58 protein-coding genes (1 of these 58 running past the window's edge) are annotated in these 56,891 nt (G+C 45.6%); 33 read left to right on the forward strand and 25 right to left on the reverse strand.

Translation table 11 applies throughout. The features are described from left to right. The first annotated feature begins 264 nt into the window (after positions 1 to 264). On the forward strand, positions 265 to 1,260 hold the full coding sequence (gene ilvC / locus LAY57_RS12550) for a ketol-acid reductoisomerase (protein WP_249067004.1): 996 nt from the start codon (positions 265 to 267) through the stop codon (positions 1,258 to 1,260). A gap of 217 nt (positions 1,261 to 1,477) precedes the next feature. Here the strand turns inward: ilvC and LAY57_RS12555 are convergent, their stop codons facing one another. Continuing rightward, positions 1,478 to 1,705, reverse strand: coding sequence for a hypothetical protein (locus LAY57_RS12555; RefSeq protein ID WP_249067006.1), 228 nt, complete (start codon positions 1,703 to 1,705; stop codon positions 1,478 to 1,480). Positions 1,706 to 1,975: 270 nt separating this feature from the next. Between LAY57_RS12555 and LAY57_RS12560 the strand changes: the two genes are divergently transcribed. Then, entirely contained in the window at positions 1,976 to 3,046 is a 1,071-nt protein-coding gene (locus LAY57_RS12560; protein WP_249067008.1) for an EndoU domain-containing protein, read from the forward strand. 360 nt (positions 3,047 to 3,406) lie between these two features. On the opposite strand, the gene LAY57_RS12565 is transcribed toward LAY57_RS12560, so the two are convergent. Both LAY57_RS12565 and LAY57_RS12570 read right to left on the reverse strand, forming a co-directional pair. Further along, a complete protein-coding gene (locus LAY57_RS12565; RefSeq protein WP_249067010.1) occupies positions 3,407 to 3,733 on the reverse strand; it encodes a DUF6825 family protein in 327 nt (108 codons plus the stop codon). A 334-nt stretch (positions 3,734 to 4,067) separates the two neighbouring features. Next, positions 4,068 to 5,621, reverse strand: a complete 1,554-nt coding sequence (locus LAY57_RS12570) for a serine/threonine protein kinase (protein WP_249067012.1) — start codon at positions 5,619 to 5,621, stop codon at positions 4,068 to 4,070. A gap of 194 nt (positions 5,622 to 5,815) precedes the next feature. Between LAY57_RS12570 and LAY57_RS12575 the strand changes: the two genes are divergently transcribed. After that, on the forward strand, positions 5,816 to 7,867 hold the full coding sequence (locus LAY57_RS12575) for an iron uptake porin (protein ID WP_249067013.1): 2,052 nt from the start codon (positions 5,816 to 5,818) through the stop codon (positions 7,865 to 7,867). Positions 7,868 to 7,929: 62 nt separating this feature from the next. On the opposite strand, the gene LAY57_RS12580 is transcribed toward LAY57_RS12575, so the two are convergent. Beyond that, positions 7,930 to 8,346 (reverse strand): hypothetical protein, encoded by a 417-nt coding sequence (locus tag LAY57_RS12580; protein WP_249067016.1) that lies wholly within the window; start codon positions 8,344 to 8,346, stop codon positions 7,930 to 7,932. A 124-nt stretch (positions 8,347 to 8,470) separates the two neighbouring features. Beyond that, positions 8,471 to 9,643 carry an NAD(P)/FAD-dependent oxidoreductase gene (locus LAY57_RS12585; protein ID WP_249067017.1) on the reverse strand — a complete coding sequence of 391 codons (1,173 nt, stop codon included), beginning with the start codon at positions 9,641 to 9,643 and terminating at the stop codon, positions 8,471 to 8,473. Between the two features lie 621 nt (positions 9,644 to 10,264). On the opposite strand from LAY57_RS12585, the gene LAY57_RS12590 reads away from it, so the two are divergent. Further along, positions 10,265 to 10,474, forward strand: a complete 210-nt coding sequence (locus LAY57_RS12590; protein ID WP_249067019.1) for a hypothetical protein — start codon at positions 10,265 to 10,267, stop codon at positions 10,472 to 10,474. A 163-nt stretch (positions 10,475 to 10,637) separates the two neighbouring features. Here the strand turns inward: LAY57_RS12590 and LAY57_RS12595 are convergent, their stop codons facing one another. Continuing rightward, positions 10,638 to 10,835, reverse strand: a complete 198-nt coding sequence (locus LAY57_RS12595; protein WP_249067021.1) for a hypothetical protein — start codon at positions 10,833 to 10,835, stop codon at positions 10,638 to 10,640. 284 nt (positions 10,836 to 11,119) lie between these two features. Here LAY57_RS12595 and LAY57_RS12600 point away from each other — a divergent pair, with 284 nt between their 5' ends. From LAY57_RS12600 to LAY57_RS12670, 16 genes are all read left to right on the forward strand, one after another. Further along, positions 11,120 to 11,536, forward strand: coding sequence for a GFA family protein (locus LAY57_RS12600; RefSeq protein ID WP_249067024.1), 417 nt, complete (start codon positions 11,120 to 11,122; stop codon positions 11,534 to 11,536). Between the two features lie 90 nt (positions 11,537 to 11,626). Beyond that, positions 11,627 to 12,724 carry a 3-isopropylmalate dehydrogenase gene (leuB, locus tag LAY57_RS12605; protein WP_249067025.1) on the forward strand — a complete coding sequence of 366 codons (1,098 nt, stop codon included), beginning with the start codon at positions 11,627 to 11,629 and terminating at the stop codon, positions 12,722 to 12,724. A 32-nt stretch (positions 12,725 to 12,756) separates the two neighbouring features. After that, entirely contained in the window at positions 12,757 to 13,068 is a 312-nt protein-coding gene (locus LAY57_RS12610; RefSeq protein WP_249067027.1) for a hypothetical protein, read from the forward strand. A gap of 242 nt (positions 13,069 to 13,310) precedes the next feature. Next, on the forward strand, positions 13,311 to 13,466 hold the full coding sequence (locus LAY57_RS12615; RefSeq protein ID WP_249067029.1) for a hypothetical protein: 156 nt from the start codon (positions 13,311 to 13,313) through the stop codon (positions 13,464 to 13,466). 276 nt (positions 13,467 to 13,742) lie between these two features. Beyond that, positions 13,743 to 16,655, forward strand: coding sequence for a PAS domain S-box protein (locus LAY57_RS12620; RefSeq protein ID WP_249067031.1), 2,913 nt, complete (start codon positions 13,743 to 13,745; stop codon positions 16,653 to 16,655). A gap of 85 nt (positions 16,656 to 16,740) precedes the next feature. Next, the gene (locus LAY57_RS12625; protein ID WP_249067032.1) at positions 16,741 to 18,849 is read left to right on the forward strand and encodes a GGDEF domain-containing response regulator; all 2,109 of its coding nucleotides are present in this window, start codon (positions 16,741 to 16,743) and stop codon (positions 18,847 to 18,849) included. 137 nt (positions 18,850 to 18,986) lie between these two features. Beyond that, entirely contained in the window at positions 18,987 to 19,313 is a 327-nt protein-coding gene (locus tag LAY57_RS12630) for a DUF433 domain-containing protein (RefSeq protein WP_249067035.1), read from the forward strand. Positions 19,314 to 19,315: 2 nt separating this feature from the next. Then, positions 19,316 to 19,501, forward strand: a complete 186-nt coding sequence (locus LAY57_RS12635) for a DUF5615 family PIN-like protein (protein ID WP_420839082.1) — start codon at positions 19,316 to 19,318, stop codon at positions 19,499 to 19,501. 103 nt (positions 19,502 to 19,604) lie between these two features. Continuing rightward, positions 19,605 to 19,736: a hypothetical protein gene (locus LAY57_RS35840; protein ID WP_275993917.1), complete on the forward strand. Its 132-nt coding sequence runs from the start codon at positions 19,605 to 19,607 to the stop codon at positions 19,734 to 19,736. A gap of 171 nt (positions 19,737 to 19,907) precedes the next feature. After that, entirely contained in the window at positions 19,908 to 20,747 is an 840-nt protein-coding gene (locus LAY57_RS12640) for a prepilin peptidase (protein ID WP_249067037.1), read from the forward strand. Positions 20,748 to 20,786: 39 nt separating this feature from the next. Continuing rightward, the gene (locus tag LAY57_RS12645) at positions 20,787 to 21,014 is read left to right on the forward strand and encodes a hypothetical protein (protein ID WP_249067038.1); all 228 of its coding nucleotides are present in this window, start codon (positions 20,787 to 20,789) and stop codon (positions 21,012 to 21,014) included. A gap of 92 nt (positions 21,015 to 21,106) precedes the next feature. Beyond that, entirely contained in the window at positions 21,107 to 21,958 is an 852-nt protein-coding gene (gene accD, locus LAY57_RS12650) for an acetyl-CoA carboxylase, carboxyltransferase subunit beta (protein WP_249067041.1), read from the forward strand. A gap of 366 nt (positions 21,959 to 22,324) precedes the next feature. After that, positions 22,325 to 22,534 (forward strand): translation initiation factor IF-2, encoded by a 210-nt coding sequence (locus tag LAY57_RS12655; RefSeq protein WP_249067044.1) that lies wholly within the window; start codon positions 22,325 to 22,327, stop codon positions 22,532 to 22,534. Between the two features lie 162 nt (positions 22,535 to 22,696). Continuing rightward, complete coding sequence (gene psbV / locus LAY57_RS12660) at positions 22,697 to 23,188, forward strand: photosystem II cytochrome c-550 (RefSeq protein ID WP_249067046.1); 492 nt, start codon at positions 22,697 to 22,699, stop codon at positions 23,186 to 23,188. A gap of 469 nt (positions 23,189 to 23,657) precedes the next feature. Next, a complete protein-coding gene (gene petJ / locus LAY57_RS12665) occupies positions 23,658 to 23,990 on the forward strand; it encodes a cytochrome c6 PetJ (protein ID WP_249067048.1) in 333 nt (110 codons plus the stop codon). Positions 23,991 to 24,201: 211 nt separating this feature from the next. Further along, a complete protein-coding gene (locus LAY57_RS12670) occupies positions 24,202 to 24,903 on the forward strand; it encodes a rhomboid family intramembrane serine protease (protein WP_249067049.1) in 702 nt (233 codons plus the stop codon). Between the two features lie 37 nt (positions 24,904 to 24,940). Here LAY57_RS12670 and LAY57_RS12675 read toward each other — a convergent pair whose 3' ends face one another. The 5 genes from LAY57_RS12675 to LAY57_RS12695 all read right to left on the reverse strand — a co-directional run bounded on the left by LAY57_RS12675 (position 24,941) and on the right by LAY57_RS12695 (position 31,396). Next, positions 24,941 to 27,151 carry a GumC family protein gene (locus LAY57_RS12675; protein ID WP_249067051.1) on the reverse strand — a complete coding sequence of 737 codons (2,211 nt, stop codon included), beginning with the start codon at positions 27,149 to 27,151 and terminating at the stop codon, positions 24,941 to 24,943. A gap of 83 nt (positions 27,152 to 27,234) precedes the next feature. After that, complete coding sequence (locus tag LAY57_RS12680) at positions 27,235 to 28,617, reverse strand: polysaccharide biosynthesis/export family protein (RefSeq protein ID WP_249067052.1); 1,383 nt, start codon at positions 28,615 to 28,617, stop codon at positions 27,235 to 27,237. Positions 28,618 to 28,636: 19 nt separating this feature from the next. Then, a complete protein-coding gene (locus LAY57_RS12685; RefSeq protein WP_249067053.1) occupies positions 28,637 to 29,344 on the reverse strand; it encodes a cyanoexosortase B system-associated protein in 708 nt (235 codons plus the stop codon). Next, complete coding sequence (gene crtB, locus LAY57_RS12690) at positions 29,341 to 30,240, reverse strand: cyanoexosortase B (protein ID WP_249067054.1); 900 nt, start codon at positions 30,238 to 30,240, stop codon at positions 29,341 to 29,343. The genes LAY57_RS12685 and crtB overlap by 4 nt, the downstream gene beginning before the upstream one ends. A gap of 4 nt (positions 30,241 to 30,244) precedes the next feature. Beyond that, on the reverse strand, positions 30,245 to 31,396 hold the full coding sequence (locus tag LAY57_RS12695) for a DegT/DnrJ/EryC1/StrS family aminotransferase (RefSeq protein WP_249067055.1): 1,152 nt from the start codon (positions 31,394 to 31,396) through the stop codon (positions 30,245 to 30,247). Between the two features lie 339 nt (positions 31,397 to 31,735). On the opposite strand from LAY57_RS12695, the gene LAY57_RS12700 reads away from it, so the two are divergent. The 3 genes from LAY57_RS12700 (at position 31,736) to LAY57_RS12710 (ending at position 39,257) form a co-directional block, all read left to right on the forward strand. Then, positions 31,736 to 32,431: a Uma2 family endonuclease gene (locus tag LAY57_RS12700; protein WP_249067057.1), complete on the forward strand. Its 696-nt coding sequence runs from the start codon at positions 31,736 to 31,738 to the stop codon at positions 32,429 to 32,431. A gap of 148 nt (positions 32,432 to 32,579) precedes the next feature. After that, positions 32,580 to 37,196, forward strand: a complete 4,617-nt coding sequence (locus LAY57_RS12705) for an AAA domain-containing protein (RefSeq protein WP_249067059.1) — start codon at positions 32,580 to 32,582, stop codon at positions 37,194 to 37,196. A 126-nt stretch (positions 37,197 to 37,322) separates the two neighbouring features. Further along, positions 37,323 to 39,257, forward strand: a complete 1,935-nt coding sequence (locus tag LAY57_RS12710) for a phospholipase D-like domain-containing protein (RefSeq protein WP_249067062.1) — start codon at positions 37,323 to 37,325, stop codon at positions 39,255 to 39,257. Between the two features lie 101 nt (positions 39,258 to 39,358). Here the strand turns inward: LAY57_RS12710 and LAY57_RS12715 are convergent, their stop codons facing one another. The 6 genes from LAY57_RS12715 to LAY57_RS12740 all read right to left on the reverse strand — a co-directional run bounded on the left by LAY57_RS12715 (position 39,359) and on the right by LAY57_RS12740 (position 43,114). After that, entirely contained in the window at positions 39,359 to 39,652 is a 294-nt protein-coding gene (locus LAY57_RS12715; protein ID WP_249067064.1) for a type II toxin-antitoxin system RelE family toxin, read from the reverse strand. After that, positions 39,645 to 39,899, reverse strand: a complete 255-nt coding sequence (locus LAY57_RS12720; RefSeq protein ID WP_249067065.1) for a hypothetical protein — start codon at positions 39,897 to 39,899, stop codon at positions 39,645 to 39,647. Before LAY57_RS12720 ends, LAY57_RS12715 begins: the two co-directional genes overlap by 8 nt. 165 nt (positions 39,900 to 40,064) lie before the next feature. Beyond that, entirely contained in the window at positions 40,065 to 41,198 is a 1,134-nt protein-coding gene (locus LAY57_RS12725) for a geranylgeranyl reductase family protein (RefSeq protein WP_249067067.1), read from the reverse strand. Positions 41,199 to 41,237: 39 nt separating this feature from the next. Beyond that, complete coding sequence (gene frr, locus LAY57_RS12730) at positions 41,238 to 41,786, reverse strand: ribosome recycling factor (RefSeq protein WP_249067069.1); 549 nt, start codon at positions 41,784 to 41,786, stop codon at positions 41,238 to 41,240. Next, positions 41,773 to 42,501 carry a UMP kinase gene (pyrH, locus tag LAY57_RS12735; RefSeq protein ID WP_249067072.1) on the reverse strand — a complete coding sequence of 243 codons (729 nt, stop codon included), beginning with the start codon at positions 42,499 to 42,501 and terminating at the stop codon, positions 41,773 to 41,775. Before pyrH ends, frr begins: the two co-directional genes overlap by 14 nt. Positions 42,502 to 42,571: 70 nt before the next feature. Next, positions 42,572 to 43,114: a thioredoxin family protein gene (locus LAY57_RS12740; RefSeq protein WP_249067075.1), complete on the reverse strand. Its 543-nt coding sequence runs from the start codon at positions 43,112 to 43,114 to the stop codon at positions 42,572 to 42,574. A 300-nt stretch (positions 43,115 to 43,414) separates the two neighbouring features. Between LAY57_RS12740 and LAY57_RS12745 the strand changes: the two genes are divergently transcribed. Next, entirely contained in the window at positions 43,415 to 44,317 is a 903-nt protein-coding gene (locus tag LAY57_RS12745; protein ID WP_249067077.1) for an alpha/beta fold hydrolase, read from the forward strand. Between the two features lie 68 nt (positions 44,318 to 44,385). Here the strand turns inward: LAY57_RS12745 and LAY57_RS12750 are convergent, their stop codons facing one another. The 3 genes from LAY57_RS12750 to LAY57_RS12760 form a co-directional block, all read right to left on the reverse strand. Continuing rightward, entirely contained in the window at positions 44,386 to 45,789 is a 1,404-nt protein-coding gene (locus LAY57_RS12750) for an LCP family protein (protein ID WP_476727014.1), read from the reverse strand. Positions 45,790 to 45,974: 185 nt separating this feature from the next. Next, positions 45,975 to 46,607: a hypothetical protein gene (locus LAY57_RS36200; RefSeq protein ID WP_338022398.1), complete on the reverse strand. Its 633-nt coding sequence runs from the start codon at positions 46,605 to 46,607 to the stop codon at positions 45,975 to 45,977. A gap of 30 nt (positions 46,608 to 46,637) precedes the next feature. Next, positions 46,638 to 48,239 carry a S8 family serine peptidase gene (locus LAY57_RS12760; protein ID WP_249067079.1) on the reverse strand — a complete coding sequence of 534 codons (1,602 nt, stop codon included), beginning with the start codon at positions 48,237 to 48,239 and terminating at the stop codon, positions 46,638 to 46,640. Positions 48,240 to 48,350: 111 nt separating this feature from the next. Here LAY57_RS12760 and rpe point away from each other — a divergent pair, with 111 nt between their 5' ends. Then, on the forward strand, positions 48,351 to 49,058 hold the full coding sequence (gene rpe, locus LAY57_RS12765) for a ribulose-phosphate 3-epimerase (protein WP_249067081.1): 708 nt from the start codon (positions 48,351 to 48,353) through the stop codon (positions 49,056 to 49,058). A gap of 611 nt (positions 49,059 to 49,669) precedes the next feature. After that, positions 49,670 to 50,191, forward strand: a complete 522-nt coding sequence (gene lepB, locus LAY57_RS36205) for a signal peptidase I (protein WP_338022400.1) — start codon at positions 49,670 to 49,672, stop codon at positions 50,189 to 50,191. A gap of 133 nt (positions 50,192 to 50,324) precedes the next feature. Here the strand turns inward: lepB and LAY57_RS12775 are convergent, their stop codons facing one another. Next, positions 50,325 to 50,513, reverse strand: coding sequence for a CsbD family protein (locus tag LAY57_RS12775; protein WP_249067085.1), 189 nt, complete (start codon positions 50,511 to 50,513; stop codon positions 50,325 to 50,327). Positions 50,514 to 50,757: 244 nt separating this feature from the next. Between LAY57_RS12775 and LAY57_RS12780 the strand changes: the two genes are divergently transcribed. The 6 genes from LAY57_RS12780 to LAY57_RS12805 are packed head-to-tail and all read left to right on the forward strand — an operon-like array spanning position 50,758 to position 52,413. After that, complete coding sequence (locus LAY57_RS12780; RefSeq protein WP_249067087.1) at positions 50,758 to 51,105, forward strand: DUF6883 domain-containing protein; 348 nt, start codon at positions 50,758 to 50,760, stop codon at positions 51,103 to 51,105. Then, positions 51,106 to 51,327: a DUF4926 domain-containing protein gene (locus LAY57_RS12785; RefSeq protein ID WP_249067089.1), complete on the forward strand. Its 222-nt coding sequence runs from the start codon at positions 51,106 to 51,108 to the stop codon at positions 51,325 to 51,327. Positions 51,328 to 51,348: 21 nt separating this feature from the next. After that, positions 51,349 to 51,534, forward strand: coding sequence for a hypothetical protein (locus LAY57_RS12790; RefSeq protein WP_249067091.1), 186 nt, complete (start codon positions 51,349 to 51,351; stop codon positions 51,532 to 51,534). Further along, on the forward strand, positions 51,535 to 51,930 hold the full coding sequence (locus tag LAY57_RS12795) for a hypothetical protein (protein WP_249067093.1): 396 nt from the start codon (positions 51,535 to 51,537) through the stop codon (positions 51,928 to 51,930). Between the two features lie 19 nt (positions 51,931 to 51,949). Further along, entirely contained in the window at positions 51,950 to 52,174 is a 225-nt protein-coding gene (locus LAY57_RS12800; protein WP_249067095.1) for a type II toxin-antitoxin system HicB family antitoxin, read from the forward strand. Further along, a complete protein-coding gene (locus LAY57_RS12805; protein WP_249067096.1) occupies positions 52,174 to 52,413 on the forward strand; it encodes a type II toxin-antitoxin system HicA family toxin in 240 nt (79 codons plus the stop codon). The genes LAY57_RS12800 and LAY57_RS12805 overlap by 1 nt, the downstream gene beginning before the upstream one ends. A 120-nt stretch (positions 52,414 to 52,533) precedes the next feature. Here LAY57_RS12805 and LAY57_RS12810 read toward each other — a convergent pair whose 3' ends face one another. The 4 genes from LAY57_RS12810 to LAY57_RS12825 all read right to left on the reverse strand — a co-directional run bounded on the left by LAY57_RS12810 (position 52,534) and on the right by LAY57_RS12825 (position 54,691). Then, entirely contained in the window at positions 52,534 to 53,040 is a 507-nt protein-coding gene (locus LAY57_RS12810) for a hypothetical protein (protein WP_249067098.1), read from the reverse strand. A gap of 209 nt (positions 53,041 to 53,249) precedes the next feature. Beyond that, the gene (locus LAY57_RS12815; RefSeq protein WP_249067099.1) at positions 53,250 to 53,774 is read right to left on the reverse strand and encodes a hypothetical protein; all 525 of its coding nucleotides are present in this window, start codon (positions 53,772 to 53,774) and stop codon (positions 53,250 to 53,252) included. 35 nt (positions 53,775 to 53,809) lie between these two features. After that, the gene (locus LAY57_RS12820; RefSeq protein WP_275993924.1) at positions 53,810 to 54,247 is read right to left on the reverse strand and encodes a hypothetical protein; all 438 of its coding nucleotides are present in this window, start codon (positions 54,245 to 54,247) and stop codon (positions 53,810 to 53,812) included. A 255-nt stretch (positions 54,248 to 54,502) separates the two neighbouring features. Then, positions 54,503 to 54,691, reverse strand: coding sequence for a CsbD family protein (locus LAY57_RS12825; protein WP_249067102.1), 189 nt, complete (start codon positions 54,689 to 54,691; stop codon positions 54,503 to 54,505). Positions 54,692 to 55,051: 360 nt separating this feature from the next. On the opposite strand from LAY57_RS12825, the gene uvrB reads away from it, so the two are divergent. Then, positions 55,052 to 56,891, forward strand: partial view of an excinuclease ABC subunit UvrB gene (gene uvrB, locus LAY57_RS12830; protein WP_249067157.1) — the 5' portion only. 158 nt of this gene lie beyond the right edge of the window; the window shows 1,840 of its 1,998 coding nt (coding positions 1-1,840); it begins with the start codon at positions 55,052 to 55,054; the stop codon falls past the right edge of the window.

Genomic DNA, 56,891 nt, shown 5'->3' on the forward strand with positions numbered 1-56,891 from the left:
CAAGGGGGACAAGGGGGACAAGGGGGACAAGGGGGACAAGGGGGACAAGGAGGACAAGGGGGACAAGGGGGACAAGGCCCAGAAGAAAAGCTTTTCGTTTCAACCAACTACTTATGACCACACCCAAGCACGGCTTCCGTTGCACTTTGCTATAAATTCGCCCATAGTTCTCTAAGCGGACAAGCCTATCGGAGCTACCTAGTATTTTGATAAGATTAAAAGTTTGCAGTAAATTAAGACGCTTGCACCGAAGGAGTTGTCCCTATGGCCCGTATGTACTACGACGCTGATGCCAATTTAGACCTATTAGCCAATAAAACCATTGCCATCATCGGCTACGGTTCTCAAGGTCACGCTCACGCTCTCAATCTCAAAGATAGTGGCATAAAAGTCATTGTCGGGCTGTATCCCGGCAGCAAATCGGCGTCTAAGGCAGAAGCCGCTGGGTTAGCTGTCCACAGTGTAGCTGATGCTGCCAAAACTGCTGACTTGATTATGATCCTGTTGCCGGATGAAGTGCAAAAAACGATCTACAAGAACGAAATTGAGCCGCATCTGACAGAAGGGAAGGTACTGGCTTTTGCCCACGGTTTCAATATACACTTCGGTCAAGTTGTCCCGCCACCTAATGTAGATGTAGTGATGGTGGCACCGAAAGGGCCGGGACATTTGGTGCGGCGGACTTACGAACAGGGTGAAGGTGTTCCCTGTCTGTTTGCAGTTTATCAGGATGCGTCGGGTCAGGCACGCGATCGCGCAATGGCTTATGCTAAAGGCATCGGTGGCACTCGCGGCGGTATCCTAGAAACCACCTTCCGAGAAGAAACCGAAACCGATTTGTTTGGCGAACAAGTTGTGCTTTGCGGTGGCTTAAGTGCGCTGATCAAAGCTGGGTTTGAAACCCTCGTTGCCGCTGGTTATCAGCCTGAATTGGCTTACTTTGAATGTCTCCACGAAGTCAAACTCATTGTTGATCTAGTTGTGGAAGGCGGCTTAGCTAAAATGCGCGACAGCATTTCCAACACCGCCGAGTATGGCGATTATACCCGTGGCCCTCGAATTGTCAACGACCAAACCCGCGCTGAAATGCGTAAGATTCTGCAAGAAATTCAAAGCGGCCAATTCGCCCGCGAATTTGTGTTAGAAAATCAAGCCGGTAAACCCGGATTTACCTCCATGAGGCGTCAGGAAGCAGAACACCCCATTGAGGAAGTAGGCAAGGATCTGCGGGCAATGTTCAGCTGGCTGAAAAAGGTATAGCTAAGGGTAATTTCAGATTTTAGATTTTAGATTTTGGATTTGTTTTAAATCTGAAATCTAAAATCTAAAATAGTTAGCGGTAATTAGTCAGACACAACCGGAAACGATATGACAGCAACCTTCTTGGCAGTTAGGACATTCTCAATTCCTGAAAGCCTTGATTCTAAACCCTTCTTTCCCTAGTCCCTAGCCCCTAGCCCCTAGTCCCTAGCTATACTTACTGCGGCTTCGGCTCTTGTCCGCTCTCTAAATTGTTGATATCATTTTTCCGGCCAGCATCTCGATCTTTAGGTCTGATCCATTTTGGAAACAACCCCACTACGAAAGTTCGGCTTTGCAGGCTAGCTTGCCTTACTGGTTTGGGTAGAAAAGTCAAACCGTCACCAGCAATGATAAATCCCGCAAGTAGTAAAACGAACACAAAGCCAAATGTCTGCTTATTCATCTTTTGGCTCACAATTTGCTAACGCTTCTTCTCTTATTGTTACTCAAAATATACTGAAAATTATCAACCTATCGATAATTTTAGCGGTATACTATATCACAACACTGCTCCGTGAGGGCTGGTTAATCTTTCTGCTCTTATATCCTACAAAGGGTAATTTTAGCTTGAGTAGCGAGCAAATCTGCGGAACTAAGAAAAGCCGATCTGAAGGTAGTCAACGTACAGACTCAGAATCATGAGTGTAATTACAGTATCTTTTCCTTCAGATTTATGAAACGTGATGTTTGGATGAGACTGGCTGCAAGTGTAGCGATCGCGATCGTCCTACTATTTCTACCGATAAATGCCGCTATGGCACAAGTTCCCATCGCGGGAACCTTTAGGGCCGATCGCACTTGTGAGGCCCCAAGAGCGATCGGCGGTGCCAATCCTGGAAATGTTCGAGTTTTCAACGATCGGCGCTATGAAGCGCTTGGCTTCAACAGTGAGGCTCGAAATTTTATCCAAATCAAAGTGCCTGGTGCCAATCCCGAACGTCGCTGGGTAAGTACCTCCTGTGGTACTTTCTCAGAAGTTAGTCCTTCAGCTATCCCCGTTCCTGCACCTACTCCATCCTCAATTCTAATACCATTTTTTGATACCGTTAATAACCCAGAACAGCATCGCTTTCCACGCGATCGCAAAGAAGACATCACACCACCACCACCCCAACTAACTGCATTCGACGAAGCTGTGCTGAAAACCTGCTCTTCAATTGGAAGTAAACTCACGGCAAGTGATTTTAAACAATTGATGTCAGATCACCCAGATGTATTGAGAGAAATCCAGCAAGCTGTTGGCGGTCAACTGCTGCCAGTTCGCACTACACAATCCGAATTCCTGGACGATTTAACGGCTGTTTGGTCTAAGCGAGAAGGCTTTGAACATATTTTTTGCGGGGAGTTAGAAGGGGCAGAAAAAATAGGCGGACTGCATTTTGTGGGCAGATATCTGCAACTCCAAAAAGACGGTATTGGCGGACGTTTATCCAATAACTTGGCAAAAGAAGAGGTAATTCCCGGCGTAGTTTATACCCTGGGTGTAGTCGTCAAAAAAGGCTCAAGCACATGGATCGATGACATCAAAGGCTATGCTTTAGTCAGCGATGCCAAAGAACTGCTTTTGGATGCGACGAAAGCATTTAAGGCGCAGGGAAATGCCCAAGGAGCTTGTATTTTGCCTGTGCGAGATGGGGATACGGGAAAATCTTACAATGCCGTTTTTGTCAAAGATAGAGACGCGATCGTCACTTTTTATCCCGACGCAACTCCCAAAGGTAATCCTTGTATAACTAGGGGCTAGAAAAGTCAAAAGTCAAAAGTCAAAAGTCAAAAGAAGAAAGAAGAAAGAAAAAAGGGGCTAGGGGCTAGGGAAGAAGGGTTTGGTGGAATTAAGAACGACCTAACGCTCTTCTTGTGGGATGGGCAGGAAAGCCCGTCTTTGTATTGGATTTAGATGCGTAATAGCTTATATAGCAACTTTAGGGCGATTAGGGCATCCTAAAACGCCAGAACCAATTCACAGCAAGCATTTCATTTTTGACTTTTGAATGAGTGACTTTTGACTTTTGCTATACTTTCAGCACACAAGAAGCGCATCCGAACAAACAAAAATCCCACGGTTTCAAACCGTAGGACGATCGCATCAGGTTATGTTCAAGCTTTAAACAGAACGAGTGCGATAACGTTGCAATTCTGACCGTAATTGAGCAATTTCTGCCCTAAGTTCATCAATGGTTGCTTGCAAGTCTGTCGGTTGCGAACCCAGAGGGACGATCGCAGTAGTGGTTCGCCCCCGCACGGCAACTTCTTCAGATCGGTTAGCTCGTTCGATCGCTTGCTCGGTGAATTCCCGCATCCGTTCGCGTTGCTCGGCATCAAATTTGCCAAGTTCGCTCACGGTGTTAGTAAAGGCTTGCTCTAGCTGCTCGTAGAGGGCTTCGGCAACCGCTCTGCCGACAAAAAAGGCATGAACGAGATTATGACTCATGGAATATTTTTATGGTTTCTACCCGCCCAAATTATAGCTTGCAGATCCGATCGCGTGCCGACGATCCAAAATGGGTGTGGTCTCTCACCCGTTGGTGATGTAGGGGACAAGGGGGACAAGGGGGACAAGGGGGACAAGGGGGACAAGGGGGACAAGGGGGACAAGGGGGATAACGGGGACAAGGGGGACAAGGGGGACAAGGGGGACAAGGAGGACAAGGGGGACAAGGGGGACAAGGGGGATAAGGGGGATAAGGGGGACAAGGGGGACAAGGCCCAGAAGAAAAGTTTTTCGTTTCAACCAACTACTTATGACCACACCCATCCAAAATCGACTAAGGCTGTTGAGATGGTTCCACAGATGGGGCTACCGACTCTGAGGCGGGTATGGGAGGTAATGGCTGAACAATTGGCGGTTGGGAATGAGATGGTTCCTTAGCTGGTGCGGGTTCGGAGTTGGTGGGAGTCACAGAAGGTGCGGCTTGGGTTGCTGGTGCTGCTGTGACGGCAGGAGTCTCAGCAGGAATGGGCGTGGGAGTAGCAACAGCAGGCTGAATTGGTTCTTGTGACGCTGGCGAAACTGCTGGCATTGGTGCGATTGGTGCGATCGCCGATTGAGGGGTTGCCGTTGGTTGGGGGGAAGGTTTCTGACGTACAGGCTGGTACGATCGGACTCTGGATTTTAGCCTAGAACGCCGCGATCCTGTTGTGGAGTTTTCCTTAACGACAGGGATGTTCGATCGCGAATTTGGTGGCGAATCGATCTGAGAATTCGATCGCGAGTTTGGTTCCCCAGTTGCTGACGGTGGAGTCGTGGGTTCTACCGTCGGCCAGTTATTGGTGGGTGGAAAAGACTGTTCTTGCTGCAATACGGGTTTCCCAGCGTTACCAAAGCGCAGAGTTAAGCCGAAACCGATCCCGACGATCGCCGCCAGCCCCGCCGTAATCCCTAAAACCCTCATTCCCCAACCTTTACCTTTGGCTGTCTTTTGGCCATTAAAAGGCTCCTGTTCGACTTCGCCTGTCGGTGGCTGAGTGGTTGAAAGCAAGGATAGCGTGGGTTCACCGATCTGGGATGCTGTATTGGGCAGCAGATTTAACCATGCGGCAACAGTTTGCGGACGGCGATCGGCTTCCATATCTAAACCCCGCAAAATCGCTTGCTCAACGGCTGGGCTGAGATTGGGGCGCATTTGCCTTGGGTTCGGCAGGGGAACGCGATCGCGCAACGCTGCTGGCACGGGAGGTTGACCCGTTAGCAGGAAATAAAGAGTCGCCGCTAGAGCATAAATATCCGTGGCTGGACTGCGCCTACCTCGTGGTAGATATTGTTCGATCGGCGCATACCCAGCCGACAAAATACCCGTATGAGTTTGAGTCACCCCCAGCGTAAATTCGCGGGCAATTCCAAAATCAATCAGGATTACCGATTCTGTTCCTTCCCGTCGGATAATGTTTTGAGGTTTAACATCCCGATGCAGTAGCCCATTGTGATGAACAACGCTTAAAGCTGAGCCAATTTGACGAATGTAGTGAATAGCTTGGGCTTCAGCTAAGGGCCGATCCTGTTTGATCGATTCGGCTAGCGTTGGCCCTGGAATATAATCCATGACGATAAAAGACTGCCCACCCTCCTCAAAAAAATCCAGCACCCTGACAATGTTAGGATGCTGGCATTTGGCTAGTCGCTGGGCTTCGGCGATAAATTGCGACTGAAATCTGTCAAAATCTTCGTGGCGGCGAAGATTATCATGCAGTGTTTTGATTACAACAGTTTGACCGAGATAGGTGTGGGTGGCTTTATAGGTGATGCCAAATCCACCCTGGCCAATAGCGGCATCAAGAACGTACTTGCCATTTTGAAGTGCTTTGCCAGTCGTTATGTTCATCAATTAAAGTCACCCCACGCGAGACAATCCCAGTTTTCTATCATAATGCTACTGTCAGTAGACTGACTGGCAAGGGATGTGCGGGACAATAACCAGACGCTGGTAAAATTTTACGTAGCAAATATAACATACTGGCGCGATTCGACTTTGGTAAGGTGGCGCTATTTAGTGTAGGTGTTTAGGTGTGAGGAAAAATGCAAAAACTTTTTTGGCAGGCTTTATTAGTCAGCCCAGCAATTTTAATAGCTGGCTGTGTAATTTCCACTTCGGCTCTAGCACAGGACGTTCGCGAAAGTGTTGAGCTACCCAGCAGCAACTCCCAGTCGGAAGCCATTGACCTGGGTACAGAGTTAATGGGATTTCCCGCCAGCATTCCCTCCTTGGATTCTATTCATCGCCAACAAGTTTCAACCAAATTCTTAAAGGATGAGGTAAAGACACCGGCAGCTTCTGTTTCCAATCTGTCCGAGAATCTAATTAATTCCCCACAAGTTCCAGCCAATGCGGTTAAAAATGAGACGATCGCACAGGTGACACCCGTTTCAGATCTGTCTGGGGAACCAACTAATGCCCGATCGGTTCCGGTGAAAAACAGCGGTATGGCGCAGGTGACACCAGTTTCAGATCTGTCTGAGGAACCAACTAATGCTCGATCGGTTCCGGCGAAAAACGGCGGCATGGCACAGGTGACTTCGGTTTCTCAGCTGTCTGACGTTCAACCTACGGACTGGGCATTTCAAGCACTGCAATCTCTGGTAGAGCGCTACGGTTGTATTGAAGGTTATCCCGATCGCACTTATCGCGGCAACCGCGCCCTGACTCGCTACGAATTTGCCGCAGGCTTAAATTCTTGCCTAAACCGAATACAAGAATTGATTGCCGCAGCAGGCGGCGGCGGAGTCACTCAAGAGGACATCGAAACCCTGCGACGGTTACAAGAGCAATTTTTAGCTGAACTCAGCACACTGCGCGGTCGCGTAGACACTCTGGAAGCACGCACAGCCCGACTGGAAGCCCAGCAATTTTCTACCACCACCAAACTAAGCGGTTTTGTTTCCTTCAACATCACAAATGCCACTATTGGTGGGGGCGATCGTGTGAGGGCGGAAGGATTTAACGCTTTCGCCACCCAGCGGGAGAACGGTACACCGTTTGTCCGAACAGAAGATAACCCCGAAACCACCTTCAGCTATCTAGCGTGGTTGACGTTCAACACTTCCTTCACCGGGAAAGACGCACTCGTAACTCGTATAGGGGCTGGAAATGGATTTTCCCCAGCGAATCTGCTTGTTTCGGCGGGTCAGTTCAACACCACAGGTACTCCTTTTCTCGATCAAACGGTTGGCCCGACTGAAAATGATGTAGTACTAGCCGAATTGTTCTACAGCTTTCCAGTTGGCGATCAGTTGCGCGTGACGGTTGGGCCAAGGGTAAACTTTTATCGCCACTTTGACGGCAATCCTTTCACCATCCCGATCAATGGTACAAGCACTTTTAACTCAATTAACAGCACCTTTTTAACTTACACCAAGCGCGGTTCTGGAGCTGTCGTAGAGTGGAACCCCAGCAAACAATTTGAATTTCGGGCTGGCTATCTGGTGGAAAATATTGAATTTTTCTCCGGGACTCGCCCAGCATCCGATCCAAACAGAGGTTTATTTAACGGTGCCGATACAATTACAGCCGAACTGACATTTAAACCCATCAAAACTGCCAACATTCGCCTGCTGTATCAGCGTTCTAATCTTCCTCAAAATCAAAATGGTCAAATCGCCTTTCAGCCTGTTTTTGGGACGGCAGATGATGGTTTTGGCGGGCGGGTTCACGATGCAACTTCCGATACTTTTGGTGTTAACGTTAGTTGGTTGATTAACAAGCATTTTGGTGTCTTCGGACGCTATTACTATTCGAGTACCCACATAGAGCCGATCGCAGATGACAGGGAAGAAGGAGATATAAATGCACAAAATATCCAGGCTGGACTTGCCTTCCCAGACTTGGGCAAGCCAGGGGCTCTAGCAACGGTGTCATTTGTGATACCCTATGATGTTTTAGATGGTCGTCGGTTTTTGGCAGCCGGTGGTGGCAATGGCGGTACTCAATACGACATTGAATTGAATTACTTTTACCCAGTAAGTCAGAACATTGCCATTGTTCCAGCTTTCTATATCATCCAAAACATTAATAACTTTGATGATAATCCGACTGTTTTCATAGGCAACTTGCGAACTGAGTTTCGTTTCTAACTGGGTGGCGCGGCTGCTTTACTGAACACCCAGAAACCGGGTTTCTCCAAGAAACCCGGTTTCTAAAGGATTGAAAAATCTGCTCTCTTTTGATTGTTTCTCAGCCGTTCTATGACTTCGGGAGGAGTATTGGGACCGATCGCACCGCAGTAATACAGGTTCATTACTGCTTTGAAAGCCCAGTCGTTTGGCGACACATCGGTGAAAGGAATTGGCAATGTATCTGCACGATCTTGTACGCAAGCGTTAAGAACTTGTTCTGCTGTTGGTTGAGCTTGAGTTGTCTGTCTTTGTGACCTAAGTGGTTCGGTGTTTTGGGCAAGAGATGAAGTTGCGAACCAAAGGGGAGATAACAATGCTGCGATCGCGATAATTCTTAATTGCATAAGCTTAGCGTTATAAAGATTTTGGTCAATGGTCATATCATGTCCGGTTGCATCGGTAGCGTAAGCGTGATGCGAGAAATTGTCTGTTGTCATCGAGGGTTAAATTTTAACCACAGATGAAGACAGATGAACACAGATGAACACAGATAAGAGAGTTATTTTTTTTAGACACCCGATGCCACCGGACATGATATCAATGGTCATTCGTAAATACTAATCAAAAAGCGATCGCTAACCGATCGACGATCGGGTCTTCTTCTCCCGCACAATGGGCAGCAAATCGCTGGGCTAGCGGCGGTACGAATACCAGAGGATTGGAAAATCCTGAGAATATGTAAACGCCTTGAACTCCTGGTAGCTTACCAACTATAGGAAGACGATTGTGGCTGAAAGCAACCAAGCAGTGGTGCCACGTTCCCGGCAGCTTTCCCAACGCAGGTAACACTTTCCCCACTTGGGCGCGAATGGCAGCTTCACTCGCAAGTGGATCTATTTTAGCAGATGGGTCGGTGAGAGCGCGACTGATTTGTCCCAGCCTTATTGTGCCATCTTTAAACTGAACCATCCCAGCGTCTAAAATTGGCGGTACTGGTTCGTGACCGGGTTCATCCCATAAATTATCAATTTCTAATGTGCTAGCCTGGGCTTCTAGTTGAAAGCGTTTCATTTGGGCTGGCATCACTAAGGTATTTAGCTGGATATCAACTGGAGGGGTTTCTATCACTTCGGCATGAGTAAAATACAGACGTGCTGAGATACCAGCATCTTTGAGTAATTGTCGGCTAAAACCACCGGCACAAACGACAACATTGGCGCTGTGGTAAGTTTCGGCGTTGGTTTTTACTCCCAAAATGCGATCGCCTTCTTGTATAAATCCCAACACCCGCCCAATCTGCCTCTCTCCCCCAGCTCGGATCGCCGCTTGACAGTAGCCTTCAGCAGTTAATTGCGGGTTGATATAGCCGTGTTTGACTGTCAAAGCACCGCTAATAGCATCGGGATTCAGCAGTGGTTCGATCGCACAAGCTTCTTCTATACTGAGTAACCTGGGAGGTATCGCGCAGTTGCTATAAGCTGCGGCCATTTTTTTGGGGTCGTCATCGACATCAACAGTCAAGATTAAGTCTAATTCCCGAAACTGGGTATCGATGTCCAACTCTTGGGAGAGAATGCGATTGCGATCGATTCCTTCCGCACAGAGTTGGCGAGTCAATTCTGTTGTCCCAGACCAGTATGCCAGACCGCCGTAGCTATAGCGAGTGGCATTCTGTAAGGCATGGTTACCATATTGTTCTAATAATAGAACCTCAAAGCCTTTTTTCGTCAGTTCGTAGCTTAGTGCCGCACCTGTTATACCGCCGCCAATCACAATCCAATCGTAAGTTTTCATTTGTAAAATTTACATATAGCCGAAAAGACTTAAGTTGCTTCATTCTAGTTTATCAGAGGGTGCTACTTGTAGGGTGGCGATCGCTTTATTTAGCCCTTAGAAACCCGGTTTCTCCAAGAAACCGGGTTTCTGGGTGTTGAGTTTATTGACCGCCCACCTATTTACAGCGGTTCCCGCAGTAATGAGGTACACCTAATATAGTGGTAGTGACTGTAAGAAATAAGTTTAGTAATTGCTGACTGTACCTCATAATAGCGGGAAACGCTGTATCTTCAGGGCTGCAATAATCTGTAAAAACATAACTACGTCAGGTTTTTACAGATTGTTGCCAAAAAAATTATGTCTGTTATTGTCAATTCGCATTTCTGAGAAGCCTAATTTTACTCACTAACTGATGTATCCTGCTCACATATCTGACTGTAGCTATACCATACAAAACTTTTTTGTTTAAAATAACAAAATTTAACCTAATTATAAACTATATTTAATTTTCGATAGCTAAGATAGACAAGTTCGTCAAGTATTTTCTAGGTTCAATGTTTTTGGTTAAGATTACGCAATTATAACAACTGCTTGATGAAATATACACAATTTATCCTAGTTGTTTAGTTGGATTTATTCATGAGTGATTTTTCTTACGAAAAATGGGAAGCGATCAAAAGTCTGGCAGCCAGATTGCAAGCAATTAAAAATATCCTAGAAGTTTTTACTAGAGAAACCGAACACCTATCTTTGTCGGAAGATTTAACCTCTATGAAACAACAGTTAGAGGATGATTTTGAGAGAACATTAGACTCTTTACTAAAGCTGATAGATAATAATGGTTCCTAAGTTAATGTATTCTTGAGATTGTTTGCATACAAGGCAATAAGTAGATACCCAGAAACCGGGTTTCTTTGAGAAACCCGGTTTCTAAGGACGCAATAAGTAGATACCCAGAAACCCGGTTTCGCAGGAGTTACCGGGTTTCTAATGGCCTGGAACTTTACCGTACTCAGTACTGAGTGCTGAGTGCTGAGTGCAACGGAAGCCGTGCTGAGTAAGAAAAAGAGTACTCAGCACTTTCGCACTCGGTAAATGCCCCGCCTATGAGTGGGCGGAATCTTATCATCAGGAGAAGGTTGATACCCCGCATAGCGAGTGGGCGGTCTTTTAACTCAGCACTCAGCACTTTCAACTCAGCACTCTTCATCTTTAATTATGCCCACCTACTTAGAAGTGTGAATTTTATGAATCAATTTAATAGACAAGATTGCCAAATTAAAATTCATCTGCGTTTATCTGCGTTTATCTGCTTTCATCTGCGGTTAAAAAATCAAGATTTAGAATTTTCGCAAGAAATATAATGTAAGTTTTTTATAATTTGGTGGAAAGATCGTAAAATATGGTATGCTCGAAATAAATTATTGGTTTCCAGCCCACGGATGAATCCGGGGAGTCAATGCCAAATCATATCATTCAAAATCCTTTGATCGAATGACTGAAGAAAAACCAGGAACTTACGAAGGTGGCTGTCACTGCGGTGCAGTCCGTTTTCGGGTGGTTGTTGACAAGCATGAAGCCGACGAATGCAACTGTTCTATCTGCAAAAAAAAGGGCTTTTTGCATCTGATTGTGCCACCAGAAAAGTTTACCCTGCTAAGTGGTGACGATGTTTTGACAACTTACAGATTTAACACAGGGGTTGCCAAACATCTGTTTTGCAGTATTTGTGGAATTCACAGCTTTTATCGACCGCGATCGCATCCGAACGACTTCGATGTGAATGTGCTATGTCTGGATGGCGACGTGCTGTCAAAATTTCGCATCATTCCCTTCGACGGAGCCAACTGGGAGGAAAATATAGAGCAGCTGCAATCGCGAGTGCAGCCATCTAGTGAAACAGCGCAGTAGCTGAGCATTTCGTTCGCGTCTTCGCAATTGCCCATTCCAGCACCCACAATGCCAAAATAAATAGGCAATTACATTAAAACAGAACGATCGATGACACAGCAGCAATACCGCATTACCCTATTACCCGGCGACGGGATCGGCCCCGAAATTATGGCAGTCGCGGTAGATGTGCTGAAAGCGGTGGGTCAGCAAGAAAACTTAACCTTTGAGTTTGAGGAAGCGCTGATCGGCGGTGCTGCAATTGATGCTACAGGCGAACCGTTACCCACTGAGACATTGGAAACCTGTCGCCAAAGCGATGCCGTTCTACTTGCGGCTATTGGAGGTTGGAAGTGGGATAGCCTACCATCTCATCAGCGTCCAGAACGGGGACTGCTGGGACTGAGGGCTGGATTGGGGTTGTTTGCCAACCTGCGACCGGCCAAAATTTTACCGCAGCTGATTGACGCCTCCACATTGAAGCGGGAAGTGGTTGAGGGCGTTGATATCATGGTGGTGCGAGAACTCACGGGCGGAATTTACTTTGGACAACCCAAGGGAATTTTTGCGACAGAAACCGGGGAAAAGCGCGGCGTGAATACGATGGCGTACACCGAAAGCGAAATAGACCGAATTGGGCGAGTAGCATTTGAAACAGCTCGCAAACGGGGCGGTAAACTTTGCTCGGTGGATAAGGCGAATGTGCTGGAAGTTTCTCAGCTATGGCGCGATCGCATCATCCAGTTAGCATCAGAATATCAGGATGTCGAGCTGAGTCATCTTTATGTCGATAATGCTGCCATGCAGCTAGTAAGGGCACCCAAACAGTTTGACACGATCGTCACCGGCAATCTTTTCGGCGATATTCTTTCAGACGCTGCCGCCATGTTAACGGGTAGTATTGGTATGTTGCCCTCTGCCAGTTTAGGCGCTTCTGGGCCTGGTGTATTTGAACCCGTCCACGGATCGGCCCCCGACATTGCAGGTCTTGATAAAGCTAACCCAATAGCTCAAGTTCTCAGCGCTGCGATGATGCTGCGCTACGGTTTGAATCAAGCCACAGCCGCAGACAAAATCGAGCAAGCAGTGCTGCAAGTGTTGGACAATGGTTATCGTACCGGCGACATTATGTCTGATGGTATGACGTTTGTAGGTTGCCGAGCGATGGGAGATGCTTTGCTCCAAGCGCTAGAAAATCCCCAAAACTAATCTAATCTATTCGCCAAAAGTGGCCTTGCTATATGCAGACAAATCCATTAAAAACTAGCTTAGAAAACAAGGATAGGTTAGTGGTACAAACGTCAAAGCAAAAGGTAGAAATTAAGGGAGACAGGAAAGATTTCCCCGTGTTACCAGATCCAGCTTTACTTCAAGCCGCTCGACAGATTTACCGAGCCTACTCTCAGGCACATCCCAAGCTAGTGGAGCGCCCCATCGGTGTAGCTATTAATCGAATAACGCTGAGGGGTAAGCTAATTTTTGCTAACAAGCCGATACTGTTGCCCCAAGAAAGTTTTGTGCCGTTTAGTCAGATTGAATCAGAATTGTATTAAGTAGGTGAGCGTAAATAAACTGAACACCTAGAAACCCGGTTTCTAACTTAGATCGGTTGTACGAACTTCAACAAATCTAAGCTCCTAGAAACCGGGTTTCTAACGGCATTGCCTATAGCAAAAGTCACTCATTCAAAAGTCATATCATGTCCGGTGGCATCGGTTGGGTAAAAAAAATAACTCTCTTATCTGTGTTCATCTGTGTTCATCTGTCTTCATCTGTGGTTAAAATTTAACCCTCGATGACAACAGACAATTTCTCGCATCACGCTTACGCTACCGATGCAACCGGACATGATATCAAAAGTGAAAGCTGCTATATTTTTGACTGCATTGGGATGCACGTTGGCATTTTCAACTCATATAGCAACCGCTCTCGTCAGTTAGGACGTTCTTAATTCCACCAAACCGTTCGGACTTCGGCGTGAGCGTTCGACTGAGCGCTCAGTCGAACGCTGAGACGTTCGGCGAAGCCCTTGATTCTAAGCTAACACGCATCTAATTCGGATATTTCTAATCCGGCAATCAAACCTTCAATTCCTCTCCCACTCCCCCACTCCCCCACTCTCCCACTCCCGCTAAACATACAAATTAAATGCGTAGCAGCTTAGTTCCTTCTTCCCTAGTCCCTAGCCATACCATATAAGTAGGAAATTTTTTTAATAAATCAACAAATGATATTAGAAGAAATTTTTGATTCAGGAGATTTTATCCCACATGGGCATTGCTACCTGTGGAAGCCTGAGTTGGTGGGAATTAACGTCATCTCGGACACTTTAATTGCGCTTGCATATTATGTCATCACCAGCACACTAATATATTTTGTTCGCAAGCGGAAAGATTTGCCCTATCCTTGGATATTTCTGCTGTTTGGCGCATTTATCGTCGCTTGCGGCACCACCCATTTAATGGAGGTTTGGACGCTGTGGCATCCGATTTATTGGCTGTCTGGGTGGCTCAAAGCGATAACGGCTGTAGTTTCACTCTACACAGCTGTGATGCTTGTACCGTTGATTCCTAAAGCGCTGGCTCTCCCCAGTGCCGCAGAACTCTCAGCAATCAACCGTAACCTGGAAAACCAAATTTTAGAGCGCCACCGGGTTGAGGAGGCCCTGCGCCAGAGCGAAGCTCGTTATCGCGCGATTGTAGAAGACCAAACCGAACTGGTTTGTCGGTTTTTGCCCGATCGCACTTTCACTTTCGTCAACCAATCTTACTGTCGTTACTTTGATCGATCGCAGGAAGAACTGCTTGGACATACCTTTGCTCCTATTATTCTCGAAGAAGATTTGGCACAAGTAGAAACACAGCTGAGTACTCTAAGTCTGGAAAATCCCGTCACAACGATCGCAAACCGCATTATCCTACCCAACGGAGAAATTCGCTTTCATCAGTGGATCAACCGGGCGATTTTTGATGAGCAAAACCGCCTAGTCGAGTTTCAAGCAGTAGGGCGGGACATCACAGAACTGAAGCGGACAGAAGAGGCACTGCTGATATCGCAAGCGCGTCTGGCTGGAATTTTGAATATTGCTGATGATGCAATTATCTCGATCGACGCAACTCAACATATTACTCTATTTAACAAAGGCGCGGAAAAGATCTTTGGATACAAAGCTATTGAAGCTATAGGCCAACCCCTCGACCTGCTTTTGCCAGAACGCTTGGCGGCGCTTCATCGCCAGCACGTGGTGGGATTTGCGTGGTCATCCGATACAGCCAGGAGGATGGGCAAGAACGGTGAGATTTTAGGCTGTCGCAAAGATGGTACGGAATTTCCGGCTGAAGCCTCGATTTCGCGGCTGGAATTGGAAGGTGAAAAAATTTTTACCGTGTTTCTGCGCGATATTACCGATCGCAAGCAGACAGAAGAAGCGTTGCGCGACAGTGAAAGACGCTTCCGCGCGATCTTTGACCAGACATTCCAATTAATTGCACTGCTGAAACCAGATGGTACGCTTTTAGAAGCTAACCAGACAGCGTTGGATTTTGCGGGACAGAAACATTCAAATGTTGTCGGTCGTCCTTTTTGGTCAGCGCGGGTCTGGACTATTTCGATCGAAATCCAGAACCAATTGAAAGCAGCGATCGCCCAAGCAGCAACAGGCAAATTCGTTCGTTACGAAGTCGATATCCGCGATGCTGACGATCGGGTGACAACGATTGACTTTTCCCTCAAACCTGTGAAGGATGAGACGGGAAATGTGGTTTTGCTGATTCCAGAAGGACGGGATATTAGCGATCGCAAACACGCAGAAGCTGCATTGCAAAGAGCTTATGACGATCTAGAAGTTAGAGTTCAGGAACGAACTAAAGAACTAGCAAAAGCCAACGCAGATTTACAGATGGAGATTGCCGATCGCCTGCGGGTAGAAGCAGAACTGGAAATCCGCGTCAGGCAGCAGGCGGCGGTGGCTCAACTCGGTCAACAAGCACTTGCCGACAACAACCTTTCCACTATTTTGACGCAAGCTTGCGCGATTATAGCACAAACTCTTGAGGTGGAATACTGCAAGGTTTTAGAACTCCTTCCGGGTGGGGAAGCTTTGCTGCTGCGGGCTGGTGTAGGTTGGCAAGAAGGATTGGTGGGAAGCGCAACAGTTAGTTCCGGTATGGATTCCCAAGTGGGCTACACCTTACTTTCGAGCGAGCCGATCGTTGTGGAAGACTTACGCACGGAAGTACGGTTTAGTGGCTCATCCCTGCTTCGCGAGCATGGCGTTGTCAGCGGGATGAGTGTCATAATCCAACAAGGTAGCGATCGTCCTTTTGGAGTCTTGGGAGTGCATACAACCAGACAGCGAAAATTCACTCAAGATGACCTTCACTTTCTCCAAGCTGTGGCTAATGTGCTTTCTTCTGCTCAAGCCCGCCAGCACGCAGAACAGCACATTCAGGCATCTCTCAAAGAAAAAGAGGTGTTGCTGAAGGAAATTCACCATCGTGTCAAAAACAATTTGCAGGTCATTTGCAGTCTGCTTGGCCTTCAGTCCCGGTCTATCAATGATAAATTAACAAGTGATATATTCAAAGAAAGTCAAAATCGCGTTAGATCGATGGCACTTATCCACGAAAAATTGTATCGCTCTAAAGACCTGACAAAAATTGATTTTGCTCAGTATATTCGTGAATTAGCTACTAATTTGTTTCGTTCTTACGGCATAAAAACTAACGATATCAACCTAATGATTGATGTGAGCAATAATATTTTTCTTAATGTTGACACAGCAATTCCTTGTGGCTTGATTATCAACGAGCTTGTTTCCAATTCATTAAAATATGCTTTCCGCGAAGGAGAAAAAGGTGAGATTGGCATTATGTTTTATCCGATTGAAGAGCGTAATTTAGTACTAATTGTTAGGGACAACGGGGTGGGATTGCCAGCAGATTTCGATCTGAAAAATCCGAATACTTTGGGGTTAAAATTAGTTAATGGTTTGGTCAATCAGTTAAAAGGTAAGATCGATCTTAAGTCTAGTCCGGGTACAGAATTTAAGATTGTATTTACAGGAGTGGGCGACCACTCTAAGCCGGACAGTGGAACCCTTGCCCCTGCCCCCCACCCCGACCCGCAACTCTTAGGTTAGACTATTATTCCCCCTCTCCTTTGCGGAGAGAGGTTTGTCCCGGCGATAGTTAGTAGCCAAGGAGTTAAAATAGAGGGATGACAATATGCTAACAAAAAATGCGAGAATTGAGAGCGCCACAATTTTAGTTGTAGAAGACGAAAGCATCGTTGCGATAGACATACAAAATATTTTAGAGAATTTAGGTTATAAAGTTCCGGCGATCGCCGATACTGGCAACGAAGCAATTCAAAAAGCCGATGAAATTAAACCGTGTTTAGTGTTAATGGATATTAGGTTAAAAGGAGAAATAGACGGTATAGAAGCGGCAGAACAAATTTTATTGCGTTTCGATATACCAGTCATATATTTGACTGCTTATGCTGATGAAGAAACGTTAAGCCGGGCAAAAAAAACAAGTCCATTTGGATATATTATCAAACCTTTTGAAGAAAGAGAATTAAATATTGCTATTGATATGGCGATTTACAAACATAAGATGGAAAAGCAAATAAAAGAAAATGCTAAATGGCTTTCCACCGTACTCAAAAGCATTGGCGATGGCGTGATTGCTAACGATACCAAAGCGTGTGTCACTTTTATGAATCCGATCGCCGAAGCACTAACGGGCTGGCAGCAGTCAGATGCGATCGGTAAAAATTCCACAGAAGTATTTAATATTGTCGATGAAATAACCCGTATTACGATTGAAAGTCCTGTAATCAAAGCACTTAATGAAGGTAAGATTTTGAGTCTGCCGGAACAGACTTTGCTGATCGCGAGAAATGGTGCAGAAGTACCAATTGGTGATAGCGTTGCACCGATCAAAGACGATCGAGAAAACGTTATGGGTGCGGTTTTGGTATTCTGGGACATGACTGAACGGAGGGAAGCAAAGGAAAAATTGCGCTATCAGGCTTTTCACGATGCACTAACAGGTTTGCCAAACCGCGCCTTGTTCTTGGAACGGCTCGATCGTGCGTTCAAGCGAGCAAAACGACATCACGATTATTTGTTTGCCGTGTTATTCCTGGATGTTGACCGTTTTAAAATTATCAATGACAGTTTTGGGCACGCGATCGGAGATCGGTTGCTGATTGCGATCGCACAAAGGTTAGAAAATAGTTTACGCAGCGCTGACACAGTTGCACGTCTGGGGGGAGATGAGTTCGCTATCCTTTTGGAAGATATCGAAAATATCAACGATGCTTGTCGCGCTGCTGACCGAATTTTGAGCGAACTGAGTTCGCCCTTCAACATAGACGTATATGAAACCTTCACCAATGCAAGCATCGGTATCGTCTGTAGCTTGTCGAATTACGAACAGGCAGAAGATTTGATCCGCGACGCCGACATCGCCATGTACCGTGCGAAATCCCTTGGAAAGGGACGGTATCAGGTGTTCGATACAGCCATGCACCTTCAAGTAATAACGCTGTCGCACTTAGAAAATGACTTGCGACGAGCGATCGATCGCTGCGAGTTTCAAGTTTACTACCAACCAATTGTATCCCTAGCCACCAACAAAATTGTCGGTTTTGAGGCGCTAGTGCGCTGGCAGCATCCCCAACGCGGATTGATTGCGCCAGGAGAGTTTATTCCACTAGCCCAAGAAACAGGGGCGATCGTGCAAATCGACTTCTGGGTAATGCGTTCAGCGTGCCTCCAAACGCGGCTATGGCAGCAGCAAATCCCCACTTCCTCAGCTTTGACAATCAGCGTAAATCTTTGTAGCAAACACTTTGCCCAATCAAACCTCATCGAACAAATCGATCGAGTTCTACAGGATACGGGTTTAGATGCCAGCAGCTTAAAGCTAGAAATTACAGAAAGCGCTATCATCGAAAATGCCGAATCTGCGGCTGCCACACTCTCCCAATTAAGAGCTTTGGGAATTCAACTGTCCATTGATGATTTCGGCACCGGCTATTCATCTCTTAGCTATCTTCACCGCTTCCCAGTTAATACGCTCAAGATCGATCGCTCTTTTATTAACAACATGGGTGAAGATAGGGAGAGTTCGGAGATTGTCAGAACTATCGTGATGTTAGCTCATAACCTGGGGATAGACGTAATTGCAGAAGGAATAGAAACGAGACAGCAATTGGTAAAACTGAGGGAGTTACAATGCGAATACGGGCAAGGGTATTTATTTTCTAGGCCGTTGCCATCTCCAGAGGCAGAGCAGTTGATAGCGATCGAGCAAGGGCGGTAAAATAATGAATCTTCCGTATTTACTGCCCACGTTCTGCAAATCTGACTCAGATCTGCAGAATGTGGGCTACAAAATACTAATAGACATATGCTAAAATATTAACTAAATATTCCCCCCTCTCAAAACCGCTTTTAACTATGACCCTCAAAGAATTAGAACCACAACTCCTCGCTTTAACTCCTGCCGAAAAATCTCAAGTAATCCAGCTATTAATCCAAAGTTTAAGTAACACTTGGCAAGGAATTGAAAAGACTCCCAGCGTCTGCGGTGGCGATGCTAGAATTGCTGGGACTCGTATACCCATTTGGTCGCTGATAGAATCTCGTCGTTTGGGCATTACTGAGGCACAGCTTTTAGATGACTATCCACATATTAGTGCTGCCAATTTAGCGAATGCTTGGGCTTATGCCGATGCACATCAAGATGAAATTGAAGAAGCAATCAGAAAGAATGAGGAAGCTTGACTATGGCGCGTCTCTATGCAGATGAACATTTCCCACGCATAGTCAGCGAATTATTAAGCACTATGGGTCACGATGTCCTGACAGTTCAAGAAGCTGGGAATGCGAATCTTGGAATTCCCGATCCAGAGGTACGGCAACACGCATTAATGATGCTATTTCTATGGAAGAAAGCTTGCAAGAGAAATTGATTCGAGTGATTCGTCCACCTGGATGAAAAAGATGCGATCGATCTTTCCAATAAAAGCTAAAATCTAAAATAGATACTCTTTTTCTCAAAAATCGCTTTTAACTATGAAACTCAAACAATTAGAACCGCAACTTATAGACAAAGAATGGCGAATGGCAACCCGCATTAATTATGTTATTTCTACTGAAGAAACTTTGAGAGGCAAATTGATTGGAGTGATTCGTCCGCCTAGATGAGGAGGGCCGATTTGTAACTCTTGTTTGATGATCGAGCAAGGGCGGTAAAATAATTGCAGATTTCAGATTTCAGATTTCAGATTTGCGGTTTTCGGTACTTGGCCTGGGCGAAGCATTCTCCAATCAAAATCATTGATTTCTCCTTGATGTTATCTTGGGCTACCAAAAGACATGGATATCTTGATAATGTTGCCCGTGGTTGTGTTTGTCTTCGTACTGGGGGCGTCTGTGGGCAGTTTTCTCAATGTTGTGGTTTACAGGTTGCCAGCTGGGTTATCTCTGCTATTTCCGCCTTCTCGCTGTCCTCAGTGCCTTAACAAATTAAAAGCGTATGACAACGTACCTGTGTTTGGCTGGCTGTGGTTGCGGGGGCGCTGTCGTTACTGTAGAAATCCGATCGCAGTACGCTATCCCATAGTGGAAGCTGCAACGGGTATTTTGTTTTTGTTGGTTTTCTTGAAGTTTGGCAGTATGGGAGAAACGCTGGGTTATTGGCAAACCCTGGGTTACTGTGCTTTTTTGAGTTGGCTTTTGGCTTTGTCCCTGATCGATCTCGATACCATGACTCTACCCAATTCCCTAACTCAGTCTGGGTTATTGGCGGGTTTGGTATTTAAAGGCGCTCTAGGTTTTCTGACAGCAAATAACTTAGCAGGCTCGATTAACCAGGTGATGTCGGGTATCGTCGGTGCCGTGCTGGGTATATGGCTGTTTGACGCGATTATTGTGGTGGGATCGATCGTGTTTGGGCAAGCCGCAATGGGTGGGGGAGATGCCAAATTGGCGGCGATGATGGGTGCTTGGCTGGGTTGGAAGTATTTGCTGCTGGCTGGCTTTTTGGCTTGTGCGGTGGGGTCATTTGTGGGTGGCGGCGCGATCGCGCTTGGCTTGCTAAATCGCCGTCAACCGATGCCTTTTGGCCCCTTCCTGGCACTGGGAGCCGGTTTGACGGTTTTTTTCGGTCAGGATATTTTAGCCACATACCTACAATTATTTTTCCCACTCATCTGAACATTTCGACTGCTACTTGGGATGAGATAAAATCAACCTGTGTCTTGGATCTCGCTGAAAACCACTCCTACCCGCTGGGAAGCGGAACTAATGCAGCAAATCCTCGCTGCTCATCAAATCCCGACCCGAATTATCGACTTGGGTATTGGTTCATATATGGGAACGGGTAGCCCTGCGGCTTTGCAGGTGCGATCGCAAGATCGGTGGACAGCCCTGCTTCTACTCAGTCCCCTGGAAGAGGAGCAAGCGCCAGAAGAAGATGTTTGAGTAATTCGATCGAGTACCGACTTAAAAAGCGATTAACGAGTTAGCAATTAGCAATTAACAATGAACTAAATTAAAAGGAATTTACTGTTTTCATGTCTTTGTTTGATTGGTTTGCAAATAGAAAAAAATCCAGTCCGATCAGTCCAGAACGACAAGAGCGCGAAATTGCAGATGGGCTGTGGACGAAATGCGAAGCTTGCAGCGTGATGGCTTACACCAAAGATCTGCAAGCCAATCAGATGGTTTGCCGGGAGTGCGACCATCATATGCGGATCTACAGCAACGAGCGCATCCGCCAGCTGATAGATGCGAATACCTGGGAGCCGATTGACGAGGGACTGCGCCCTGGCGATCCGTTACAGTTTCGCGATCGCAAATCTTACCGCGATCGTCTCAAAGAAACCCAAGAAAAAATCGGCCTTTCTGATGCTGTCCAAACTGGCTTGGGGAAAATGGAAGGTAACCCAGCCGCACTGGGCGTCATGGACTTCCGATTCATGGGCGGTAGCATGGGCTCCGTTGTAGGAGAAAAACTCACCCGTCTAGTGGAACAAGCTACTCAGCAAGGCTTACCTGCGATCGTTGTTTGTGCCTCCGGCGGAGCCAGAATGCAAGAAGGAATGCTCAGCCTGATGCAGATGGCCAAAATTTCCGCTGCTCTGCAACGCCACAGAGAAGCGAAACTGCTATACATTCCAGTTTTGACTCACCCCACAACTGGGGGCGTTACTGCCAGTTTTGCCATGTTAGGAGACATCATTGTGGCAGAACCAAAAGCCACGATTGGGTTTGCCGGACGGCGGGTGATCGAGCAAACCGTGCGAGAAAAGCTGCCAGACGATTTTCAAACCGCTGAGTATCTCCTACAGCACGGCTTTGTAGACGCCATTGTGCCCAGAACCAGACTGAAATCAACCCTGGCTCAGCTGATTCGCCTGCACTGAAGAGAGGGGCTATAAAAGTCAAAAGTCAAAAGTCAAAAGTCAAAAGAAGAAACAAGAAAGAAAAAAGGGGCTAGGGACTAGGGGCTATAAAAGTCAAAAGTCAAAAGTCAAAAGTCAAAAGAAGAAACAAGAAAGAAAAAAGGGGCTAGGGGCTAGGGACTAGGGGCTAGGGGCTAGGGGCTAGGGGCTAGGGGCTAGGGGCTAGGGGAAGAAGATTGTTCGCCCACTCAGCACTCAGCACTCAGCACTCCAGAAGCACTAAAGCCGAAGCACTAAAGCCGAAGCACTACTCAATAACTATCTTGGGAAACGTACCGCTCAGTGGCATGATTATGAGAGTGGCTCAATCTTTCGTAAAGAACCAGTATGGGTTTTGCAGATCTGTCGATCGCAGAAATCGCGGCTGACTACAACACTTCAGTGGCAGAAGTGTTACAGCTTTGCGTCCGGTTGGGAATAAACTATAAAAACCCTCAGACTCGTTTGGCCTTGGAGGACGTGAAAGCAATCATTTCCGAAATTATGGCTAAAAGAAATTGCGAGCGCAGCGATCGACAGGAAGATTCCTCCCTGTAATCGAACAGTTGCCCAGCTTCTGAAGTAGATTATCCCGACGAATGCCTATCATCTGGGCTAGAGCCATGCCGCGAACCCTAGTGATAGGTCTGCCGATCGAATAACGCAGATTGAGCCCATCTGCTATATCTAATCACCGAGCCTGATTGTTTTGGGAGTACCATGCTTAAAAAATACATCTTGCTTGCTGTGGCTACCGTATTATTCACCTTTCAGATGGTTATCGGAAGCGCTTATGCCGTCGAACTCGACGCCGAAACCCGCACGGTGCAAAAAAATGGAGCCGGTGACAGCCTTGTCCTCAGCCTAAAACAAGTTCAAGAAGGCAAACGCCTGTTTAATAATGCCTGTTCTCAATGTCACAATGGAGGGGTAACGAAGACAGACCCCAACGTAGGACTAGAGCCAGAAACGCTCTCTCTAGCGACACCACCCCGCAATAACATCGAAGCATTGGTGGATTACATGAAAGATCCCACCACTTATGATGGCGAAACCTCGATCGCTGAGCTACATCCCAGCAAGAAGAGCGCCGATATTTTCCCGGAAATGAGAAATCTGACCGACGAAAATCTCACAGCGATCGCCGGTCATATTCTGATCCAGCCAAAAATCGTGGGTTCTAGGTGGGGAGGCGGCAAAGTATATTATTAAAGCCGAGTCAACAACCCTTTACCCCCTCCCCATGTCATAGAACCCATTGGTCTTAACCTGGATTAGCAAGGAGCAGCACATCTGTTTTCGCTAGCAGACCTGCCAAAAGCAAACAGATCATCCAGTCAGTACTGGATAATCTCTGATGTGGAGGGAGCGACCTTACCAAACCCACAAGTGTCTCTCTTCCTAATTTTCCTTGCAATTTCATAACGGTAAGAGCCTCAGCGGTAAAATAATTTTTGGGTAACTTTCAGTACAAAAATGTGCTGAAAATTATTGAGGGCAGAAGTTACCGTAGGGGCTGAGTTTAAGCACACCCCTACAACCTCCTCCGGCGACTACGTTCCCACCGGAGGAATAAAAAAAGCGGCGACTGCGGTTATAGCGCAGTTAGCGATCGTTAGCGATCGTTTCCGTTCGTACAGATTTGTTGTTGAGAGTACAAGTTGAGTTGAGGAGAACCCCCTTGAGAAAATTAGTATCGGTTGTACTGCTGACAATCGCAGTCTTCACATTTGCCTTGGGACGTCCTGCCCTGGCAGAAGGAGATGCAGCCAATGGTGCCAAAATCTTTAGTGCCAACTGCACTGTCTGTCACGCAGGTGGTAGAAACCTCATTATGGCCCCTAAAACCCTTAAGAAAGATGCTCTGGAGAAGTACGGTATGTATTCTCTAGAAGCAATTACAAACCAGGTGACGAAAGGTAAAGGTGCCATGCCCGCCTTTGCTGGTCGTTTGAAACCTCAGCAGATAGATGATGTAGCGAGCTACGTGCTATCTCAAGCTGAAAAGTGGTAACTGCTCGCTAAACACTACAGGACTTACGCATAAGGCAGCAAAGCATGGGATATGGGGATAAGAATTTACTTTCTGACTCCTTGACCAGGAGGCGCTCAAATCCTCTGCTAGCTGTTTAAATGCGTAAGTCCTAAGATTTGATCCGCAAGTTAGAGGACATCCCCTCAAGCCATAGGCTATCTTTCAGCTTGATGCTCTTGGAAAAAAGCCTGTGGTTCCCCTTCGCGATCGCAATCCCACAGTAATCACTCCATATATCACTTATGGGTTGATTGCGGTTAATATTCTCGTTTTTTTATATGAACTGACTTTGCCACCAGCGCAATTGGAAGGATTTTTCCATCTGGCGGCTATAGTGCCGCGAGAACTATCAGCCAGCTTTTCAGGCATATCAGTAAATCAGCAGGTGCCAGAGTGGATGACGCTGTTTACGTCACAATTTCTGCATGGTGGTTTTTTGCACTTGGCGGGCAATATGCTGTTTCTGTGGATTTTTGGCAACAATATTGAAGATAAGTTGGGTCACCTCAAATATTTGATTTTCTATCTGGCTTGCGGTGCTTTGGCGGGATTAACCCAGTGGTTTTTTTCACCTGCTTCTCCAGTTCCTTCGCTAGGTGCTTCCGGTGCGATCGCAGGAGTGCTGGGAGCTTACATTCTCAGGTTCCCAAAGGCACAAATCCTCACACTTTTTGGATATTTCGTGACGACTGTTCCTGCGTACTTCTTTCTGGGTTTATGGTTTATACAGCAAGCCTTTTACGGCATTGCCAGTCTCAATGCTCCCGCCAACATCGGCATGGAATCAGGTGGAATTGCTTACTGGGCTCACGCAGGTGGCTTTGTCTTCGGAGCGATTTTAGGCCCCATGTTGGGGTTGTTTGACGATCGCTCTCCGTCCGAGCCATTTTAGATTTTAGATTTTTAAATCTGAAATTTAAAATCTTCCCCTATTTTCTTTTGACTTTTGACTTTTGGCTTTTGACTTTTGACTTTTCTTGGGCTTCTTTTTGCGACAAGTTTTCTGGTTCGGCTACTGGTGACTCCTGCGGTTCGGCGCTAGAGGTAGGCATCGGCAGTGGGATGTCTGCCCCATTGATGATGGCACCCAAAAGCCGCAGTTCTTCTGATTCGTTGAGTTGCTCTATAGCCTCAGTCAACATACTCTCAGCTATGTAACCTGGTCGGGTCACGAGTACAATGCCATCGGTTAGCGGCTCTAGTAACAGAGCATCATTGCAGAGGCTGAGGGGGGGTGTATCAACAATAATCATGTCAAAACGACCGCGCACATCTTCAAGTAACCGTTGAAACTCGCTGGATTCTAGAATAGATGCTGGTTGCCGTAAGGGGCCAGGACTCGGTACTAAGTATAAATTTTCAACTTCTGGTACAAGACGAACACATTCACTCCATGTACTGTAGTAGCGCAAAGGTTCCACATAGGCATCGGGATCGGGTGCGACTTTAACAGCTTTAGCAAGGGATGGCGATCGCAAATCCGCTTCAATCACCAGCGTTCGCTTACCAGCGCGGGCAGAGGCTATGGCCAGATTATAAGCAGTTAAGCTTTTACCTTCTTCATTAATCGTGCTGGTCAACAAGATCGCCTTCACAGGTTTATCGCTGGTACGGCGCAGATTACTGCGGATACGTTCGTACACTTCCAGATAGGGTGAATCCCCTGCCATCACAACTGGTGTACCGTCGAGATCGGGGTCAATGACCATAATATAAGGCACGATGCCCAAAAGCTGTACCTCTTGTTGCAGCAGCAGCCCTCGGATATCCTCCATCGTTTGCAATATACCGCCCATCATTCCCAGCAAGAAAATTAAGCCGCCACCTACAGCTACTCCAGCTAAGGCTCCGATTGCGATCGTCATCACAGGATTCTGGCTGGTCGAGATAATGGGTTGAACTTCTGCCTGTTTGACAATGCTCAAGCTGCTAACCGTCTCTGCCTCTGCTGCCTGTGCATCCACCAAAGCCGCCTGCATCCTGCTGTAGAGATTTTGTTTTAGTGTGAAACGCTCTTGCAAGCGTGCTAATTCGAGTTGTTTATTGGGGATAGTAGCGTATTCCCGCCTGAGAGTCTTTTCTTGCTGGACGATCGTACTCAACTGTTGCACAAGCGCATCTTGCTGGGTCTTTAAGGCGACCAGCTGTTGTGCCAGCGCTTGTCTGGCTGGGTCTAGGCTGCTGTCTTGGCGAATTTGAGCGCCGCTTTGGATGGGTGCCGCTATACCGTTCCCGCCAATCACCTCAGCCGCTCTACCTCTGAGCAAATTTTCGTAAGATTGTTGCTGCTTGCGTAATGCAATTATATTTGGGTGTTCAGGCCGAAGATCTTTCTTGAGAATCTCTAGCTGAGTTTCTGTCTGATAAATCTGAGCCCGCAGATTGGCAATAATCGGGTCGGCACTCAGAGCCGAAGAAGCATAAGCCTGGTCAGGTGTCAATCCTAATCGTTGCTGCAAGCTGCGAATTTGGGCGTCAATCCCCTGCAATTGGAATCGAATCTGCCGCTGCTGAGCTTGACCTCCAGTAATACCTTGAATCAAACTACCATTCTCTGCTGCCAACAAAAGTGGCCCTTCTTGCTTGGTATACTTTTCGACTTCTTGTTCCGCTGCCCGAAGTTCCTTCTCGGCTTGCGGCAACCGTTTATTGATTTCGGTGATGATCGATCGCAAGCGCTGCGTGTTAATAAAACGGCTGCGCTCAACCATGCCCACCATTACCGTGTTGATTACTGTAGCGACGTTTTCCTTTTTTTGATCTGCGTATTGAATTGTCAGCAGAGGTGGTGGAGGCGGTTGTCCCTTAGCAGGCGGTTTGGGTAGCTTAACATTGATCTTCTTGAATACTGTCCTGGGATTTGCCTTGATTTGCTCAGCCGCCGCCTTCACCACATCCTCATTGACGAGTAAATCGACATTGACGCCCTGTCCCTGCTGTTGAATGTCAGTTCCTGTCTTGGAAAAAGTTACTGGCGGTTGAGTTAAAGTAACAATCCCTTCGCCCTGGTATTCCGTGGGTGGTGGTGGCAGTAACGCCACGAAACTGGCTCCCCCCACAATCATAATACAGGCAACTATTCCCTTCCATTTGTGCTGATCGAAGGCGATCAGATAACGCTTAACAATAGGTGAAGTCATGGTAATTTTAGATTTTAGATTTTAGATTTTAGATTTGATTTATTTCAAATTTTAAATCTAAAATCTCAAATATGCAATTATTTTTAATTCCCGTTTCCGTTGTCTGAGCTAGGGCTGAACAGATCGTTAGCACTGTTGCTCAACGATCGGAAGAAGAGGAGAAAACCGAGAATATCTCGAAATGGTTGGGTAAAACTATTGAGCGCGTAAGTAATCCGACCGACAAGATTGCGACCGATCACAATCACATCGTTGTCTCGCAGGGGAACATTTTGAGAAGCATCGCCAAATAAAGCTCGTTTGCCATTCAGTTCTCTGACGATCGCTCTGCCTCGTTCTTGGTCAAACCGGATCAGCGCTACCCTGGTGAGATCCGCCACTTGGAGATTGGGACTCGCGGCTGTGAAGGCATCAAGAAAATTACTGCCATTTGGAAGGCGAATATTACCCAATCCCTGATTAGGATAACTCAAAACGCGGATGTTGATAACTTGCTGCGACAGGGTGGATTTAGCTACAAGCTGACGATCGTAAGTGGCGTCATTTCCCACCCCAAGTTGGGGTACAATCACCGCATCTCCATCCTCCAGACGCAAATCTGGCAGGGGATCTCCTGCTGCTAGAGGGGTAAACAAATCTATGGGTTGCTCAATAAAAGAGCCATCCAGCAAGAAGCGACGAACGCGGATTTGGCGCAGGTCAGCTTGGGTTGTACTCCCCCCCGCTGTCAGCAGCGCCGTAGAGAGGCGCGGCGGGAAGCCCAGGTTATAGAAACCCGGTTTGACGACTGCGCCGGTTATGGTGACTTGAACCGGACGCTGAGCCCCTAGAGACACATTGACTACCGGATCGATTACGTAGCGATTTAACCCCAAGCGAATCTTTTCTTGGACTTCTGGTAGAGTCAGACCTCCTACTGATACTGTTCCCAACAATGGCACCACAATTTTGCCTTCGGGACTAACGTTGGCAATAAAGCTCAGGTCTGCAAAGCGTTGAGTAATAACAGAAAGGGTATCTCCAGGGCCGAGTCGGTAGGGGCCAAACTGGGGGCTGGTCTGAAAGCGTTGGGGGGTATTTTGGAGTTCAAAGGGAACTACTGGTATGGTTACGGGTAATTGAGCTAAAGAATTTTGGATTTGGCGCGAAGTGGGCGTCTTGGCAAGCGAGTGTGGTCTTGGGGGTTTCCCCCATGAACACCGAGCGCCATTTCCCGTCACGATGCCCACCTTCGCAAGAGAGGATTTTGGATTTTGGATTTTGGATTGAATTTTTTTCTTTTCAATTGGCAATTTTAAATCTGTAGCTTGCTTCTGCAAAGCGGTAATCTGCAATTCCCCTGCTGCCCAGCTTTTTTGAGGAAATGTCCAAAATAAGGATGTGCCGGTTAGCAGGAGTGTGCTACCAGTGTGAAGAGTAAGCAGGTGAATTGCAGTTAACCGTCGCCGGAAAAGAACCCCTTTCATTTTTAATTTTTCATTGATTTTATTTTTTCTGGAGCGAACCTGCCATTAATGCCGATTGAACGCTTTGGCCGAGGGACTGTGCTAGGGGCCTAACTTTTTCGATGTCGCCCAAAGGTTCGATCGGAATTTGGATGTTGACTGCAACCCAAGGAACGCGACGCCCCTGCCACTGGGCTCTTTGATCGGCCCAAAACCATTTGCCTGGATCTGGGGTGCCTCCATCGGGAAGAGCATACCATTGCAGCACTGCGTAGGTCTGATTTCGGTTCCAGCCTTGAAAGAACTGGGCTTCCACCTTGACACTACGATCGTTTGTTGAAACCGCAGTAAATTGTGCGGGGCGATATTTATCTGTTTTCCAGCGCCAAAAACCTTTGACATCTACCCATTCTACCTGGGGCTGCTCTTTAGGCCCATTCTGGGGCAGTAGCATCAATATAGCCTGAGTTTTGCGATCGCGCTGGATATTTTGGTAAGACCATTTGTGGCCGCTAACTTCCCTGACTTCCTGGGAGATGGTTTGCCAACCGGTCAGGGTTAGTCCCGTTTTCCGCAATTGTTGGATTTGCTTAAGAGAAGGTATCGGCGGCGGCTGTTCCCAAGGCCAATGTCCTTTCAGGTAACTGGGAATTGCCCCTAACGCGATCAATACTAACAGGAACAGGAGCAAGATGACCTGAGAGAGTTTTAAGTTATCAGTTTTGAGTTTTGAATTCAAGTAATTCATGAATCAATCTCTTTGTGCAGTTCGCTCTCATCGTCGCTGGGGAAATATTTTTCCATTAAATTGATTAGCACGACCAATATTCCCAGCATACAGGCAGAATATAGGTCGCCGCCCCAACTTTCGTGCAGCCATTCAAAGGCTTGATGATTATTAGTACCGTGAAAGTAGGTTAGCAGGGTATTGCGGATGATGTTGGCAGTAACGCTAATTAAAGCGGCACTAATTAAAAATAAAATTGATTTAGTGCGCGATCGCAACTCACCAGTCCAAAAAAGCAACATCAAAGCTACATACAAGCTGGTAAACAGCATTTTGAGTCCCGCACAGTGAGGCGCTACCTCCACAATCTGTCCGCCAACATATAAGTTAATCTCTTCGACGGTGACGTTTATGCCAAACTGACTCAAAATAAAGCCAGCTACTCCAGCAATAAAGCTTTGCAAAGGTAAAGCGTAGGGTTCGATTAGGTAGGGTACTGATGTTGGAGATGCCAACAATACCAACAAAAGCGGGAAAAATTGCAATTTGAAGCCAGCAATACCTTTGAGCCACAAGCACAGTCCGGCTAGCACTAATGGGAAGGATAAATTCACCCAGTCGTTTAAGCCGCTGAGATAAAATATTGCCCCCACTATAAGTAAGGCAGCACCCAAGGGATGGGTGTTATCTGGCAAGCGATGCCAAAGTTTCCTATTTAACCAAGCGATATAAGCGGCAAAAGGCAGACCAATCAGTCCGTGACTGAAATACTCGTGTACGATGCCGATATTTTTGTGCAGCCAGCCGTCGTACCAGTGCAACAGCAGGGGTGCGTACAATATTGTCAAAAAAGCTAATATAGCGCCACTTAGTAAATGTGGCTCTATGGTTTTGGGAATTTTTAATCCTACTTGCATGATTTTAACCGGGGATTGCTGCTGGGGGAGCGATCGCGATACTATGAAGTTCTTGCACTACCTGACCGATCTGAGTGTGGCTCAAACCAGGGTACATTGGCAAGGATAATATCTGTTTTGATAGTGTTTCTGAATTGGGAAAGTCTCCTTCTTTGTAACCTAAATACTGATATGCTGGCTGAAGATGGCAGGGCAGGGGATAGTGGATGCCTGATTGGATGCCTACTGCGGCTAGTTCTGTCTGGATTGTTTCGCGATCGACTGGACAGGTTTCGGTAATACGGATGACGTATAGGTGATAAATGTGTCCGCTGCCAGTGTGGTTTTGGATTGGGAATATACCGTGCGATCGCAGTTCTTCTAATAAGCGATCGTACTCTTGTGCAGCTATGTTGCGCTGAGTGTTCCACTCTTGTAAGTGGGGTAGTTTTACGTTGAGTACGGCGGCTTGCAGGGTATCTAAGCGGCTGTTGGTGCCGTATTCGACGTGGAGATATTTTTGGGGGGCACCGTAGTTGCGTAGCGATCGCATTTTTTTGGCTACTTCTGCATCGTTGGTTACCACCATCCCACCATCACCTACTGCGCCCAAATTTTTGCTGGGATAGAAGCTAAATGCGGCTGCTTTACCTATTGAGCCAGCTTTGTAACCTTCTCGCGAAGCTTCGTGAGCTTGGGCTGCATCTTCAAAGATTAGCAGATTGTGGGCGCTAGCTAGGTCTAGCAGTTGTTTTGGCGATACCATTTGTCCGTAGAGATGGACTGGTAGGATTGCTGTTGTTTGTGCCGTAATTGCCTTCTCTGCGGCTGCTAGGTCTATTAAAGCGGTTTCGGGGTCGCAATCGACCAAAATTGGGGTTGCACCGGCGTGGAGGACGCCTATGAGGGTGGCAACAAAGGTATTGGCTGGTAAGATTACTTCATCGCCGGGACGAATACCGCAGGCTTGGAGTCCGAGTGCGATCGCATCTGTCCCGCAAGCTACGCCAATACCGTATTCTACACCGCAAGCCTTCGCAAAGGCTGTCTCAAAATCGGCGACAGCTTTGCCCATGATAAAATCGCCCTGGTGGAGTACAGTCAGGAGGGCTTGTTCGATCTGGGTTAGCAAAGGTTCGTGTTGAAAGCTGAGGTCTACAAAGGGAATTTTGGTCATTGATGGGTGAGAGGGAAATTTTTATCGTAGAGGTTGGGACTAATTGCACAGGTTAACAAAGTTACCTATTCTAGTTATGGTTTATTTTTGTGGTTTTGGCTACCGTAGTCGTTTAAAGAGTTGTAAAATAAAACAAACTTGGATCGACTTGGAAAAATTCCCCTAAAACCTCAGCCTGTTTTTTACTGATTTCTACCTGACCATTGACTACTTCTGCTGTCACTTCTAACTTTAGCGCGGCATCGCAACAACGTACCCAAGAACGTTAAACTTGTGACCACCCTACAATTAACCGAGCCTTTCCCCGATCCACTAAAATAAAAATAAGATTAAAATTATATGTTCCAACAACTACCAACTGAAATAAAACCAACAATAATCTACCCCGACAGCGACGGCCAACCAATGTCAGATAACACCGAACAATTTCGATGGATTGTAGTTATCAAAGAAAACTTAGAAATTTTGTTCGCCAACGATACTAATGTATTTGTCGCAGGCGACTTGCTTTGGTATCCCATCGAAGAAAATAACAAAATTCGCCAAGCACCTGATGTTATGGTAGCATTTGGCAGACCAAAAGGAAAACGGGGTTCTTATAAACAATGGTTAGAAAATAACATCCCTCCCCAAGTAGTGTTTGAAATTTTATCTCCAGGTAACACAGTTAAAGAAATGTCAAGAAAACTTCTGTTTTATCAACGTCATGGAGTCGAAGAATATTATATTTATGAGCCGGAAGAAGTGGAATTGACTGGTTTGATACGTTCTGAAAATCGATTAGAAGAGATTGAGGAGATGAATGGTTGGGTAAGTCCGCGATTGGGGATAAGATTTGAGTTAATATCTGATACTTTAGAAATTTTCCGTCCCGATGGACAGCGATTTCTTACCTCTGTTGAACTCGATGGATTGAGGGAACAGGAACGCCAACGCGCTGAGGATGCGATCGCACAACTGGAAACAGAAAAACAGCGATATCAAGCTTTGATAGAACGATTGCGAGAAAAGGGAATCGATCCAGAACAATTGTAGGCGATCGATCGCAGAAACCCGACAGAAACCCGGTTTCTTGAGCGATATTTTTTTATATTAAAACAATTAGCACAAGTATGGCCGAATTGGTATAATCATCGGAAGCGCGAGTCCATAAAGGCCGGAATAATTATAAATTGGAGTAAGTATGCCCAGTTTTTCAGCCGATCCTGCCAATATAGGTGATTTACTGCAAATTATTCGGGATGGGTACGAAATTAACTTGATGTCAGGTGAGTACAAAGGGCCATTTATCATTGAAAAAGCGATCGCAATTCGCGGAAATGGTGAAGATACGGTTATTTTTACAGCCGATGAGCCAGCACTGATCGTGAAAGTACCTGGGGTGCGGATCGAGAATTTAGCGATCGCTCGCACGGTGGGAGGCGATCAGGGAGAAGTGGCGCTATTCGCTGAAACAGGAACATCGCCTATTTTAGAGCGAGTGAGATTGACTGGAATAGCTGAAAATGTTCGCTGGTCAGGCGCTAGCTGGGATATTCCGACGGTATTGGATTTTGGGGAAGTGGAATGCGATCGCTTAGTACAGCGTTCTTGGCAATTACAAATAGGCGCTGCTTGCGAAATTGTATCCGATCTTAGTTGGCTGCACGTACAGCCAAATTACTTATCGCCGGGGTTACAAAATTTAGAGATTAGGTTGAACTCAAAAGATATTTTGCCAGGTACAAATTTATCTGGTTTTATATTTTTAGCTGATTCAGAGGATATTCGACAAATTGAAATTAATGCCAAAATTAAACATACCTCTACCCTGCAAGAGAAGGAAAGCAATATTCCACCCTTGGCTACTAAAGAAGAAGAGTCAGAAGAGTTAGTTGCCGAAAGATTTGGTTATAGATTTGTTGGCGATAATTCAATTAATAATTTGATTGGCGATGTGGAAGGAAAAGCTGCAATAGACAGGTATTTGGATTTTTCAGAAAGACGCGATCGCGCTGAAGAATTACTATCTAAAATTCTCGGACAAGAGCCACATTTATTTTACCTGCGTCGCCGGGGAAAAGGACAGGAAATAGGGGAAGAAAAATGGGAACTGACAATACCAACAGATCGAGATGATATGGAATTACCTGCCATACTTCAAGAACGGGAAAAAACCTTAAGCTTGTTGGCAGTTGTCAGTCAAGATGGATATGGCGGTTTGCGGGTGCTATCGGCTCGATTATTATCACCGGATAAGGGAAAAGCAGATGCTTTTAGCACACTTTATAGTATTCGTTTATTGCGCGATCGCCAACACCGCATCGGCGTACCGCCATCGGTTATATCCAGTATAGCAAAATTACCTTTTTGCGGCGATCATCTGCCAACAGAAGAACAGTTACAAGCTTGGAAAAGCTTTTTAAATATTGAAGAACGCATGGCTAAAGAGCGGCAATTTTGCGTTCCCTTTATTAATCATAACTATGGAGCGGCAACCAGGAAAATAACCTTTGAAATAGATGATAAAGAAGCCACTATTGATAGTTCTTCTGGCACTTCTCTGAAAGAAGATAACTTTTGGCAACGAGCAGCGAAAGCACGCAATGAAGATATTCAGCTTTTGGAAATCCCTGCTGATGGTAACGGCGAACAAATTGAATATCGATTGGGGAGTATCGAAGAAATAGAACGAGAAAAAAGTTTTATCCGCATCAGAATAGATGCCGAAATTGTCGATAAAATAATTGAAGGAAATTATCAAATCCCCAAACAAGGATTTTTGTCTTTCCAGGCAGCAGGAGATTTAAGCCAAATTAAACGGAAGAAAAGAGCATTAGAAGAATTACAAAAAGGAAACGCACATAATCCTTATTTGGGTGAATTTTTCTTTGACGCTGCCAAAGCAAGACCTCTGCAAAGAAATCTTAAACTAAAACCTGAAGATTTGTTATTACCATCTGCTAATCCCGACCAAATTGCAGCAGTAGAAGCGGTACTTGCTGCCGATGATTTGGTGTTAATTCAAGGGCCACCAGGTACGGGAAAAACTACAGTTATTGCCGAAATTTGTTACCAAATTGCTTTGCAAGGCGGACGGACTTTGATTGCTTCCCAAGCAAATTTAGCAGTAGATAACGCACTCAGCAGATTAATTCACAGTCCGGTAATTCGTGCTTTGCGAAAGGGACGTGCTGAGAGAGTAGAGGAAGAAGGATTACCATTTTTAGAAGAACAAGTAATTGGTACTTGGCTGAAAAATACGGCTGAAGATTGCGAAAAGCGGTTGTTTAAAAGAAAAGAAAATATAGACTTTTTCCGTCAGTTGTTAGCATCGGCAGAAAAATTCACCAGTTATTTGAAAGCTGAAGAAACCATCGAACGGGATCTAAGAACCTGGCAGAATCGCCTGGTAAGGAGCAAAGCGGATGGGAAAGAGATAATAAGTCAAATAGCGGAAATTAAAGCACAGCAAACTCAGATTAATTCGATAGTTTCAGATTTAGATTCCATACTATCATCTGCCAATTCAGTCAATTGGGAAGACGCCGCAGTATTCAATTTATTAGAGCGTTTAAAGAAATCCGCAGCTAATGATAATTATCTAAAAGAATTCATCGCCAACGTGCAAGCGGCGGTAAAGTTAGCTAAGAGATTGGGTTTGGTTTCTCCAGGTAATCGCGAAGCATTTGGGTTAGCTGCTTGGTTGCGGAATGCCGTTCCTGGTTGGGTTTCGGAAGCTGGGAGGGGACTGGCGGCGGCTAAAAATGCGATCGCATCAATCGATGAAACCCAAAAAGTCGTACAAACTTACCACCAGCATTCTGCCAATGTTGCTCAACTGCAAAGAAACTATCAGCAAATGGTAACAGAACAACAAAATATCCAAAATCGCAGATTCGATCAAATTTGGCAACAGATCATTGAAAATATTCAGATTCCCTCTATTAAAACATTAGTCCGTCAACATGGTTCTTTACTATCATACAATGGTGAAACAGTGCAAATAGGTATTAGCTCTCAGGGGTTGTTGAAATTAGCGCAACAGAGATTACCAGATATTAAAGCTGCGGTTGTCAAAGCTTTCAATCGAGATTTAAAAGTAGGATTAGTAGTAGGAACTGCAAGCTCACAAAGCGGATCTACTCAGCTATTTAATGAAGACTTAGCCAATCTTAAAAGGCAAATGTCTGAGTTTCAAAGGCAATTAGAAAATTTGCGTCAACAAGCTGAGATAAAAGCTAGACACAGCCGAGCGCTTTTAACAGAATTGAAGCAGTTTGCACAATTGCCAGATAGTTTACGCGCTGTAGTGGAAAGATGCCTGCAAAGCACATCAATGTTACCTGTTTTAGCGGAATTAGCAACATTATCGGCGCAGGTGAGTGACTGGGAAAGCGGTATTAGTAACCTGACGAGGTTGATTTCCTTACTAGATCCTTTGGTTGGACTATCAAATATCAAAAAAAATCTGAATCATCATCTTTCTAATTTACAACAAACTTATGAAAGTGCCAACAGGAAACTGGCAGACTTACAAAACCAACTTGGCGAAATAGAAGCGCAACTAAAACAGAAACCTTCAGAACAATTAATTAGCGATCGCAAATGGTGGGAGTCAGCATGGCAAGCAATACCCGATCGACTCAAACCGCCAGTCCCCTCAACAGATTTATACGATCCAGACTTTTTACGCACTCTGAAAGCGCAATTCGACGCTTGGCAAAAAGAATTAGAAAAAGAAGAAGCTTATCTCAGTCGCTACGAAAAACTCGTCCAAGATTGGATTCAAAAATTACGCAATCCCTCAGCACAAGATCGAACAGAATTGCGGCGAACTTATATTGATAATGCGAACGTTATCGGCATTACTTGCGTGCAAGCTGCTGGATATAGTTTTGCCAGAGAATTCAATAATTTTGATGTAGTAATTATTGATGAAGTCAGTAAATGTACGCCGCCAGAGTTACTAATTCCTGCTTTAAAAGGCAAAAAATTAGTGTTAATTGGTGACTATCGGCAGTTACCGCCAATGCTGCATGAAAATAGCATTGAAGAAATTGCGTCAGAAATGGACAGTACCAGAGAGGAAATGGCATTTTTAGAAGAATCTCTGTTTAAAAGACAATTTGAAGCTGCACATGAAAGTATCAAGCGTAGGTTAACTATTCAGTATCGGATGCACCCGATTATTATGGGTGCGATCAATCAGTTTTACGATCATCGCTTGCAATGTGGAATTCCAGATGCCGATCGGCAACGCTCACACAATCTGAATGGTAAAATTATCCAAGAAAATCACCATCTTATTTGGGTAAAAATGCCATTAGAAGAGGGTTTTGAAGAAAGACAAGAAGGAACTTCAAAAGCCAATATTAAAGAAGTAGAAGCGATCGAAAATTTGTGTCAGCAAATGGAAGTAGCTTGGTTTCCCAAAGTTGCTGAAGGAAATCCCCGCAAAGAAATAGGCATTATTACTTTTTATGGCGCTCAATTGAGACTAATTGAAGAAAGAATAACCTCAGAAAGCTTTCCATCCCTGCAAATTAGAACGGGTACAGTTGACCGATTTCAAGGGATGGAACGCGCAGTAGTTATTGTTAGCATGGTTCGCAATAACAGCAAGCGAGATGTGGGATTTGCCAAAAAGTTAGAACGGGTAAATGTTGCTTTTTCTCGCGCTCAAGAATTGCTAATAGTTGTCGGTTGTCATACCTTGTTTACTCAGGAGGCGCGGGGAGTTGGCAGTATGTATTCTAACATTTCCGATATCGTGCGTCGTCATGGAGGATTAATTGATGTTTCTAGCATTTTAGGATAGTCCCGCCAGTCCCACCACATTTTTGTAGGGACACGGCATCATAAATATATTGGTATAGAGCAAAATTTTAATTATGCCGTGTCCCTACAGCATAATTGAATGAAAATAACCATCAAGGATTAATTAATGTTTCTAGCATCCTCTCCTAAACCAATTGATGCCATTCTGAAAGAAATGGCAGACAAAATTGAGCAGCAAAGTCCAGGTTTATCTGTATTGGCGGCGCGTCAATTCCGCTATAGTGTCTTTCAAGTTTTAGTGGAAGTTACTATTAGCGAACCGCGTAAATTTAATGTACTGGAAGAGTTTATTCTTCGCGCTGGAATTGAGCTTGACCCGCCGCCAACAGTGGATGAATTAGCAACCGTACTGGGACTCGATCCTGTATTCGTGCAAAATACCGCTAGAACACTGCGCTCTTTACAAACTTTAGTATGGACGACTAATGGATCGATCGCACTTACTCCCCAAGGACGACAATTCTACGCACAAGGTTCTGTTCCACAACCACCACAAACTAAACAAATTTATGCTATTACTGACCCATTAAACTGCAATCTTTTTTTTCTAGCTTCTCCTTTGGAAGAAACCAATATCGACTTGCCAGAGTTGGAAAACTTTATGGCGATAGAAAATAGATCTCCCGATATTTATTACTTGTCTATTGAACAATTTCAGCAAATAGTTGAAGCTTCAACTTTAGGAATTCACGCACCAAAAGAAGGCAAAATACTTACCGAAGCAAGTATAATAGATGAATCTAAAAATATCTGGCAAGCTATCTCAATTTTCGTTATTTTCGATCTACTTGAAGATAAAATAACCTTGCAAGTTAGACGCGGTAAGCAGGTTTTAGAATATCCCTCAACTTGGCTTAATATTCTGCAAGAGGCAGGGATGATTTCCTTACAAGATTTGTTCTCTATTAGTGAAGAAACTATTGCTAGCGAACGCAATCTACTGATGGAAACGAGGAATGCTGAAGTTGAGGCAAGAATTGAGAAAATTAATCATATAGCAATTGAAAATGTTCTGGAAATTAGGACTAATCCAAAGCCAAATAAACCTGCCTTAACTGCTGAAGCAGGTAGTGTTATTCTGCTGCGTGACAGTCAGATTCGGAAAGCTTTTTTAGATACTCTCAAATCGGCGCGTCAGGAGATACTGATTTTTTCGCCTTGGGTGAGTGAAGAAGTTGTAGATGATGAATTTATCAAGCTGCTTGAGAATATTGCTAAACAAGGAGTTTCAGTTTTAATTGGTTATGGAATTGCACGCAAACAGGAAGAAGAAGAACGACAAATTCCCCCCACACTCCAGCAAAAACTAACAGGAATTAAAACGCCAGATGGTTTACCTGCGGTGCAGATATTTTGGTTGGGAAATTCCCATGCAAAGGAAGTGGTAGCGGATCGAAAAATTCACTTATGCGGTTCTCACAATTTTCTTTCTTATCGGGGAGATAGGCTACCAAGGGGAGAAACTGTTTATAAAGTAACAATTACCGAACAAGTTCAAGAAGCCTACGAATTTCTGGCAAGTCGATTCCACAAACAGGCGCAAAAATTATGGAAAAATGCTTTAAAAATGCGCGATTATCGATCTGCTGAAGCTGCTATTTGCGTGTGGTGTGCGCTGAGTATGGAGGGGGAAGCATTAAAACAGCTACAGCAAAATAATTGGCTGGAATTATTGCCTGTTTGGTTGAAGTTAGCATTTCACGGATTAAGATCGAAAAAGATATCACCTGATTCGGAGTATTTCCAAACAGCACTTTTTTTACTGAGTGAGTTTTCAGTAGAAGATGCAAATATTGAGTTATTAAGGGAGGAATGGCAAAAAGTTATAGGTGCGATCGCTACTCAAAATCCTGACGCTGCTTTAAAATTATTAACTGAAGAAATATGGACAGATTTCACTCGCCTTGGTATTACCCAGCCGCCTAACGATTCGCCGTCGAAATTTCTGGCAAAATATGCTAAAAAACCCCAAAAATATGATAAACCTGCCCAAATTAAGTCTCTAGCTGCTGCCAAGAAAAAAGGTGTAAAGAAGAATTAGATTTTTTTGGGTTATCGCTAAATAGTTATGAAATACGGCCTTTATTTTTCTTTCATTACTTCTTCAATAGCATCCTCGATTTCTTCGGCAGCCACGTCGGCTTAATCAGACTTAGAGTAAATCAATAGCAACGAAATACACTGCGGCGAAACCAACTGATAAATCAAGCGATACCCACCGCTTTTTCCAGTGGGAATATCGCTGTTCTTCGCCCGCATCTTGAAAACAGTATAGCTTGTCCCAGCAATCCGATCGCCGATAAAATTTCCAGCTAGAAGCTCATCAATTATTGGTCGAATGTCATTCTGAATCTGACGATAACGTTTCGCAAGGGATTTCAGCCTACGCTTAAACGGGAGCGTAAATCGAACCTCAACAGCAAAATTTTCAGACATCAATCCCATCCCATAATTCAGATATGGGGAAGGTTTGCCCTGCTTTGGTTTGGCGAAGAGAATCTTTTAAATCAGCCAGAATTTTTTCGTTAGGTTCTGCTTCATCAATTTGCCCAAGCTCATCCACAAGAGCCTGCCACGATTTCAGGAGATTTTCCCAAACTTCCAAAGGTATCAATACGCCTGTTGTCTCACCTTGAGTGTTGGTGACATATTGCACAAGCTCAACGTAGTCCGATCTCTTCATAGATGGGGAATAGTTAGTGTGATGGCATTCATTTTTCTTCCTGGCTAAAGCAGATAGTCTATCACTTTAATTGTAGATTCACCGTACTTAATTGGCGGCAAATCTGAGAGTTATGAGTTATGAATTAAACATTCTTAATTTATAACTCATAACTCTAAACTATTTTTAGCCGCCCATACCAGGAATCATACTCTTACTGAGGCGTTTGAGCGCGAGGTTAACAACATCGCTGTAACGCAGTTCTCCGCAGAGGATTTTCGCCATAGTTTGGGTAGCAGCGGGTCGCTTCACCCCCACTTTGTAGCCAACTTTGGGAATTTTGTAGAACACGCCAGCTAGGCGTTGCGCCCATATCATATCGCTTCCCCATTCATCGGCGATGACTTGGGTATATTTTTCCAGGGCATTCAAATCGCCACCAATAGCTCGATCGATCGCTTCGGCAGCCTTCACACCGCTAAAAATAGAAGGACGAATGCCCTCAGCGGTCATTGGATCGACCACACAGGCGGCTTCTCCAGCTAAAACGGCGTTTTGGGTGTGCAGCTTTTGATTGCCATCCCACAAGCACAGGGGATGCCCGTATTGCTTGCTATTTTTGACATCCACACCGAATAGGGTGCCGTACTCAGCCAAAATACTCTTAAAGTCTTGCGGTTCGCCACCTTGGAACGTCGCGATGCCGATCGAATAACCGTCTGCTTTAGGGAAGTTCCAGATGTAGCCATTTTTGACCATCCCGAACTCAAAGTAAGCTCTAGTATCGGGATTTCCGGGTGGCGCTGTTTCTGCCTCTAAAGCTCCACCCAGTCGGCGTTTCCGTTCCTTGAAGCCCAAGAACTTAGCCATTGGCCCTTTGGCACCGTCGGCGGCGATCAGATAGCGAGCTTCTACTGGGCCATTAGCCGTATTGACTTGCCAGCGATCGTTCTTAAATTCAATCCCCGTGACTTCCGTATTATCTCGGAGTTCAGCCCCTTGCTTCTGTGCCTGCTGGATGAGGAAGTGGTCGAAGACATCCCGCCGCACCATCCAAATTGGCTCCATATCTTTTAGTTTGGCTTCCACCCGATCTTCCATTTTCCAGGTGTAGCAAATGGTATCCACCTTCAGGGAAATTGCTGGGGAAAAGTCAAAATCAAACCATTGGGCGATCGCAGGTGATACACCCCCACCACAGGGTTTATACCGAGGCAAGCTTTCTTTTTCCAGAACTAAAACAGAACGCCCCCGCTTAGCCAAATGATAAGCTGCCGTTCCGCCTGCTGGGCCAGCACCGACAATAATGCAGTCAAACATATTACAGCATGGGGGTAATTTAACTTAACCGTTGTAGCATTAGACGGTGGTAATGTCTTTCTCTTTCTCCGCCAGCAATGTTTCTACTTTGTTGATGTACTTATCGGTCATCTTTTGAATTTTATCTTGTAGATCTTTCGCTTCATCTTCAGAAATCTCGGCGTTCTTTTCCTGCTTGCGAATAGAGTCTACGACATCGCGGCGAATATTGCGAATCGAGACTTTTCCTTCTTCAGCGTACTTGGCGGCTATCTTCACGAATTCTTTACGGCGATCGCTCGTTAGCGGCGGAATATTCAACCGGATGGTGGAGCCATCGTTGTTAGGAGTTAAACCGATATCCGAAAGCGAAATCGCTTTTTCAATCAAATTTAAGCTACCGCGATCGTATGGTTGAACCGTAATCGTAGTTGAATCCGGTGTATTGATGTTCGCGAGGGATTTCAGAGGTGTTTGGGCACCGTAGTAATCTACCACCACTTTATCGAGCAGAGAAGTGCTAGCTCTGCCGGTGCGGATGGTATTAAAAGCCTGTTGAGTAGATTCAACAGCTTTCTGCATTTTAGTTTCAGCTTCAGCTAACTTCATATAAATCTCCGACTACCGTTCCTATATGTTCTCCCATCACAGCTCGATGGATGTTACCCCTCACACTAAGGTCAAAAACCATAATTGGGATATTGTTCTCTTTGCACAGAGCGATCGCGGTACTATCCATTACCCGCAGATCTTGATTCAAAACGTGGGCGTAGTTAAGGCTTTTATAGCGTTTGGCATTAGGATTCAGATGCGGATCTGAATCGTAAATACCATCCACTTTAGTCGCCTTAAAAATCACATCAGCGCTGATTTCAGCTGCCCGCAGAGCAGCTGTGGTGTCCGTTGTAAAGAAAGGATTGCCAGAACCAGCGCCAAAAATCACCACTCGTCCTTTTTCCAGGTGACGAATGGCGCGACGCCGGATGTAGGGTTCCGCCACTTCTTGCATTGCGATCGCAGTTTGCACGCGAGTGGGAACGCCCGATCGCTCCAGAGCATCTTGCAACGTCATGGCATTCATCACCGTAGCGATCATGCCAATATAGTCTGCTGTGGCCCGATCCATTCCCTTAGCCGCCCCTTTGACGCCGCGAAAAATGTTTCCGCCACCCACGACAATCGCTATCTGAACGCCACTGGCTATCACCTCCGCCACTTCAGCCGCGATTTCCTGAACCACTGCTGGATCGATTCCGTAGCCGAGGTTGCCCATTAAGGCTTCACCGCTCAGCTTCAGCAAAACCCGTTGGTACGCTGTCCCCATGAAATTACTATTTGCTCAACTGAATTTGCCTCCAACTTAAGATAGCAGCAGAAGGGGCTTTATGTGTCCATTATCGCCACTTCAAAGAGCAGCCTCTAGCTTCCGTGTGGGTTGGAGTTACCGTTTCGCCCTTCATCAGCTGGGCTACAGCATTCCGCAAATGAAATCCCTGTACCAACTCTGGTGCTTCAGGACGATCGTCAATACCGCCACAGTAACGCAGAACGCTCTCACGATCTAATAGGAAAACCTCCGGTGTTATTTGGGCACCGAAGCCGCCAGCCACATCCTGCGTCGGATCGCGCAGGTAAGGGAAGTTAAGCTGATGGGTAGCAGCGAAGTTTTTCATATTCTCAAAGCTATCTTCAGGAGATTGGATTGCATCGTTGGGATTAATCCCTATGAGGGTAAAACCTTCATTATGAAAATCTGCCTGAATTTTTTTGAGACGCTCTACATATAACCTCACAAAAGGACAGTGATTGCACATGAAAATCACGCATATTGCTCGGTTCTTTTCCAGATAGCGGGCTAAGTGGTGAACCTCGCCATCAGTCCCTGGCAGTTCAAAATCTGGAGCATAGCTGCCAATACGAGTGCCGATTTGTTCCATAAAACTCTTTTTGAGGGGGCTAGAAAAGTCAAAAGTCAAAAGTCAAAAGTCAAAAGTCAAAAGTCAAAAGTCAAAAGTCAAAAGTCAAAAGTCAAAAGTCAAAAGAAAAAAAAGCTAGGGACTAGGGCTAGGGGCTAATTTCTTTGTTTTTATAGCCATAATCAGATATGTTAGGACAGTATTGACCGCTCAAACCAAGGAAGCGATTGTGTTTGTACGGTTTCCGTTGCACTCAGCACTCAGCACTCAGCACTCAGCACTCCCCACTCAGCACTCAGCACTCAGCACTCAGCACTTAGTATGACCCCTTCTGCTTCTACCAATGAAACCGCCACCACTCAAACTTGGACTTGGCAGGGTTTCCGTATCTGCTATCAGACTCAAGGAAACGAAGGCCCAGCAGTTATTCTTGTACATGGCTTCGGTGCTTCTTGGGGGCACTGGCGCAAGAACATCCCTATATTAGCTAAAACCTGCCGAGTTTATGCTATTGACTTGATTGGCTTTGGTGGATCGGCTAAACCGACTCCTGGAGTTCAGATTGAGTACACCTTTGAAACCTGGGCAAAGCAAATTGCCGATTTCTGTCGGGAAGTCGTCGGTAGCCCCGCCTTTTTAGTCGGTAATTCGATTGGCTGTATCGCCGCCATGCAGGCAGCGGTAGATTATCCAGATATCGCCAAAGGGGTTGCCCTGCTCAACTGTTCTCTACGGCTGTTGCACGATCGCAAACGCGCCCACTTACCCTGGTATAGACGCTCCAGTGCCCCTATATTACAAAAACTCCTAGCTGTCAAGGGTGTTGGTCAGTTGTTTTTCTCTAGACTGGCGAAGCCAAAAGTTGTGCGGAAAATTCTGCTTCAAGCTTATAAAAATCCAGAGACAGTTACCGACGAACTCGTAGATATCCTGATGGCACCAGCATTCGATCCTGGTGCTGTAGATGTTTTTCTCGCTTTTACCCGCTATTCCCAAGGGCCGCTGCCCGAAGATCTTCTGCCCCTTCTGCCCTGTCCGGCGATAATTTTGTGGGGGACAGAAGACCCTTGGGAACCGATCGCACTGGGGCGAGAATTAGCTAACTTTCCTCAAGTGCAAAAGTTTATTCCCATTGAAGGCGTTGGGCATTGTCCGCAGGATGAAGCGCCTGAGTTGGTGAATCCGATTTTGGAGCAATGGGTAATGGGGAATTTTAGATTTTAGATTTTAGATTTAATTTCAATTCTTTAATCTGAAATCTTCCCTTCTCCAATTACCAATTAACTAATTAACTAATTAGGTGAATTTCTTCGTTGCAGCCAATCCTTACCAACCTTAATCGTAATATCAGATTCCAGATTGCCGGTGCTTTCAACGCGCACTTCCCCGAATTCCAGCGCTCGGCGAATCGCCTCAGCACCCTCACCATCTCCTTGCTGAGCAACAATGCGCGTTTCTGATAAAGGTTCTTTCCAGGGTTCGGCAACGAAGACATTGCGATAGCCCGCCTTTTTGAGCTTAGCCATTAAGTCATCAGCCCCGCCTGCTTCCCCAGTGCTATCTTGAATTGCGATCTTGATATTGGTAGGGTCAAAGGCGCGACGACTCTTTTTATTCGAGTCATCCACATCTAAATACTGGGCTATCATCTTGTCAATGCCACGGCGGTTCGGCAGCCAGTAGCTAGCCTCGAACTGAGATGTGTCGCTAAAATCACCCGGTACCATCAACATCTGCACATTCGATCGATCTGTTTTGACACCAAAACCCACCAAGGCAACTAACTCTTCAAGGGTTAAGTTCGTATCGATGTGCGACTGGACTACTGAAAGAATTTGAGGCACTCGCGACATGGTAGCCGGATTGAGGGCTTGTTCCGCTAAAGCTCGCATTACCATTTGTTGCCGCTGCACCCGACCAATATCGCCCAGTTTATCGTAACGAAAGCGCAGGAAGTTTTGTGTCTGAGGGCCGTTGAGGTGTTGCTTCCCAGCTTTAAAATCGATGTAGAGATGCTGGGTATCGTCCTTATACTTCATGTCCTGCGGTATATAGACGGTGACGCCACCCAAGGCATCGATCAGTTTTTCTACGCCTTGGACATTGATGCGGACGTAGCGATCGATTCTGATGCCGCCCAGCAAGTTGCTCGTCGCCCTAGCACTCAGCGCTGGGCCACCAGCAGCGTTGGCAGCGTTAATTTTGGTGACGCCTTGCCCCTCAACGAAAGTGCGAGTATCCCGTGGAATAGAAAGTACGATTAATTTTTTGGTTTGGGGGTTAAAGCGTAGCAGGAGCATTGTATCCGAGAGCCCCTCAAAAGAATTGACCACCGGGTCATATCCATTGTTTGCTGGATTGGGTGCCTCACCCAACTCCGAACTGAGAACTTTTATTCCCAAAACTAAGATATTGACAGGTCGGGTCAGCTCCGGTAAACGCAGATTCGTAGTCGAGATATCGCCACCAGAAAACACTGCTGCTTCTTCCGCGCTCATTCGGCTTTGCATCAAGGGTTTAGTGGAAAGAGACACTGCTAGCAGGGCTCCCGCTGTTGCCGACAGCATGGCGATGCCGGTCAAGCCAAACCCAAGCCAGAGCCAACGTAGGTGGTTTGCTTTGGCAGGCGGACTCACAAAAGATGGGCTATTTTTTTGTCCCAGAGAAAATAGAGCGGCAATGTTTCGAGTTGGCACTGGCTTCCTCACACACTAAAAATTTGGAGTGTCTAAAGTTACTTTAGATTTTCCAACCAGAATACTCATACCAGTATTTCCTACACTTTGCTACAAAATCAGGGTAATTATCTTTAGGGCGACCTGTAAAAGAGCGACCTTAATAAGGAGCCAGCGGAAACTAGATCACGTGCTGTCCTTGGCGATTAGGATAGATATTTGCGAACTACGCGCTCAGCTATGGTACTGATTACTGGTAAGCGGAGGGATTGATGCTGGGATAGGCGAATCATCAACCAAATACACACGACAAAGTAACCAGAAGTGAGCAAGCTATTCATCAACAACAGGGGCAGTTGCCAAGATTCCGAAGCATCTGCGCTAGCACCCAACAAAATATACCCCAATAGCCAGCCAATGGCTAGTGTTACTGACAATCTACTTACAGCTTGTCGCGAAGGGCTATCTCGACGGCGGTATAGAGTCCAGAGGGCTGGGAAAAAGCCGAGGACTGGGGTCAAATATATAAATACCTCTAAGCGTTTGAGGTCGGGATTTTCAAAGGGGTCAATGTCTTTCATGGGCTGGGGGAGTGGGGGAGTGGGGGAGTGGGGGAGTGGGGGAGTGGGGGAGTGGGGGAGCGGGGGAGCGGGGGAGTGGGGGAGCGGGGGAGTGGGGGAGCGGGGGAGTGGGGGAGCGGGGGAGTGGGGGAGTGGGGGAGAAGGGACAACATTGAGGCAGAAAAAGTGGGTAGCTAACCCTGATTTGGTATTACGTGCAGTCGCTCTGGTTGGGAATGGGTAATGGGTACGTAGTTGCGCTTTAGCGCTAAAGCGCAACTACGTACCGAGAAAGTTACCCGTTACCCATTACTTTGCGGGGACAGTCCACCAAGCTAAAGCATAAGGCTGACTTGCCTCGTTAACTTTTTGGCGATATTGGACTCGGATTTTATAACGACCTGTTTTGGGAACTGGACAGAAAATATGTTCTACGCTATCGACTTCGCTAACGGAGGCGCAGGCTTTAGGGCCATTATCGTTAGTGTCGGCGGGTATGAGGTAGAGGTCGAGGTTGTTCAAACCGCGATCGCGAAATGTTTCGCCTATGTCATATTGATTATTGTTGTCGGTATCGTTTAGTTCGACCATCCTATCCCAAGCGAGGGTGATGGAAGCAAAACTTCCCTGCTGCAATGGTTTGTCTAAGACATAATCAACAGAGGCGTTGGCTTCCACTTTGTTGTAATCCCAACCGATTGGGGGCGAGGCTTCTGATGGTTTCCACTGACTGCCGCCAAACTGCTGAACTGCACGGGTGGCATTTAGCTGACCCGTCCCCATTTGCAGATCCAAGGGGATTTTTTCATCCTTGTAGGCGTCGGAGTCAAGCCAAGTGCGGTTGCTTTTGTCGGTAATTGTTTTGGTCATACCCAGTCGCAAACCATCGCCGGTGTCTTTGAGTTTGTCGGCTGAGTTGAGGAATACGACTTTTGTCACTTCGTGGCGGCGAGAATCAAGGCTCCAATGGGGCTGGCGGGTGCTAAGTTGGCGATCGCCAAATTCCTGGATCAGGGCTACGGAGGCGGTGACGTGAGGCGTTGCCAAACTGGTGCCGCTAACTTGGTTAACAGTACCGTCCAAGTTCAGGACTGTCACATCGTGACCGGGGGCAACTATACCGATCGAACGACGCCCCCCTACATTAATTTCTTTACCTGCTAGCCGACTGACGATTCCGGCGGCGATATCGCCGATGTTGGCAAAGTCAACTTTGGAAAAAACTCCATCAACGCGCTTGGTAAATGCGACGTTGATGCCGTTGAAGTTGTCGGTGGGAATGGGAATGCCGCCTTTGCCCTGATTTCCCGCTACGAGATGCAGGACATCGTAGACGCGGGCTGACCAATCGATACATTGGGTTAGGAGGGCGTTACCATCCAAAACTGCTGCGTCTCCTCGTGGATCTCGTTCGAGGGATTCGCCAAAGCTATAGTTGATCGATCGCACGTCTCCCCCATTTTGCTGGGCTACGTATTGAGAGGCGAGACACTCTTCTGCTTGTCCGCTTTTTTCCATTGAGCCAACCGCAGAGGAATACAGTCTTGCGCCTGGTGCGACTCCCGGTACGGCTTTGGATGTACTGATCATCATGCCAGCGACGCTGAAGGCGTGGGGGTCTACGTCGGTATCTGTTTTGGCTGGTGTATCCCGCCAAAACACTCGCGTGACTGCGACGACTAAATGATTTTGGCTCCCCGCTTTGTCCACGCCAAACTGTCCGGGGCGGCCTATTTCGACTTGACCGATCGCAATTTTGCGCCCAGTCAAGTTGTAAGGAGGCTTTTGAAGCCGTAGAGCATCAATTCCAGATTCTCCAACTGATGAGTCGTTATTCAGGGCTACTACCGGGGCACACAGACAGGTAGCGCTGAGGCCCAATACAATCCACGCCTTATTTTTTTTCACCATCTGTCGCGCTCGCAAAGAGTTTTCCCATCTGAAGGGATCAAACTGAATTAGGGGTTGTGTCACATTTTGTTAAAATGCTTACAACTGAGGACGCAGGAGAGATCTTAGGCCATGACCCAAAAGCAATCCCACAAATCTATTGTTGTTGCTCCCTCTATCCTATCAGCGGATTTTAGCCGTCTGGGGGATGAAATTCGGGCTGTTGATGCCGCTGGGGCAGATTGGATTCACGTTGATGTGATGGATGGTCGGTTTGTCCCGAACATTACGATCGGCCCATTAATTGTAGAAGCTATTCGTCCGGTTACGAAAAAGCCTCTGGATGTCCACTTGATGATTGTGGAACCGGAGAAGTATGTGGAGGATTTTGCTAAGGCGGGTGCTGATATTATCTCGGTTCATGCCGAGCATAATGCTTCTCCTCACTTGCATCGCACTCTGGGTCAAATCAGAGAGTTGGGTAAGCTGGCGGGTGTGGTTCTCAATCCTTCTACGCCGTTGGAATTGATTGAGTATGTGCTGGAACTTTGCGATTTGGTGTTGATTATGAGTGTCAACCCAGGTTTTGGCGGTCAAAGTTTTATTCCTGGTGTTCTGCCTAAAATTCGGAAGTTGCGCCAAATGTGCGACGAACGGGGTCTCGATCCTTGGATTGAGGTGGATGGCGGTTTGAAGGGGAATAATAGTTGGCAGGTTTTGGAGGCTGGCGCGAATGCGATCGTTGCTGGTTCTGCTGTGTTTAAGGCGAAGGATTATGCTGAGGCGATCGAAGGTGTTCGCAATAGCAAGCGTCCGACTCCTGAATTGGCCACTGTTTAATAGTGTGAATTAAGAGCATCGCAAGCTGGACATTGGCTAGCGATGCTCTTTAAAATTATGACAAACTGCCATAAGAAGTTTGGAGAATTACGGTTATGTCTAATCAACCCACTTCTGGTAAAGAACCTTGGCTTGCTGTTATTTTATCAACCTTTTTTCCGGGAATAGGGCAAATATATGCGGGGCAGGTTGTCAGGGGAGTTGTTTTCATAATCGTTCAGATTGCTTTAATTTTTTTAGGAGGATGGTTAGTCTTTAGCCCTTCGGGTAATATTAAACAAGGCATCATACTATTATTAGCGACTATATTAGTAACTATTCCAAATATTTTTGACGCTCACAGATGTGCCAGAAAAGCTAACTCAGCAGATTTTGAAAGATTAAGGAAAAGTAATAAAGATCCTTGGTTAGCAGTTTTCCTTTCGCAAATCTTACCAGGGCTTGGGCATTTATATATTGGCAAGTGGTGGCTCGGTATTTTATTAATTATTATTTGGGTTGTTGCTAATATTGTGCCATTAGTTTCAATTTTAATCCTAATTATATTACCATTTGTGGCTTATAACGCTTATATATCTGCACCTGTTCGGCGAGAAACGTCAAAAAAACTTATCAAGACAATTTGCGTATTTTTAATTGTTGTTCCTCTATTTTCTGTAGTACTTGCCATTCTGCTCAGAGCATTTGTTTTAGAAGTTCGCTATATTCCATCTGGAACTATGCTGCCAACTTTACAAATTAACGATCGTTTGCTTATAGATAAGTTGATTTATCGCTTTCAAAAACCACAGCGTGGAGATATTGTGGTGTTTTCGCCGACAGACACGCTAATACAGCAAAATTTAAAAGATGCTTTTATTAAGCGCATCATTGGTCTACCTGGAGAAAAAGTGGAGGTCAAAGGAGAAAAAGTATATATCAACGACCAGCCTCTGCAAGAGAATTACATTGCTGAAGCTCCCGATTACCAGTACGGGCCAGTTACTGTACCTCCTAACTCTTACTTTGTGCTGGGTGATGACCGAAATAATAGTTATGATAGCCATTATTGGGGATTTGTACCACGGGAACTAATTATTGGTAAAGCAACCAAAAGATATTGGCCTCCCGATCGCATAGGATCTCTGAAATAATATAGTTAGTTTTAAACAATGTTAAAGTAAGTCAGATAGGAGAATTATCTACCTTTCTGACTTACTTTTTTGATCGTAATTCTGCAAAGATATGCAGTTAATGCGAAGGGCCGAGCGAGCTTTTTGGAAAAGATTATAGTTTGTTAATAAAGTTTTTGGCTTTATCTTTGATGTTCTCTGCCGTATTCATAGCTTGCGCTTGAATTTGCTTAGCTTTGCCTTCTGCTTTTTGTTGAGGATCGCCAGTTATTTCACCAATAGCCTCTTGAGCTTTGCCTTCAATATTTTTGGCGATCGCTTTGGCTTTATCTTGTAAGCTCATCTTGCTTCTCCTTGTTTTTTGTGAGTAAATACTTATGACCGAACGCAACTTTGTTTGTTGCTATTTGAAAAATTTTTTATTATTATAACATAAATTTTCTGAGTTCATCTGCCCAAAGAGATAGGCGATCGCACTTAACCCCTGTATACCTGCGATCCTGTCTCCGTTCTCTGTGTCTTTGCATCTCTGTGGTAGGAGGAGTCTAAAAAATGGTAGGATATCACCACGGAAACGCAGGTTAGCTATGAAACTACCAAATCCTGAACGTGCCATTGTGGATATAAACAAACTTCGCAACTACTGTCTAAATCCCAATCACCGTGATGGTCAACATAAAGCCCGTGTTTTTGCATCCGTCCTGGAAATGATTGCTGACGATGCTGAAGAGTTACGTGACGCATTGTTAGTAGCTGCCCAAACAAACGACGCTATCCCTATAGAACAAGATGAATATGGACAACGCTACAGGTTAGACTTTGTGATGAGCCGACCTGCTGGACAAGCAACGATTCGCAGTGGTTGGATTGTCCGCCAAAAAGAAGATTTCCCACGATTAACTAGCTGCTATGTTCTGAAACAAACAGGGGTTTAAATGAGTAGCCAAATACAGATGCTTGATGTTGTAGCCTTAACACAAGACTTGCCAGAAAGAGATTTGTGTCGGGGTCAAGTAGGCACAGTTGTGGAATTTCTAGCACCGGATGTTTTTGAAGTGGAATTCAGCGACAATGACGGCTGTACCTACGCTAGTTTAGCTCTACGCGCTGAACAACTGATGATTTTACATTTTGAACCTGCTGAAGTAGTGCCGTAAAGAGTTCCTTTATAATCAAGAATGGAACGGTCAGGTTTATGCTATGAAAAGGGTACGCCCCATTTTATCGAAAAAGTTACAGAAATCGTGGTTATAACTGTGCCAATTGTTAACGTGCAGTTTGCTGCACAGCAGGTATGGTTTTCTCTAAATGCTTTTGATTTTTTGAATGAACGAGCCGAGTTTAGCCCTTACCGAGAAAGATAAATGAAACCTAAATATACTATCAACGATCTAACTATTCGTCCGATCGATCGCCAAACTATAGGCAACGGTATTACCCAGCATAGCTATATGGTGTTGTTCGATCGATCGCTCACCAAAGAAGAACAACAACAATTTATCGCTCTGATCTTGAGTTTCGACAAAAATGTAGATAATAATTTGGTTGCTCAAACTAATCTGAAATTTATTTCTGCTAACCAAGCTTGTTACGCGATCGCTCAAAAAAGCATAGCAGGTGATGGGAAAGATTTGCTGTTTGCTAAATTAGCCGAATTCAGCCAAGAGGTTGTAGCAATTGCACAACACGATGGTAATCCTGTGTTTGCTACCAAAATCTTAACGACAATATCAAGTCATGATATTTATGATAGGATTTAAGCAATGAGGAAATGATTATATGATACAATTCAAAATCATTGTAGAAAAGCATTCCGATGGTTATGTGGCTTATCCCCTTGGTATTAAAGGGGCTGTAGTTGGTCAAGGTGACACTTATGCGGAAGCCTTAGCCGATGTCAAGTCAGCTATTAACTGCTATATCGAGGTATTTGGCACAGAGATGCTGGAAGATGAACCACCAGTAATCGAAGTTTTTTTGACAGAAGCAGAGGTGGCTATCTAATGCCTAAGTTTCCTGTCGATGCTTCTAAAAGAAGAGTCATCAAGGCATTTGAGCTATTGGGATTTCGTATAATTCGAGAACGCGAACATATTGTCATGGTTCGAGAAAATGATGATGGAACAGAAACTCCATTGGTGATGCCTAACCAGTCTCAAATCAAATCAGGTACATTGAGAGCAATCTGTACTCAGGTAGGTGTGTCGCGAGAGGAATTCTTGACCTACTACGAACAAAGCTGAGGTTTTTTTATTGTATATAACAGTATCCTAGAAAAAGCGATCGTGCTAAGCAAACAGTTGAATAATCTGCACAAACACAAAGAAACCCGGTTTCTTCGAGAAACCGGGTTTATCAAATAATTAATCCAGAAAACCCATCATATCTACACCGCTGTCAATATCATTAGAGGCGATCGGGCGCAGCCCAGAAGATAACATGGTTTCAGTAATGTTCAAAGTACTTGCGGTAACTGGACGAATGCCAGAAAAGTTAATTGTGTGGATAATTTGCAAATCACTTGACATGATGGGACGAATCCCAGACATATTGACTGTCTCAATAACTTTGTGATGGCTTGCTTCTACGGGACGAATGCCAGCACTAACGAATGTTTCGCTAATTTCAAAGCTATTTGGGCCGATCGGGCGATCGAGGAGGCCCGGTAAAGGAACTAGCGCTGAAGCATCTGATGATTCCCGATCGGGCAATACAAGGAGTTGTGACCCATTATTTGTATCTTGACTGTCTTTGGTTTCCACGCTATCTGCTGGCATAGTCTTTTCCTGTTTAGTTTTGGCACTCTTTTGACTCCGGGTGCGGCTCGTTGTGGCAGTATCTTTCTGTTCGGGAGTGCTGCTAACGCTCATGTCTAACACCTCTGGATTCTTAAGCGACTTTGCTTGTAATCTGAGTTTAAGTTAAAAAACATTATAGAGGTATAAATATCTTGAAGTAAATATAAAGAAAAATAAATATATAAACTCCTGTCAAGAAATACAGAACGAATACAAGAAAAAGCGATCTAGTTTTGGTAGATCGCTCTGATTTTCCCTTTATCACAAAACGGTAATAATTTTTACGACCGGCGACCGCTCAGCCACTTGGCAGCCATAATGCCAACAACAGCTGCAACCAATGGATTACTCACAAACTTCATGATGGCGGGTTTTTCAGCCAGAACGTCTTGGAAAATGTCTGGGTGAGAGTGATAGGTGAAGGAAGCCAATTTGCTCACATCGTCTGCACTCATGCGGCTGGCGTGGTGGGTAGAAAGTCCCAACTGCTGCTCTAGCTGACGATCGCTCAATCCGCGTTCCTTTAAGCGCTTGAAGAATTCACGCGCAACGTCATCGCGTTCGTTTGGCTTGATTTGGGCGATCGCACTTTTGAGTTCGGAGTCCATTTCACTGGGAGGAATGCGATCGGGATGTAGAGAACGACCAAACAATTGACGGCGCTCATCTACAGTAGAACGTTGAGCAAAATCATCAAAGTTGTCGTATTCTCTGGATGGGTCAGTTGGTACGTCATTCATGGATTCGACGTTACCACCAGCCAAGTCGTTCATGATTTCACGCTTGTATTGTTCGCTGCTAGTCATTTTGCCGATCTCCTATTTATTAAAAATTGCCAAGTTTATTGATACTTAATCTGTTTTGATTGCTCGTCATACCGAGCCGTCAAAATCAGTTTTTTATCAGGCGCGTACATGAGAACGCTCAAATCTTGATTTGGGAAATTCTTGTGAAAGCCTTGCAGAAGCGATCGCGCTAATGTTTGCACTTCATTTGCCTTTACTTGCGGCGTAATCACAACTCCCAATTTGTTGTTGTCGCGCACGTATGCGTCTTTAACCAATCCGTTGGCAGTTTGAACCGCCCAATCGCCAAATTTTTGACCTGCCGCTGTACTACCGCGTTCCAACTGCGTATAAGTGCTGCCGATCGATCCAGGTAGTTGTGGCCTTTGGGTAGCTTGGGACACGCCACCGCAGGCAGTGGTAACTGTCAGCACTAAAATCAAGACTAGCGCGGTCAAAAACTTACGGCTTTGTTGCAGAAAATTCACATCCATTTCCTCCAAAAATACAGCTATAGCTAGGGACTAGGGACTAGGGAAGAGGGTTAGAGAGTAAGGGATGGAAGGTCAAAGGTAAGACTTGGAGTTGTCCTAACCACCTTGGCGGTTGCTATACCTTATCGGTTTACTTCCTTCCCGGTGGAAACTCTGTAGGGGTAAAGCGAAACATTCGGGCAATAATTTATCATGTAAATCCAGATTTGCTGCCCGAATGCTTCTCCCCTACTAGACATTTGCTAAAGCAAAGGTTTATGCTCGGTCTACGATTTCCTTAGCTTTGTCTTTCACATCTTCTTTGGTGTGACGGACTTGAGCTTCGGCTTGCTTCATATTTCCAGCGGCTTGATCTTCAGGATCGCCAGTGACATTACCGACTGCTTCTTGCACTTTGCCTTCTATGTTTTTTGCGGTAGCTTTTGCTCTTTCTTCAAGACTCATTTGAGTTTTCCTTTTTTATGGTTGGATTTCAACAGTTAAATATTAAGTTCAACTGTTGTTCCGAATACATATATAATGTATTAATATTTTACGGGAATCGGCGTCTCCCAGAAGGCATATTGTTACTCTATATCCTTTGATCCCAGCGGCATATGCTGCAAGACATACAAAATGTTGAAGTTGTTCCGAAAAGCAGTTATAATAAAGAAGAGTCAAATTACCGAAAATGATTATACCATAATTTTATCTAACGCATTTAGATCGCGATATTTAAATTAGATGCCACTTTTTCCGACCCTGAGAATGCAGTTCCCCGTACCAAATGTCGTTATCAAGAGCCAAGATATCTTCAAAAAAGTTATGACGCAATTTAGCCTGCAAGCGACCTTTAAACCGACGGGAGATCAGCCGCAAGCGATCGCCGAACTCACCAACTACATCCACGGCGGTAATCGATTCCAAACCCTGCTAGGTGCAACGGGTACGGGAAAAACTTTTACCGTAGCTTCGGTAATTCAAAAGGTGGGAAAACCCACTCTAGTTCTAGCTCACAACAAAACTCTAGCCGCTCAGTTGTGTAACGAGTTACGGGAATTCTTTCCCGATAATGCTGTTGAATACTTTGTCAGTTATTACGATTACTACCAACCGGAAGCATATCTGCCTGTCACCGATACTTACATCGAGAAAACCGCTGCCATCAACGATGAAATTGATATGTTGCGCCACTCAGCTACGCGATCGCTTTTTGAGCGGCGCGATGTTATTGTGGTAGCTTCCATCAGTTGTATCTACGGGTTAGGGATTCCCTCGGAATATCTGAAAGCGGCTATTCCTTTTCGAGTGGGAGAAGAAATTAATCAGCGGCAGATATTGCGAGATTTAGCCACGGTGCAGTATAATCGCAACGATACAGAAATGGGGCGAGGAAAGTTTCGAGTTCGGGGCGATGTGTTGGAAATTGGCCCCGCTTACGAAGACCGCATTATTCGGATCGAATTCTTTGGGGATGAAATTGATGCGATTCGCTACGTTGATCCAGTAACTGGTGAAATTATCCAAAGTTTAGATGCGATAAATATTTATCCAGCGCGTCACTTTGTTACGCCAGACGAGAAACTGGAAGCTGCTTGCGATGCTATTCAGCAAGAATTGAAAGAGCGAGTGGCAGAATTGGAGAAAGATGGAAAATTACTAGAAGCGCAACGATTAGATCAGCGCAGTCGCTACGATTTGGAAATGCTACGAGAAGTCGGATATTGTAACGGCGTGGAAAATTATTCTCGCCATTTAGCGGGTCGTCTTGCTGGAGAACCGCCAGAATGTTTGATCGATTATTTCCCGAAAGATTGGCTGTTGGTAATCGATGAATCTCACGTTTCTGTACCGCAAATTCGAGGGATGTATAATGGCGACCAAGCTCGGAAAAAAGTGCTGATCGATCATGGATTTCGCCTTCCCAGTGCAGCAGATAACCGTCCCCTGAAAGCCGAGGAATTCTGGGAAAAAGTGAATCAGTGTATTTTCGTTTCTGCTACTCCTGGAAATTGGGAATTAGAAATTTCGGAGGAGCGAATCGCACAGCAAGTGATTCGACCGACTGGTGTACTTGATCCAGAATTATTCGTGCGTCCGACAGAAGGACAAATTGATGATTTGTTAGGTGAAATTAAAGAGAGAGTTGCTCTAAAAGAACGAGTTTTGGTGACAACTTTAACTAAGCGGATGGCGGAGGATTTGACCGAGTATTTGCAAGATAGAGCTATTCGGGTGCGCTATTTGCACTCGGAGATTAATTCGATTCAGCGAATTGAGATTTTACAGGAGTTGCGATCGGGCGATTTTGATGTGCTGATTGGGGTTAATTTGTTGCGGGAAGGTTTGGATTTGCCAGAGGTTTCTTTGGTGGCGATTTTGGATGCGGACAAAGAAGGGTTTTTGCGGGCGGAACGTTCTTTGATTCAAACGATCGGTCGTGCGGCGCGTCACGTGCGAGGACAAGCTATTTTGTATGGGGATAATATGACGGATAGCATGATTAAAGCAATTGACGAAACCGACCGACGGCGCGGTATTCAGATCGCATACAACCGGATGCACGGGATTACGCCTCAGTCAATTATCAAAAAATCCAAAAACTCGATTTTGGCTTCTCTAGAAGTCTCGCGGCGGCTGAATACGCAAGAGTTGGAGGTGGCAT

It is taken from the genome of Argonema antarcticum A004/B2, from assembly GCF_023333585.1.
GTDB classification, from domain to species: Bacteria; Cyanobacteriota; Cyanobacteriia; order Cyanobacteriales; family Aerosakkonemataceae; genus Argonema; species Argonema antarcticum.

What these genes read in the sequence shown, in the direction of transcription:
- LAY57_RS12720 (WP_249067065.1), bottom strand. Translation starts at nt 39,899, where the DNA reads ATGAAGAGATCGGACTACGTTGAGCTTGTGCAATATGTCACCAACACT.
- LAY57_RS12700 (WP_249067057.1), top strand. Translation starts at nt 31,736, where the DNA reads ATGTTCCAACAACTACCAACTGAAATAAAACCAACAATAATCTACCCC.
- LAY57_RS12630 (WP_249067035.1), top strand. Translation starts at nt 18,987, where the DNA reads ATGACCCTCAAAGAATTAGAACCACAACTCCTCGCTTTAACTCCTGCC.
- frr (WP_249067069.1), bottom strand. Translation starts at nt 41,786, where the DNA reads ATGAAGTTAGCTGAAGCTGAAACTAAAATGCAGAAAGCTGTTGAATCT.
- LAY57_RS12785 (WP_249067089.1), top strand. Translation starts at nt 51,106, where the DNA reads ATGAGTAGCCAAATACAGATGCTTGATGTTGTAGCCTTAACACAAGAC.
- LAY57_RS12570 (WP_249067012.1), bottom strand. Translation starts at nt 5,621, where the DNA reads ATGAACATAACGACTGGCAAAGCACTTCAAAATGGCAAGTACGTTCTT.
- LAY57_RS12555 (WP_249067006.1), bottom strand. Translation starts at nt 1,705, where the DNA reads ATGAATAAGCAGACATTTGGCTTTGTGTTCGTTTTACTACTTGCGGGA.
- LAY57_RS12620 (WP_249067031.1), top strand. Translation starts at nt 13,743, where the DNA reads ATGATATTAGAAGAAATTTTTGATTCAGGAGATTTTATCCCACATGGG.
- LAY57_RS12815 (WP_249067099.1), bottom strand. Translation starts at nt 53,774, where the DNA reads ATGACTAGCAGCGAACAATACAAGCGTGAAATCATGAACGACTTGGCT.
- LAY57_RS12595 (WP_249067021.1), bottom strand. Translation starts at nt 10,835, where the DNA reads ATGAAGAGTGCTGAGTTGAAAGTGCTGAGTGCTGAGTTAAAAGACCGC.
- LAY57_RS12800 (WP_249067095.1), top strand. Translation starts at nt 51,950, where the DNA reads ATGATACAATTCAAAATCATTGTAGAAAAGCATTCCGATGGTTATGTG.
- LAY57_RS12680 (WP_249067052.1), bottom strand. Translation starts at nt 28,617, where the DNA reads ATGAAAGGGGTTCTTTTCCGGCGACGGTTAACTGCAATTCACCTGCTT.
- LAY57_RS12810 (WP_249067098.1), bottom strand. Translation starts at nt 53,040, where the DNA reads ATGAGCGTTAGCAGCACTCCCGAACAGAAAGATACTGCCACAACGAGC.
- LAY57_RS12710 (WP_249067062.1), top strand. Translation starts at nt 37,323, where the DNA reads ATGTTTCTAGCATCCTCTCCTAAACCAATTGATGCCATTCTGAAAGAA.
- LAY57_RS12760 (WP_249067079.1), bottom strand. Translation starts at nt 48,239, where the DNA reads ATGGTGAAAAAAAATAAGGCGTGGATTGTATTGGGCCTCAGCGCTACC.
- crtB (WP_249067054.1), bottom strand. Translation starts at nt 30,240, where the DNA reads ATGCAAGTAGGATTAAAAATTCCCAAAACCATAGAGCCACATTTACTA.
- accD (WP_249067041.1), top strand. Translation starts at nt 21,107, where the DNA reads ATGTCTTTGTTTGATTGGTTTGCAAATAGAAAAAAATCCAGTCCGATC.
- LAY57_RS12610 (WP_249067027.1), top strand. Translation starts at nt 12,757, where the DNA reads ATGCAGACAAATCCATTAAAAACTAGCTTAGAAAACAAGGATAGGTTA.
- LAY57_RS12635 (WP_420839082.1), top strand. Translation starts at nt 19,316, where the DNA reads ATGGCGCGTCTCTATGCAGATGAACATTTCCCACGCATAGTCAGCGAA.
- LAY57_RS12625 (WP_249067032.1), top strand. Translation starts at nt 16,741, where the DNA reads ATGCTAACAAAAAATGCGAGAATTGAGAGCGCCACAATTTTAGTTGTA.
- LAY57_RS12795 (WP_249067093.1), top strand. Translation starts at nt 51,535, where the DNA reads ATGAAACCTAAATATACTATCAACGATCTAACTATTCGTCCGATCGAT.
- LAY57_RS12790 (WP_249067091.1), top strand. Translation starts at nt 51,349, where the DNA reads ATGGAACGGTCAGGTTTATGCTATGAAAAGGGTACGCCCCATTTTATC.
- ilvC (WP_249067004.1), top strand. Translation starts at nt 265, where the DNA reads ATGGCCCGTATGTACTACGACGCTGATGCCAATTTAGACCTATTAGCC.
- LAY57_RS12560 (WP_249067008.1), top strand. Translation starts at nt 1,976, where the DNA reads ATGAAACGTGATGTTTGGATGAGACTGGCTGCAAGTGTAGCGATCGCG.
- LAY57_RS12695 (WP_249067055.1), bottom strand. Translation starts at nt 31,396, where the DNA reads ATGACCAAAATTCCCTTTGTAGACCTCAGCTTTCAACACGAACCTTTG.
- LAY57_RS12775 (WP_249067085.1), bottom strand. Translation starts at nt 50,513, where the DNA reads ATGAGCTTACAAGATAAAGCCAAAGCGATCGCCAAAAATATTGAAGGC.
- LAY57_RS12725 (WP_249067067.1), bottom strand. Translation starts at nt 41,198, where the DNA reads ATGTTTGACTGCATTATTGTCGGTGCTGGCCCAGCAGGCGGAACGGCA.
- LAY57_RS12640 (WP_249067037.1), top strand. Translation starts at nt 19,908, where the DNA reads ATGGATATCTTGATAATGTTGCCCGTGGTTGTGTTTGTCTTCGTACTG.
- LAY57_RS12805 (WP_249067096.1), top strand. Translation starts at nt 52,174, where the DNA reads ATGCCTAAGTTTCCTGTCGATGCTTCTAAAAGAAGAGTCATCAAGGCA.
- LAY57_RS12715 (WP_249067064.1), bottom strand. Translation starts at nt 39,652, where the DNA reads ATGTCTGAAAATTTTGCTGTTGAGGTTCGATTTACGCTCCCGTTTAAG.
- LAY57_RS12675 (WP_249067051.1), bottom strand. Translation starts at nt 27,151, where the DNA reads ATGACTTCACCTATTGTTAAGCGTTATCTGATCGCCTTCGATCAGCAC.
- rpe (WP_249067081.1), top strand. Translation starts at nt 48,351, where the DNA reads ATGACCCAAAAGCAATCCCACAAATCTATTGTTGTTGCTCCCTCTATC.
- LAY57_RS12615 (WP_249067029.1), top strand. Translation starts at nt 13,311, where the DNA reads ATGACAACAGACAATTTCTCGCATCACGCTTACGCTACCGATGCAACC.
- pyrH (WP_249067072.1), bottom strand. Translation starts at nt 42,501, where the DNA reads ATGGGGACAGCGTACCAACGGGTTTTGCTGAAGCTGAGCGGTGAAGCC.
- LAY57_RS12590 (WP_249067019.1), top strand. Translation starts at nt 10,265, where the DNA reads ATGAGTGATTTTTCTTACGAAAAATGGGAAGCGATCAAAAGTCTGGCA.
- LAY57_RS12825 (WP_249067102.1), bottom strand. Translation starts at nt 54,691, where the DNA reads ATGAGTCTTGAAGAAAGAGCAAAAGCTACCGCAAAAAACATAGAAGGC.
- LAY57_RS12745 (WP_249067077.1), top strand. Translation starts at nt 43,415, where the DNA reads ATGACCCCTTCTGCTTCTACCAATGAAACCGCCACCACTCAAACTTGG.
- LAY57_RS12575 (WP_249067013.1), top strand. Translation starts at nt 5,816, where the DNA reads ATGCAAAAACTTTTTTGGCAGGCTTTATTAGTCAGCCCAGCAATTTTA.
- LAY57_RS12600 (WP_249067024.1), top strand. Translation starts at nt 11,120, where the DNA reads ATGACTGAAGAAAAACCAGGAACTTACGAAGGTGGCTGTCACTGCGGT.
- LAY57_RS12705 (WP_249067059.1), top strand. Translation starts at nt 32,580, where the DNA reads ATGCCCAGTTTTTCAGCCGATCCTGCCAATATAGGTGATTTACTGCAA.
- LAY57_RS12685 (WP_249067053.1), bottom strand. Translation starts at nt 29,344, where the DNA reads ATGAATTACTTGAATTCAAAACTCAAAACTGATAACTTAAAACTCTCT.
- LAY57_RS12820 (WP_275993924.1), bottom strand. Translation starts at nt 54,247, where the DNA reads ATGGATGTGAATTTTCTGCAACAAAGCCGTAAGTTTTTGACCGCGCTA.
- LAY57_RS35840 (WP_275993917.1), top strand. Translation starts at nt 19,605, where the DNA reads ATGAAACTCAAACAATTAGAACCGCAACTTATAGACAAAGAATGGCGA.
- LAY57_RS12780 (WP_249067087.1), top strand. Translation starts at nt 50,758, where the DNA reads ATGAAACTACCAAATCCTGAACGTGCCATTGTGGATATAAACAAACTT.
- LAY57_RS12585 (WP_249067017.1), bottom strand. Translation starts at nt 9,643, where the DNA reads ATGAAAACTTACGATTGGATTGTGATTGGCGGCGGTATAACAGGTGCG.
- LAY57_RS12580 (WP_249067016.1), bottom strand. Translation starts at nt 8,346, where the DNA reads ATGACAACAGACAATTTCTCGCATCACGCTTACGCTACCGATGCAACC.
- psbV (WP_249067046.1), top strand. Translation starts at nt 22,697, where the DNA reads ATGCTTAAAAAATACATCTTGCTTGCTGTGGCTACCGTATTATTCACC.
- leuB (WP_249067025.1), top strand. Translation starts at nt 11,627, where the DNA reads ATGACACAGCAGCAATACCGCATTACCCTATTACCCGGCGACGGGATC.
- LAY57_RS12655 (WP_249067044.1), top strand. Translation starts at nt 22,325, where the DNA reads ATGGGTTTTGCAGATCTGTCGATCGCAGAAATCGCGGCTGACTACAAC.
- LAY57_RS12565 (WP_249067010.1), bottom strand. Translation starts at nt 3,733, where the DNA reads ATGAGTCATAATCTCGTTCATGCCTTTTTTGTCGGCAGAGCGGTTGCC.
- LAY57_RS12740 (WP_249067075.1), bottom strand. Translation starts at nt 43,114, where the DNA reads ATGGAACAAATCGGCACTCGTATTGGCAGCTATGCTCCAGATTTTGAA.